This window comes from Bisgaardia hudsonensis, from assembly GCF_004345785.1.
Lineage (GTDB): Bacteria > Pseudomonadota > Gammaproteobacteria > Enterobacterales > Pasteurellaceae > Bisgaardia > Bisgaardia hudsonensis.
On record NZ_SLXI01000008.1, the window covers coordinates 1 to 51,382 of the forward strand.

The following is a 51,382-nucleotide window of genomic DNA, read 5'->3' on the forward strand; positions in this document are numbered from 1 at the left end:
ACTTTTTTATATTATGCTTTAATTGAATATATAAGCCACAGTAAGGAATAGATTATGAATAAGTATTGTTACCGAGTGATTTTTAGTAAAACTCAGCAACGTTTTATTGTGGTATCGGAATTAGCGAAAGTAGGTGGCAAAGCGAAAACAGAGAATACCACGTCTATTAACTCGGTATCAAAAACCTTTGAAAAAATGACCGCACTTTTAGGCCAAGGGAGTTACTTATTTAAACCGATTTCTTTTGCGTTATGTTGTGCTTTAGGTTTTGTCAGCCTTATTCCACAGGTACAAGCCGAAAATGCCTCATTAATTATTAAAGCAGACCCTACTGCCAATGTTAATGAGCGTCCTCATGTTATAGAAACCGCCAATGGCATTCCCCAAGTTAATATTCAAACCCCAAATCCAAAAGGGCTTTCGTATAACCGTTATAGTCAATTTGATGTGAATATTCAAGGTAGCCAAATTGTGGCAGAAAATGATTTAGCTATTCAAGGAAAAAATATTACTATCAAAGAGGCTGAAAATCGTGCTTATTCAGAAGATTTTGAGCAAACTCGCCAGTCAGGGTTATTAACTGGAGGCGGTAAAATAGGTTTTACGATTGGTAGCCGTAAAGAAACCACTGAATCGGATAAAACTAAGTATTATGCAAAAGGTAGCCAAGTTGGCAGTTTGCAAGATAACGTTAATATTATTGCCGAAAATAATTATACACAACAAGCGAGTACCGTAACCTCTGCGAAGAAAGACGTTAATATTAAAGCCAAACAAGTTAATATTGTTGCTGGAGATGATAAATATGAAACCAACAGAAAACATACCTTTGAACAAAAAGGGCTTACAGTTGCTTTGAATATACCGGCAGTACAAGCTATTCAAGGTGCTCAATCAGCATATAAATCAATTAAACAAGTTGGTGATAGTAAAAATAACCGTATTAATGCAATGATGGCAACGAATGCTGCTTTTGATACTTTTAGAACGATAGATAGTGTTGGTGAAGCAGCACAGGCAACCCAAGCTTTAGCAAATGGAGATATGGCAAATGCGAATATCAGTGTGTCTATCGCCTATGGTGAACAGAAAAATACTCAACAAACTTCAACTAAAGGTAGCCTTGCTAATTCAAGCCAAGTAAATGCAGGGGGTAAGGCTAATATTATTGCTACAGGGGATAAAACATCAGATATCAATATTGTTGGTTCAGATGTAAGTGGTAAACAAGGGACCACCTTATTGGCAGATAATGATGTAAATATCAAAGCTAAATCCCAAACTCATCAGGAACGTAGTAGCAATAAATCACAGGGTTGGAATGCAGGAGTTGCAGTAAGCTATGGTCAAAATGGATTTTCTTTCGGCATTACGGCAGGAGGTAATTATGGTAAAGGCTATGGTAATGGTGATGAACAAAGTTGGGTAGCAAGTCGAGTAGGAGATAAAAATAGCCAAACCACTATAGTAAGTAAAAACAATACTTCCGTAATAGGTTCACAAGTGATAGGTAAAGGAGTAGATATTACTGCTCAAAACCTTAATATTGAAAGCCTACAAGATACGATGACTTATAAGGGTAAGCAAAAAAATATGAGTGGTCAGGTGACAGTGGGCTATGGTGTTTCAGGCAGTGCAAGCTATAGTCAATCTAAGGTTAATGCGGATTATGCCAGTGTAAATACGCAAGCGGGTGTATTTGCAGGGGATGATGGCTTTAAGGTTAATGTTAAAAAACATACAGATTTAAAAGGTGGCTTAATTACTTCAACAGAAAAAGCGGAACAAGAGGGTAAAAATAGTTTTACTACAGGAACAATTAGTTCGTCAGATATTCAAAATCATTCATCTTATTCAGCTAAAGGTTTTGGATTAAGTGGTGGAGTTAGTGTGGCAGGGGATTACCGTATTCCATTGGGTGGTACAAAATCCGCCCCTTCTACAAACGAAACAGAGACTACGCAAACCACAATATCTGAAACAGCAAATGATACGAAAATTGTTGATGTAATTAAAGGCATAGGTGGAATGGAAATTACACAACAAGCTCAAAATCAATCGGATGTTGATAAAACAAATGGACAAAAAGTTGAATTAAATGGTGTAGCAGGTATTTTCTCACAAGGGAATTGGGGAATAGCCAAAGGATTAGCCACAGGATTATTGGGACAAGTGAGTGATAAAGACAGCGATAGTAGTGTAACCACAAGTCGTATTAATACCAAAAATATTCAAATTGGTCAGTCTGAAAATGAATCTATCCAAGCTACCATAGCCACCTTAAATAAGGAGAATTTACACCGCACTTTAGCGAAAACAGATGTTGAAACTGTGAAGTCAAAAGTAGAAGGCGATTTACAAATTGCTCAACAATTTATTGATAATCTGCAAGATATTGGCGATAAATTACATTATAAAGTCGAGAAAAATGAAAAGAATATCGTGCTTGAATTTGTGCCAGAGAACTGTCATAAATTGGAAGACAATTGCGTTCGTGCTTTTGAACTGAATATGGAAAATATTCAAGTACCGAAAGATAAGCTAGAAGCAGAAATTCGTTCAAGAATGTATGTACATGGCATACTCAATACGTCCGATAAAGATCGAACAATTGGGGCAATCCAATATTCAGGAAGCAGTGCATTAGATAATGTCACAATGATCGTGCGAAAACCTTACGCAGGGTTAGCCGAAGAATTTGCCTTTACTATTTTTGAACGAGTAAGAGCGGGGTTAAATATGCCTTCTATCTTTGGTGCATCAAATGCCAGCCGAGACCAAGTGAAAAACTTTGAACAACTTAATGAGTATAATAAACGAGTGGGTGTAGAAGAACGAGTAAATCTAGACCATGTGGTACACAGTTTAGGGGCATCAAGTTCCCAAAACAGCTTTAACTGGGCGAAATCTCAAGGGTTAACTTTTGATCACCTCACATTCAACGGATACGGAGCAGGACCTTCCTACCCAATGCAATCAAACAGTTTAGTGAATAAATTAACCTTAGGACGAGTAGAAAAAAGCTATGTAGATAGTGCAACAGAATTATTTGGCAAAGGTCAGGTTTCTTACACGGCAGCTCCTGCGGATGTTGTCGCTACGGGCATAGGTTTACCATGGGTTGCAGGGCGATATGGTATAGGGATTGGTAATTCAGATTCTACCTCTGAGAAGAAATGGTATATCCCTGTATGGGATGCTTTGAGTGATCATACTAGAGCATATATTCGAGATGAACGAGCAGCGAAATTTCTTTTTGGTGATGATAGTGAAGACTTTAAAAAGTTGAAAACTTATCATCAAGAAAAATGGGGTGGGTTTGAGCCGAAGATTAAAACAATTCAATTTAATAATCATAAAGTGGAGGATCAATAATGAAAAATTGGTTACTAGTTTTATTAATATTAGGGCTTACGGGATGTAGCTATAGATTGTTCTCGTTAGGTTCTGCCCCTGTGAATAATCAATGGAAAAAGAATAGAGTTCATATCCAAGGGAAAGATTTTCGAGTATGTCAGGATAAAAAGGATAATGCAAAGACCGAAAGAGAGTTATATTTGCAAAATGCTTATTCTGAGAGGGAACTAACTCCTGAAGAAATGAAAGAGTGGGATTTAGCCATAGATAGATTTAGTAAAATATATTATGGCTGTGCTTTAGGTTATCGCTTTAAGCCTGATTTAGGTTGGTGTTGGGAAGGTAGTTTTAATATGAGAATGTGTGATAAATATAAAAAATACCGAAACTAGCCTTAACAGACAAGCGGTGAGTTGTTGCTGAAATTTTGTAAAAATAAAAGCGGAACTTACCGCTTTGTTGTATTAAGTTGAATGCAATCAAACAGTTTAATGAATAAATTAACCTTAGGGCGAGTAGAAAAAGCTATGTAGATAGCGCAGCATAATTATTTGGAAAAGGTCAGGTTTCTTACACGGCAGCTCCTGCCGATGTTGTCGCCACGGGGATAGGTTTACCATGGGTTGCAGGGCGATATGGCATAGGGATTGGTAATTCAGATTCTACCTCTGAGAAAAAATGGTATATTCCTGTATGGGATGCTTTGAGCGATCATACTAGAGCATATATTCGAGATGAACGAGCGGTAGAGTTTCTTTTTAGTGGTAGTGATCGTGTAGGCACGGTTAAATCATATCATCAAGATAGATGGGGTAGATTTGAGCCGAAGATTAAAACAATTCAATTTAATAATCATAAAGTGGAGGACCAATAATGAAAAACTGGTTACTAATATACTTAATTATTGGGTTAGTAGGTTGTAAAGCAATGTTTGTTGGTTCTGCTTCTGTTACCCAACAATGGAAAAAGGATGGTATTTCTCTTCAAGGGAAAGATTTTAGAAAGTGTTATGATAGGTCAGAAAATGCAAAGACAGATAGATCTAAGTATATAGAAAATAAAAAATATTCAGAGAGGACACCTGAAGAGCAGAATGAGTGGGATTTAGAAATTGATCGATTAATGGGAATATATTTTGATTGTGCTTATGAACTAGGTTATCGTTTTAAACCTGATTTAGGTTGGTGTTGGGAAGAAAGTCTTAATATGAAAAGATGTAGAGAATTAAAAAAATACCGAAACTAGCTTTGACAGACAAGCGGTGAGTTGTTGCTGAAATTTTGCAAAAATAAAATCGGAGCTTACCGCTTTGTTGTAGGTTTATCGCTTTAGTGTATTAATTTGAATGCAATCAAACAGTTTAGTGAATAAATTAACCTTAGGGCGAGTAGAGAAAAGTTATGTAGATAGAGCGGATACCTTAGAGAAAGTTGCATTTTATACCGATCTCGCATTGGGCGGTTTGTACGGTTATGGAAATAGTGATGCTTTAACTTATATGGGGGCAGCAACAACGGTTGATCCTGTTATTCGAGTAGCAAATACACCAGCACAAGTTTGGAAAGTAATCTGTAAGCAAGATAGCTTATATTGTTCAAATATGTCTAATGACGGTGAAACTGAGAGAAAAATATACGGAGATAAAGCAGAAATAGAAATAGGCGATAAAAGACAAATTTTTGATCTTTCAGAATTAACACCATCAACGACAACAGGTGTAATTACTGTATCAAATAATGGTATTTTAAATCCAAGAGATGATGCTTTAAAAAATGCTATTAAACAAAACAGTTGGGAAACCAACAAAGATGGTATAGCAGTTGTATATAACAGACCAACGAGTAATGCTGTTTCTGAATTAATTTATGCTCTTTATGATAAAACGAATGATTTAGTAGGTGGACGATTGCCTCTTACTTCGGCAGAAAAAATGAATATCAAAATTTATGATTATGCGAAGCAAAATAACTACCAGCTTGATCTTAATAATCATAGTCGAGGTGGTTTAACAGCGAGTGTCGCCTTACAGAGAGCGAATAGAGAAGGATTAACAGGGATACCTATTAGAGAGTCCCGTTTCTTCGGTACTGCAACACATGTACAAGATTATGCCGATCAACTAGCGAATAGAAATGGATTGTATAAATATACTGATATAAATGGAAAAGAATGGGAAGGTTTAAGTAAGGCAAAATCAGCAGTTCATCAAGCCGATTTTGTAGGTAATAAATGGAATTTGGGGTTAATGGGATTTAATAAAACAACTGGTGGAGCTTGTTTGTATTGTTATTCACATAGTAGTTATATGGGTGAAGTACCAATAGAAAATCTAATAGATGATGATGGTTATTACATAGATAAAAATGGAACTAGGATAACTGATCCAATTACCAATCCATATTTGAAAGAATTTAATGAAAAATGGGGAAATGATAAAAATAGTGGAAACCCATCATTACCTCTATTAATCACCCCTGAAATTCAAAAAAGTAGGGAGTAAAATTAGTATGAATATTTTTAGATTTATAACAATGATTTCTATAAGTGTTATTGGGTTATCTAGTTGCACACAACATTTTTGGAATTATGGTGGAGTAGTATCAGAGGAATACTCTAAACGTTTTGATGAGTGTTTTGATGAGGTTAAAAAACATTATTCTTTACCTGTTCATTCAACTGAACGTGAACGTCTTGAACTGTTAGTACTTATAAATAAATGTATGGACAAACAGAAGAATAAAAAATAATCATCTAAAATCTTAGATTTTATTTATATGAATATCAATATAAATGCCGACATTATCAATGATAGATAAAACTATATGAAAAAAAGATCTAAATAAAGATTATATTTCATTACTATGATATTTTTAAATAAGTGTTGTTTGATTATCATATTTATATAGTTGAGTAACAAAGTGCGGTTTAATTTTTGAAAGTTTTAAAACTTGAGGAAATAACCGCACTTTTAGTAAGTGGTGCTCTTTATGATAAAACGAATGATTTAGTAGGTGGACGATTGCCTCTTACTTCGGCAGAAAAAATGAATATCAAAATTTATGATTATGCGAAGCAAAATAACTATCAGCTTGATCTTAGCAATCATAGTCGAGGCGGTATAACAGCGAGTGTCGCCTTACAGAGAGCTAATAGAGAAGGATTAATAGGGATACCTATTAGGCAGTCCCGCTTCTTTGGTACTGCAACACACGTACAAGATTATGCCGATCAACTAGCGAAGGTAAATAAATATACCTATACAGTAAATAATGAGGACGGTACAACTTCGCAACAAGATAGCCAAGCCCTATTAGCCGTCCACTACACAGATTTTGTTGGTCGAACCCCACTTCTTGGGCTACGCAGTAAGTACATAGTAGGAGGAAATAAACCAACGGGTGGGGTTGAGGATAAATGGTTCTTATATTCTCATAGTAGCTATTTTGGCAAAGTTCCAGAAGAGTATCTTAAAGATGAAGAGGGTTATAATATTGATCAAAATGGGAATAGAGTGAGTAAGGCAGTTGAAAACCCGTATTTAGAGGATTTTGATGAAAAGTGGGATCCTAAGGGTATAAAAGATAATCCATCACTACCAATTTTAATTAAGCCAAATAAAAATTAAGGAGTTATGAAATGAAGCGTTTTTTTATTTTAGCAATATCTTTTTCCGTATTAAGTGGTTGTATGACTAGTAGAGATCCTCTTGTTTGGTTTTGGAATAATGGGTTTAAAATGTCGGATAAGGAAAGAGAAGTTTATAGAACTTGTCGTAAAGAAGCTAGTAAATTTTATAATGGGGAAACTCAAGGAGAATTATGGGCTGAATTTGCTCGTAACTGTAGAAAAGAAAAAGGTTATTAAGAAAATTAAAAATCCTTATTTTGATGATTATTCTAGTAAATGGAAAAAAGAGAAAACTGATGATCTAAATGAGAAGAGTCTTTCATTACCCGTGTTAGTCAATCCAACAATTAAAGAGGAATAAATGATGAAAATAATGCAAATGATCGCTGTACTAGCTTTAATGATACCTTTATCAGGTTGTATGGATACTTTTACAAAGTTTTGGAATAGTGCGGGTGCGGCTAATAATCTTTCTGACAAAGAAAAGGAGATTTATCGTGAATGTGATGAAATAGTAGAAAAACAAATGAGACCTAATCCAAATAAATGGGTGGGGGATAAGGAGCAACAAAAATGGCTTGCTGAATTCGCTAATCGAACAGGGCAATGTATCTATGAGAAAAAGAGAGCTAAATAAAAGTTATATTTAATTACCTGTATTAGTCAATCCAAAACTAAAGAGGAGTAAATAATGAAAAGGTACAGGTGGCAAGGCGAATACAATTGTGTTAGCCACAGGGAAATCCTCCTTGACTAAGGATATAGGGGTAGGAATTGGTCATGATAAAGAAAGCCAATCTAGCTTAACCAAAAGTGGTATTAACACAAAAAATATTGAAATTCGTAATGAAGATAAACAACTGTCTCAAACAGGAAAAACCGCGAATGAAACTATTAAATCAGTTAAAACAAAGCTAACCTTAGAAAATGCCGAAGCTCATTCAGGAAAATTGGCACAAAACTTTAATAAAGAAAAAGTATTAAAAGAGTTGAATATCCAAGTTAAAGTAACAAAGGACTTTAGAAAAAATGCTTTTTCTTCAATTAATAATTATGTTTTACCAAGACAAGCTGAATTAAGAGCTAAAATTAAGACGGCAAAAACAGAGGAAGAAAAAACAGCCATTTATAAGGAAATTTATAAATTACAATATCAAAAACGTTTATTGGAAACAGTCGTTGGTGTTGTTGCTGGTTCACCAGATGTAGCAATTACTCAGGGTACGTTACAATTAGCGAATACAAAAATGCGAGAAGAAACCCTTGCAAACTCCAGAAAATTTAAAGGAATTGTTGATGCAACAACAGGTAAAGTGTTACGTAATGATTCCTATGATAGTGGCTATTTTGATGGGGTAAAATTAGGTGGGGTGCGTATTGATGTAAATGCTATTTGTGGTGAGAATAGATGTGTTTTAAGCCCTGATGGGGCAGTTATTTATAATGGTGATGATAAATTACCAAGTTTATCTGATGCTATTAATCCTGAAATAAATGAATTTGTTAGAGATTCTTATGGTGCAACAGGTGGTTTTCAGCCTGTCGAAGGCGGGTGGTACTTTGACGGAAAGCCACTGATGCAATATAAAAAAGGTGATTTTTCTGACATATTAGTGGAATCTTTTGCGGGGCCTCATGATTTATTAGGTGGGCAAATATGGGGCTGGTATGATAAGCAAGGTAATACTTCCCAAAAGAATGGATTAGAGAGTAAAGCATCGGAAGTAACAACGGCAGTTGCTATTCCAGTTACAGTCCCTATTGCCTTAAGTGATTTAATCTCATCAGATTTTATGGAAGTATTGTATAAGTTGGGAGGAAATTAAAATGAAAAAGTTAATTTTGCTATTGAGTATATTTTTATTAAATGGCTGTTTATATTCTTTTGAAGATGAATGTTTCAGACCAATTATTCAGGTTGTATCTGCAAACTGTGAAGTTAAAAAAGGACCTACTTGGCCAGCAATAGCTCATTATCAAAAACCTAATATAATTGGTCATACGGATTCTGCACAACGTTTGAAAGATGCCTTAGCTTGTGGTGCAAAAGATAACACCCTTGTAGATGCTCCAAGTAATTACACTATAAATGGTAAGTTTTATAAAGTGCTAGAAAATTGTATGGCTGATAGAGGATATATTTACATCTCTTCTGAAGAATGTGGTTATATGAATCCTAAATGGGATAAAGGAAAATGTAATTTATAGGCTCCACTATGATTATAAGTAAAGTGCGGTAGGATTTTTGAAAGTTTTAAAACTTGAGGAAATAACAGTACTTTTAGTCAGTAGTTATTTTGCTGAAGTACCAGATCCTATATCAGAAAAAGAACAGTTTAAGAACTTTATAAAGGTCTGGGGAAAACCAATATTTTCAGGCAATAATCCATCTCAACCTAAATTAGTTAATCCAGTTAATAAGGAAGGAGTGAGTAATGATGAAAATCCATATTAAATTAATAGGTATCAGTATTTTATTTTTAACGGGGTGCTACCCTTGTCGACCTTTTGATTGGAATTGTAATCAGAGTACTAAAGATACTAGTTGGTATAAAGAGTCTGAAATATGTGATAGAACTCAAATGAAGTTAGCAAAAGAGAGATTGAATGAGTTGTATACAAAAGAAGTAATGGCCGATATCATGGCTGAATGTGTTCTTTCTAACGGGAAATACAAGTTTGATTCTGATCCAAAATATTCAAATATAAAGTAGATTTGTTTTTTAATAGTAAAGTGCGGTAGGATTTTTGAAAGTTTTAAAAACTTAAAAGAAACCCACCGCACTTTTAGTAAGTAGTGATATTTGCTTTGAGTGATTTAGTTTCATCAGATTTTATGGAAGTATTATTCCAATTTGGAGGTAATTAAATGAAAAAAAGAGTTTATTTATTCAGTTTTTTATTAACAAGTTGTTATTATCATGATGGATGTATGTATACACCTCAAATGGTTAATTGCTATGTTGATAAGGGTGAAACTTGGCCAGCAATAGCTCATTATCAAAAACCTAATACGATTGGTCATACGGATTCTGCACAACGCTGGAAAGATGCGGTGGCTTGTGGTGCAAAATATGGTGATATTAAGTTAAGACATAGTAGTCGTGACGATTTAGAAAAATTTCAATTATGTATGAAATCCAAAGGTTATCATAAATATTGGCCAGCAGAATGTGGTTATATGAACCCTAAATGGGATGAAGGGAAATGTAATTTATAGGCTCCACTATGATTATAAGTAAAGTGCGGTAGGATTTTTGAAAGTTTTAAAAACTTAGAAGAAACCCACCGCACTTTTGGTAAGTAGTGATATTTGCTTTGAGTGATTTAATTTCATCAGATTTAATGAAAGTGCTATCTCAATTTGGAGGTAATTAAATGAAAAAAACAGTGTTAATATTGAGTATATTTTTGTTAAATGGCTGTTTATATTCTTCTCAGGAAGAGTGTTTTATCCCAATTATTCAGGTAGTTCCTGCAGATTGTGTTGATAAAGGAGAAGAATGGCCAGCAATAGCTCATTATCAAAAACCTAATACAATTGGTCATACAGATTCAGAACAGCGTCTAAAAGACGCCTTAGCTTGTGGTGCAAAAGATAGCTCTCTTCAAAATAAACCAAGTCATTACACCATAAATGGTAAATTCTATGAATATTTTGAAGATTGTATGCAAGACAAAGGATACCGCCATTTATATCCAGCAGAATGTGGCTATATGAACCCTAAATGGGATAAGGGAAAGTGTAATTTATAGCCAAACTGTGATTACGGGAAAGTGCGGTAGGATTTTTAAAAGTTTTAAAAACTTAGAAGAAACCCACCGCACTTTTGGTAAGTGGTGGTATTTGCCTTAAGTGATTTAGTTTCATCAGATTTTATGGAAGTATTATTCCAATTGGGAGGTAATTAAATGAAAAAAATAGTGTTAATACTGAGTATATTTTTGTTAAATTGCTGTTTATATTCTTTTGAAGATGAATGTTTCAGACCAATTATTCAAGTTGTATCTGCAAACTGTGAAGCTAAAAAAGGACCTATTTGGCCAGCAATAGCTCATTATCAAAAACCAGATACAATTGGGCATACAAATTCGGAGCAACGTTTGAAAGATGCCTTAGCTTGTGGTGCAAAAGATAGTTCTCTTCAAAATCTCCCAAGTGATTATACGATAAATGGTAAATTTTATAAATATTTTGAAGACTGTATGCAAGACAAAGGATATCGCCATTTATACCCAGCAGAATGTGGTTATATGAACCCTAAATGGGATGAAGGAAAATGTAATTTATAGGCTACACTATGATTATAAGTAAAGTGCGGTAGGATTTTTGAAAGTTTTAAAAACTTAAAAGAAACCCACCGCACTTTTGGTAAGTAGTGATATTTGCTTTAAGTGATTTAATTTCATCAGATTTAATGAAAGTGCTATCTCAATTTGGAGGTAATTAAATGAAAAAAAGAGTTTATTTATTCAGTTTTTTATTAACAAGTTGTTATTATCATGATGGATGTATGTATACACCTTAAATGGTTAATTGCTATGTTGATAAAGGCGAAAATTGGCCAGCAATAGCGGCTTATCAAAAACCTAATACAATTGGTCATAGGGATTCAGAACAGCGTCTAAAAGACGCCTTAGCTTGTGGTGCAAAAGATAGCACTCTTGTTGATACACCAAATAATTACACTATAAATGGCAAGTTTTATAAAATGTTTAGAAATTGTATGGCAGATAGGGGGTATATTCGTTTTACTTCAGCAGAATGTGGTTATATGAACCCTAAATGGGATAAAGGGAAATGTAATTTATAGCCAAACCACCATTGTAAGTAAAAATGATACCACTTTAAAAGGGGCTCAAGTTGTAGGTAAAGGTGTTAGTATTGAGGCTCAAAACCTTAATATTGAAAGCTTACAAGACACGGTGACCTACAAAGGTAAGCAAAAAAATATGAGTGGTCAGGTGACAGTGGGCTACGGTGTTTCAGGCAGTGCAAGCTATAGTCAATCTAAGGTTAATGCGGATTATGCCAGTGTAAGTACGCAGGCGGGTGTATTTACAGGGGATGATGGCTTTAAGGTTAATGTTAAAAAACATACTAATCTTAAAGGTGGTTTAATTACTTCAATAGAAAAAGCCGAAGCGGACAATAAAAACCGCTTCTCAACAGGCACATTAAGCCATTCGGATATTCAAAATCATTCATCTTCAGCTAAAGGTTTTGGATTAAGTGGTGGATTTAGTGTGAGTGGCGGTAATGCACCTAAAGAAGTTGAAGGGGTAAAATTAAAACCAGTTGGTGAAAATCATTCAGATGGGAATTCAAAAGTTGAAATACAAGGTATTGCTGGTATAGGTAATCAAGGGAATTGGGGAATTGCAAAAGGTCTTGCTACTGCATTATTGGGGCAAATGAGTGATAAGGGAAGTGAGAATGGTGTAACTACGAGCCGAATCAATACATCTAATATTAAAATTACGGATTCTTCTGCACAGGAAAAGCTAACAGGGCAGGCAACCTCTCAGCTTATAGATACGCTAAATCAACGAAATCAAAACCAAAACCAAAGTGTAAGTAAGGTAGATATTCAGGCAATTAAAGAAGACCTTAGTCGTGATTTAGATATTGCTCAAAGTTTTATTAATAATGTTAGTCAAACAGGAGATGATATTTATTATAAAATGGAGAAGAATGAAGACTCTAGTTTTACTACATCTAAAGAAAGAGCGGACTGTGAACATATTTCATGTTTAAAAGTAAATGATCCATTAGTACTTAAAAAAGTCATTTATAGTGATAAAGTTCTTACAAGAGAGCAAGCTGAACTATTGAGTAAAACAGCAACAGCGGGAATGTTAAATTTAACGAGAGAAGATAAAATATCTAGTGCTATCTTGTATGAAAAGGAATTAAAATCTCTTGATGAATTGGGCGTTGTATTAAATAGAGGTAGTGCAGGAGTAGTAAATGAATTTATCTTCACTGGCTTTGAACGATTGAGGGCTTGGGCAAATAAACCTGCTATTTTTGGTGCTTCTAATGCAACAAGAGATACTGTCCAAATCTGGAAAAAGCTAGATGAATATAATGCTTATGCCAAAACTTATGGAGATCCTGTTTATAATTCTCATAATTTATCCCATAGTCTCGGAGTATCAGGAAATAAAAATGCTCTTAACTGGTCAGAACATTTAGGGCAAAAATATGAAAATACTAAAGTTGATTTTTTACATCTTGGTGGCTCATACCCTTCAAAAGATATTCATAATCAAGCAAAACCATTCTTTAAAGATGTCAAAACGCAATACAGTTGTGTTTCTGGAGATGTTGTTTGTCAGGGAATACCGATACTAAGAGGCGTTGGTTTAGGAATGATAGGTAATAATCCCACAACAGCAGATGGGAAAGGAATTAATTTTTTACAAGCTCATTCAGAGGCGAATTTTAATAGAAATAATCTAAATTATGGTTTTGATAAAAATGATGAAGATCGTTTTTTGCATAATTATAATAATGCCATTGATATATTGAATAAAGTATATGGTGAGGGTGGGAATTGTAATATCAAAAATATAGAAGAGGAAACAGTAAAATGAAAAAAATAATTATGTTAAGTGCAATAGGATTTATGCTATCGGGCTGTATTTGGGATCTATATCCTTCTTATGTAGTGAGTGATATGGGATATTTTGTAGATAAAAATGGCAATAAAGCTCCAATTGAAGATCGGCATGAATGCTCGAAAGGTATTGGTGATTTAGAATTTTATGCTGAATGTTTATATACCAAAGGTTATCGTTTTAGAACAGAGAGCTTTGCATATTGTTATCGTCGTCCAAAAAGCTGTGAAATTTACAATAAATATCGGTAAGTTAAACAGTAAAATGAAAAAAATTATGTTGAGTGCAATAGGTTTTATGCTATCAGGTTGTCTTTGGTATCCTTCATATTGATAATTTAAGGTTTGTTTATGATAAAGATGTAATAAAAGAAAAAATAAGAATTATCAATAATATTAGGAATTATCACTTTAATACAATAGAGGATAAATAAAATAAAAATACGAGTAGTAATTTTTGCTTCTTTATTTCTGTCAAGTTGTTCTGTAATAGATTTTTTAGCACAGAGAGATACATATGAATTTGAACATTATTGGCAACATGTTTCATCGAAAAAGAAGGCTGATATTGGATTAAGAAATCAATGTTGGGAAAAAACCGAACAGAAATATCAATTTGCAAGTGATAGGTATTATAATTCTTTTGGAAAATGTATGTATGAGCAGGGCTACCATTTTTATACAACTAGTTGGGTTTATTGTTATAGATATAATTTAAAATGTCAAATTTATAGTAAATATAGAAAATAATGTTCTTTCCGACTATGGACAATTTTATCTTTAATCAAATTGATTGTATTGCATCGAAAGAGCTTGATATAAATAATCTTGAAGTACCTAAAACCAGAGAAGAAGCAGAAAAGCTATCGAGAATGTATGCTCATGGAATAATGAATATGACAGACAATGATCGTTTGACAGGGGTAATTCAATATGGCGGTTCGGATTATTTAGATAATGATGTACTAGTAGTAAGAAAGCCTTATACATCGATAACATCTGAATTAACTTATACCGTATTTGAACGTTTGCGGGCAGGATTAGATATACCAAGTATTTTTGGTGCATCAAATGCCAGCCGTGAGCAGGCAAAAGTTTGGGGATTATTAGAAGAATATAATCGAAATAATCCTGATGATAAAGTTGATTTAAAGCACTTTTCTCATAGCTTAGGGGCTTCAAGTACAAAGAATGCAATGAACTGGGCAGATTACCAGGGAATACAGTTTGATAATACCAAATTAAAAGCCAATACTGTCGGCACATCTTATCCAATGCGTAATCATACCATAGCAGGTACATTATCAGGAGGCTTCTATGATCAAGGCTATACGGAAAAAGCAAGCAAATTGTTTAAAGAAGGAAGTGTTGAATATGCAGTAGCCCCAAGAGATATTGTTGCAACAGGAATAAACTTACCTTATGTTTCAGGTAAATTTAGTTTAGGTATAGGAAATACGGATACAACAGGAAGTAATTTTACAGGAATACCATTATGGGGAATTTTTTCAGGAGATCACACGATGGCATATTACAAAGATGAGGAAGTGATTAGTTTTCTTAATTCATTTAAAAAAGATAAGGGTAAAGCTTATTCAGGTATTATTAATTATCAAAAGAAAGAATGGGGTCAGATAGGACCAAGAACTAAAATAATTAATTTTAGTAAGGGTAATATTATTGAAAATAATCAAGAGGATAAATAATGAAACCATTATTGTTATTAAGTCTAATTTTAGTTTTATCTGGTTGTTATTTGGCTAATGGCTCACCACCAGAATATTCATTTTGGAAAAAAAATGGTATTGAGCTATCTGATATTGATGCAGAAAATTGTTATCAAAGAGCAAAATATTCCTCTTTAAATGAAGAAGAAAAAGAAAGGTTCGACTTTTTGGAAAAAATAGCAGTTAATTCTCTAGCAAAAATGGCTTTTTATCATGAATCCGAATATAAAGAATATTTAAATTTTTTAAATAAACTTGATGTTTTAAAAAATCAATGTCTTTATGATTTAGGATATCGCTTTCAAGCTCCACTTTATTGGTGTTTAGCTCAAGATGGAGATAATACACAAACCTGTATAGAAAATATGAAATATAGAAAGTAATGTCACAATGATCGTGCGAAAACCTTACGCAGGGTTAGCCGAAGAATTTACCTTTACTATTTTTGAACGAGTAAGAGCGGGGTTAAATATGCCTTCTATCTTTGGTGCATCAAATGCTAGCCGAGACCAAGTGAAAAACTTTGAACAACTGAATGAGTATAATAAACGAGTGGGTGTAGAAGAACGAGTAAACCTAGACCATGTGGTACACAGTTTAGGTGCATCAAGTTCCCAAAACAGCTTTAGCTGGGCGAAATCTCAAGGGTTAACTTTTGATCACCTCACATTCAACGGATACGGAGCAGGACCTTCCTACCCAATGCAATCAAACAGTTTAGTGAATAAATTAACCTTAGGACGAGTAGAAAAAAGCTATGTAGATAGTGCAACAGAATTATTTGGCAAAGGTCAGGTTTCTTACACGGCAGCTCCTGCGGATGTTGTCGCCACGGGGATAGGTTTACCATGGGTTGCAGGGCGATATGGTATAGGGATTGGTAATTCAGATTCCACCTCTGAGAAGAAATGGTATATCCCAATAATTGATATGGTTAAAGGTGATCATACAACGATATATACTAGGGATGAACGAGCAGCAGACTTTCTTCTTCGGTATGGTGAAAATTTAGAAGAAATCAACTCTTACCATCAAGATAGATGGGGTAGTTTTGAGCCAAAGACTAAAACAATTCAATTTAATAATCATAAAGTGGAGAATCAGTAATGAAAAATTGGTTATTAGGATATTTAATATTAGGATTAGTCGGTTGCAAAGCAATGTTTGTCGGTTCTTCTCCTGTTATCAATCAATGGAAAAAAAATGGAATTCATATTCAAGGGAGAGATTTTCGAATATGTGAAGATAGAACTAATAAATCAATGAGTGAAAGAGAAAAGTACTTGAAAAATAAAAATTATTCTGAACTTACACCAGAAGAAATAGATGAGCGAAGCTTATCTTTATCTAGGCTTGATTTAATATATTATGGATGTGCTTATGAACTCGGTTATCGTTTTAAACCTGATTTAGGTTGGTGTTGGGAAGGTAGTTTTAATATGAGAATGTGTGATAAATATAAAAAATACCGAAACTAGCCTTGACAGACAAGCGGTGAGTTGTTGCTGAAATTTTGTAAAAATAAAAGCGGAACTTACCGCTTTGTTGTATTAAGTTGAATGCAATCAAACAGTTTAGTGAATAAATTGACCTTAGGGCGAGTAGAGAAAAGCTATGTAGATAGAGCGGAAGAATTATTTGGCAAAGGTCAGGTTTCTTACACGGCAGCTCCTGCCGATGTTGTCGCTACAGGAATAGGTTTACCATGGGTTGCAGGGCGATATGGTATAGGGATTGGTAATTCAGATTCCACCTCTGAGAAAAAATGGTATATTCCAATAATTGATATGCTCAAAGGTGATCATACAGATGCCTATATTCGAGATGAACGAGTTGCAAGATTTCTAACAGATATGAACGAGGATGAGTTTAAAATAATAGAGTCTTATCATCAAGGTCTATGGAATGGTCATTTTGAACCAAAGGTTAAAACTATTCGATTTAACGATCACGAAGTGGAGAAATAGCGATGAGAAATTGGTTATTAATATTCTTAATTATTGGGTTAGCAGGTTGTAGAGCAACGTTTGTTGGTAGTGAGACAGTAGAAAAACAATGGAAAAAGAATGGTGTTCATCTGCAAGGGAAGGATTTTGGAATATGCTTTGACAGGAAAGAAAGTGTAAAGACAGCTAGAGATAAGTATCTGCAAAATAAAAAATATTCAGAGAGGACACCTGAAGAGCAGAATGAGTGGGATTTAGAAATTGATCGATTAATGGGAATATATTTTGATTGTGCTTATGAACTAGGTTATCGTTTTAAACCTGATTTAGGTTGGTGTTGGGAAGAAAGTCTTAATATGAAAAGATGTAGAGAATTAAAAAAATACCGAAACTAGCTTTGACAGACAAGCGGTGAGTTGTTGCTGAAATTTTGCAAAAATAAAAGCGGAACTGACCGCTTTGTTGTAGGTTTATCGCTTTAGTGTATTAATTTGAATGCAATCAAACAGTTTAGTGAATAAATTGACCTTAGGGCGAGTAGAGAAAAGTTATGTAGATAGTGCAGCAGAATTATTTGGCAAAGGTCAGGTTTCTTACACAGCAGCTCCTGCCGATGTTGTCGCTACGGGCATAGGTTTACCATGGGTTGCAGGGCGATATGGCATAGGGATTGGTAATTCAGATTCCACCTCCGAGAAAAAATGGTATATTCCTGTATGGGATGCTTTGAAAGATCATACAGAGGCCTATATTAGGGATGAAAGAGCGGCGAAATTTCTTATTGGTAATAAGGATGAATTTAAAAAGTTGAAAACTTATCATCAAGAGAAATGGGGTAGTTTTGAGCCGAAGATTAAAACAATTCAATTTAATAATCATAAAGAGGAGAATCAATAATGAAAAATTGGTTACTAGTTTTATTAATATTAGGGCTTACGGGATGTAGCTACAGATTGTTCTCTTTAGGTTCTGCCCCTGTCAATAATCAATGGAAAAAGAATGGAGTTCATATCCAAGGGAAAGATTTTCGAATATGTCAGAATAAAATGGAAAATGTGATGACTGAAAGAGATAAATATTTGGAAAATAAAAAGTATGGAGATCTTACACCTGAAGAAATCAAAGAATGGGATGTCTCTATAGATAGACTTGATAAGATATTTAATGAATGTGCTTATGAATTAGGTTATCGCTTTAAGCCTGATTTAGGTTGGTGTTGGGAAGGTAGTTTTAATATGAGAATGTGTGATAAATATAAAAAATACCGAAACTAGCCTTGATAGACAAGCAGTGAGTTGTTGCTGAAATTTTGTAAAAATAAGAGGGGAGCTTACCGCTTTATTGTAGGTTTATTGCTTTGCTTTATTAAGTTGAATGCAATCAAACAGTTTAGTGAATAAATTGACCTTAGGGCGAGTAGAGAAAAGTTATGTAGATAGTGCAGCAGAATTATTTGGCAAAGGTCAGGTTTCTTACACAGCAGCTCCTGCCGATGTTGTTGCTACGGGCATAGGTTTACCCTATGTTTCAGGTAAGTTTAGTTTAGGTATAGGAAATACGGATACGACAGGAAGTAACGCTACAGGAATACCATTATGGGGAATTTTTTCAGGAGATCATACAACCGCATATTATAAAGATAAGGATGTTATTGATTTCCTCAAGATTGAGGATAAGGATAGAAAAAAAATTAAGAACTATCAAAACAAAGTATGGAGACAAATGGGACCAAAGACAAAAGTTATTAATTTCAGTAATAGTAAAATTATTGAAAGCAATCAAGAGGATAAATAATGAAACCATTATTGTTATTAAGCTTAACTTTAGTTTTATCTGGTTGTTATTTAGCAAATGGATCACCATCTCAAACTAATTTCTGGATAAAAAATGGGAAAGTAGTTCCTTATACTGATATAAATACTTGCAAGATAAATGCCAATAATATTTTGGGTGAACGATATATTTATTTATTAGATAAATTTGACAATGACTATATGGTATTCAGAAATAATACCCAAGAATATCAAGAGTTTTCAAAATATACAGAAAAACAGTCGATTTTAATTAATGAATGTTTATACCAAAAAGGATATAGGTTTAATGCGCCACTTTATTGGTGTTTAGCTCAAGATGGCGATAATACAAGAACCTGTATAGAAAATATGAAATATAGAAAGTAATGTCACAATGATCGTGCGAAAACCTTACGCAGGGTTAGCCGAAGAATTTACCTTTACTGTTTTTGAACGTTTGCGGGCAGGATTAGATATATACCAAGTATTTTTGGTACATCAAATGCCAGCCGTGAGCAGGCAAAAGTTTGGGGATTATTAGAAGAATATAATCGAAATAATCCTGATGATAAAGTTGATTTAAAGCACTTTTCTCATAGCTTAGGGGCTTCAAGTACAAAGAATGCAATGAACTGGGCAGATTACCAGGGAATACAGTATTGATAATACCAAATTAAAAGCCAATACTGTCGGCACATCTTATTCAATGCGTAATCATACCATAGCTGGTACATTATCAGGAGGCTTCCATGATCAAGGCTATACGGAAAAAGCAAGCAAACTATTTAATGAAGGAAGTATAGAGTATGCAGTTGCACCAAGGGATATTGTTGCAACGGGAATAGGTTTACCCTATGTTTCAGGTAAGTTTAGTTTAGGTATAGGAAATACGGATACGACAGGAAGTAACGCTACAGGAATACCATTATGGGGAATTTTTTCAGGAGATCACACGATAGCATATTACAAAGATGAGGAAGTGATTAGTTTTCTTAAGCCTCCGAAAGAAGATGATGGGAAAGCAAGGTTAGATATTATTAATTATCAAAATAAAGTATGGGGACAAATAGGACCCAAAACAAAAATAATTAATTTTGGTAATGGTAGTATTATTGAAAATAATCAGGGGAATGAATGATGAAAAAGATTTTTTTATTTAGTGTGGTTGTTGTTCTGTCTGGGTGTTATTTGGCTAATGGATCCCCAAGTGCCTTTAATTATTGGTTAAAAAATAATAAGAATATTTCATTTAATGATTTAGAAAAATGTTCTCAAATATCGAATAAATATGTATTGAAGACTAAAAAGGATCAAGAAGTATATAATTATTTGAGAGCTAAGTTTAATAAAGATCCTATAAAAATGATTAATTCTTACAAAGAAGAGTATGAACAATATAGATATATTATACGTAAACTTGGAGAATTTCGTGACAAATGCTATTACGATTTAGGATATCGCTTTCAAGCTCCACTTTCTTGGTGTTTAGCTCAAGATAGTGATAATACACAAACCTGTATAGAAAATATGAAATATAGAAAGTAAATGATGTATTTAATCAGAAATTAGAAGAATAATTTACACTAGATTTAGCTTTATTTTTTTATTTGATAGAAACTTGTCTATGCCTTTCTCTATAAAATATTATTTGGGGAATAGTTATAATGTCTTTTTTATTACTCTTTATTATTCATTAGAAACAGGTTTTTAAAAGCTAGCCAGCAGGACTGCTTCTACATATTGGTTATGTAGCGAGTGAGTCAATTTTAGGTATAAAAAAAGTCGCTAACGCGACTATCTTTTATTTTGTACCATTATTCTAAAATGGTGCCCGAGGGCGGACTTGAACCGCCACGACTCGAAAGTCGAGGGATTTTAAATCCCTTGTGTCTACCGATTTCACCACTCGGGCTTGGAGCGGGAAACGAGGCTCGAACTCGCGACCCCGACCTTGGCAAGGTCGTGCTCTACCAACTGAGCTATTCCCGCATTTTAAGAACTTCAATGTTCCCAAACAACGATGTGCATTTTACTTATTTCTGTATTACTGTCAAATATATTTTTGAAAAAATATTTTCGTTTGCTTAAAAATAGATCAATCTTCCAATGTTCATAATATTTTGATTATTTTATGTTATAAATTAGATGATTAAATATCATCACTAATTATACGCTATAATCTTACTTAAGATTTACCTTTATGATATTCCGACAATAAATATTAGAAATACGTTAATCTGTGGTATCGTTTAATAAGGAGTCTTTTGCAATTGCTAAATATTGAAGCATTGACCAAACAGTCAAAATTGCAGCAATATAAAGACATATGATTGCAGCTATTTCCATTAGTACGTTATAACGCCATAATAATCCGCCAAGAGCAAGCATTTGTGAAGTGGTTTTTATTTTTCCTAACCAAGATACTGCAACTTTTCCTCGACTACCAATTTCAGCCATCCATTCTCTTAATGCGGAGATAATAATTTCTCGGGAAATCATTATAATTGCAGGAAGGGTTACCCAAAAAGAATGTTGATATTCGACAACCAATACTAATGCAGCAACAACCATCACTTTATCTGCAACAGGATCTAAAAATGCACCAAAAGGAGTTGTTTGATTCCATTTTCTAGCGAGATAACCATCAAACCAATCGGTGATAGCGGCAATAAAAAATATTAAGGTTGTTAAAAAAGGTGCCCAAGAAAAAGGTAAGTAAAACGCAACCACAAAAAATGGGATTAAAATAGCTCGAAAAATAGTTAAGATCGTGGGTATATTTAATTTCATGGAAATATTGGCAGTTAAATAGTAAATTCCTAGTTATTCTAAAGCATATTTGCTTATTTTTAAATGATTTTTCAACAAATTGATAAAAAATAACCGCACTTTTATTTTTTAGAAAGTAAATTTTTTATGACATAAAGTGCGCTTATTTATTTTATGTATTTTTCGTTTATATATTTGGCTGACTAGTTTATTTTTTCAGTGGTGGCGTGTAACGAATTAGCCCTTCCTGTTGGGTTGTGGCAATTAATCGCCCTTGTTGATCAAATAGTTGTCCACGAGATAATCCTCTGGCTCCAAAAGCATTATTACTTTCTATTGCGTATAACAACCAATTATTTAAATCTAGTGAGCGATGAAACCAAATTGAATGATCAATGGTTGCAACTTTCATTCCCTGTTCTAGCAATCCTTTCTGATGAGGATGAAGTGCGGTTAATAAAATATGAAAATCTGAAAAATAAGCCAGTAAACATTGTTGTATTGCTTGGTCAAGCGGTGCTTTACCATTTGCTTTAAACCAAACATATTGCTCTGGAGGTAATTCACTGCCTTGAAATGGATTGTTGATATATTTACTATGAATATTAAAAGGACGTTCTGCAGTAAATTTATCACGAATTGTTTCAGGTATATAAGAGGCAAGCTTATTGATGATCGTTTTTTCAGAGATAAAATCTTCAGGTTGTCCTACATTTGGCATCATTGATTGATGTTCGAATCCATTTTCTTCTAACTGAAAAGAAATTGTAATATGACATAGGGATTGATTATGTTGTATTGCGTTTACTCTTACTGCCGTAAAGCTACGTCCTTCACGTAATATTTGTACATCATAAATTATTGGTAATTGGCTATCTCCCGCACTAAGAAAATAAGCGTGACAAGAATGTAATTTTCTTTCCTTTGGGACGACTTGTATTGCTGCTGAAAGTGCTTGAGCGATGACTTGTCCACCAAATACTTGACGTAATCCTAAATCTTGACTTTCACCTCTAAAGAGTAAATCATCTAGTTTTTCAAGTTTCAGTAGGTTAATTAAATTATCGAGTACTTTGGACATAATTTTTATCTCTTATATTGTAAAATGAGGACGAATGCTGGTGCTTTAATTTTATGATGAGGCGAAGTATAGCAGAAATTACCAGCAATCAATAAGTAAACATTTGCAAAATGCAAAGTCTTATTGCATAATACTGGCTCTTGATTATTCTAGTTTAGGTGATCAATCCTATGGAAACCTTTTCGGTTCCTCGCAATAGTGTCTGGTTTACTCGGTCAGGTTCGGAAGAAAGCAGCCAAAGTCAGAATTTCTGTGTGCCGAGATCAAGCTGGGAAGGTTTCCACCCAACTCAATCTTTCTTATCTAAATTCTTTCTAGTAACCGTTTGAAGAAACCTTGTGGCTTATTGATTAATTCTGAATAAGATCCTTTTTCAATCAGTTTAGCATTATCAATAATACAAATTTGATCGAATTTTTCAATTGATGTTAAACGGTGTGTTATCATAATCAAGGTTTTCTGTTGGCAATGTTGTAATATTAACGCAAGTATATTGCGTTCTGTTTCACGATCTAGCCCTTCTGTTGGTTCATCAAGTAGTACTATTGGTGCTTCATTTAATAATACTCTTGCTAGCCCTAGACGGCGTTGTTCTCCACCAGAAAGTGGGCGACCACCATCACCTAACCATAAATCCAAACCTTGTTCTTGTTCTAATAATTTACTTAAGCCTACTTTTTGTAAAATATCAATAAATTGTGTATCTTTTATTTTAGTGGTTGAGGCTATTTGTAAGTTATTACGCAATGTATCACTAAAAATATGAACACGTTGTGTTAAAAAGCAAATATGCTGACGTAAACTACTTTCGGTATATGAGCGAATATCTTTGCCAGCTAACTGTAACTGACCTTGTTGTGCATCATAATGACGGACTAATAATTGTAAAAGAGTGGATTTACCACTACCTGTTTTTCCTAAAATAGCAACTTTTTGTTGAGCGAGTATTGATAAATTAAGATGATCAATAGCCAGTTCTTTTTTTTCTGGATAGTGGAATAGCAGATCTTGAATCTCAATGATTGGTTGATTTGGCGTAATTTGAATTGTATTAGTTCCATTAAATTGTACTAACGGCTGCTGTGAAGTTATTTCATTAACACGCTCTGCTGAAGCAACAATTTGTCCGATATGTAAAAATGCGGCTCCGATTGGCATTAATATTTCAAAGCTTGCTAAAGCCGCAAGTGCAAATAAGCCAATTAAGGCTTTAGGATAATCCCAATCACCAAAATCAGCATTGGCAGCAACCCAAAGGGTCGTGGATAAAATCAGACCATTAATAAATAATAAAAGTGCGGTAGAAAATCCTGATAGATTAGCTTCTTGCTGCTGGTAAGCTTGCCATTGTTGTTCTGTTTCATTTAATTGTTGTTTTAGTGGTTGTGCCGCATTGAAAAGTAATAATTCTGCTTGAGCTTGGATAAACTCGAGAAATTGAGTGCGATAATTGGCACGAGATTGTGTGAGAGCCAATCCAAATTTGTTACCTAAATGATAAAAAATAGTTGGAATAACAATTAGTAATATTAATAAGGTAAATCCGATACCTAACGCAATTTTTAGATTAAAGAAGCTTAGGGTTATCGTCATCGCTATAATAACAACGATTGCACTAATAAAAGGTGCAATAAGACGTAAATAAAGATTATCAAGGGTATCCACATCTGCAACTAATCGGTTAAGTAAATCTGTATTACGATAACGATTTAATACTGATGGGCTTAGAGGAATAATTTTACTAAAAACTTGCACACGTAATTTGGCTAGAATACGAAAAGTGGCATCATGAGTCACGATTTTTTCAAAATAGCGTGCAACCGTTCTACCTATAGCAAAGCCTCGAACACTAGCTGAAGGATAGAAAAAATTAAATAGGGTATGTATTCCTACAATAGCGGTAGCGGCAAGAAACCAGCCAGAAAGGGTTAATAAGCTGATACTGGCAGCGAGTCCCGTAATCATTAAAATAATGCCAATAAATAAAGGAAATTTAGCGTATTTAAATAAACGAATAAAAGGTAATAATGAACGCATTAGTTAATATCCTGTTGTCTTTGAGCAAGAAGTTCGGCAAAAAAGCCTTCATTTTTAAGTTGATCAAAATGTCCTTGTTGAATAATTTCACCTTCTCGCATTACTAGAATATTGTCACATTGTTTGAGATCTTCAATTCTATGGGTAATCATTAGTGTCGTTTGCGATTGGCTAATTTGTTGTAAGGCGGCTAGTACCAAATTTTCTGATTGAGCATCAAGGCTTGCAGTTGGTTCATCAAGTAGGAGTAAATTACCTTGTCGTAACAAGGCTCTAGCAACTGCAAGGCGTTGTGCTTGACCTACGGAAAGTCCAATATTACCTTCTTTAATTTTAGTTTCTAAGCCTATTTTATTGATAAATTCACTAGCTTGGGATTGCTCTAAGGCCGTTGTAATTTCTTGTTCTGTTGCTTGAATATCACCAAGTAATAAATTTTCTCTGACGGTGGCTTCTAACAGTAATGGATTTTGCCCTACCCAAGCAATTTGTTTACGCCATTGTGCTAGATTTAATGTGTTTAATTCAATATTATTAATAGTTAAACTGCCTTTGTAAGCTAAGAAACCTAATAATGTATTAATAATTGAAGTTTTCCCCGCACCACTTTGTCCAACTAATGCTGTGTGAGTTTTAGCTGATAAACGGAAATTTAATGGTTTTGTGAGAGCCTTGCCTTGTGGGGATAATATTACAAGATCCTGAGCGATAATTTCTATTGGCGGTACCACTGAATTTTCCATTTCACTTTGTGTAACTTGATCGTTTTGTTGTGATTGACTGGTTAAATAATCGGTTTCTAAGAAATCAACAATAGCATCTGCTGCACCAATACCCGCTGCACGATCGTGGTAATACGTCCCTAGATCTCGCAATGGTTGATAAAACTCAGGGGCAAGAATTAAGCAGAAGAACCCAACAAATAAGGTTAAACTGGTATTATAGGTACCAAAGTTAAGTTCACCGAGATAGCTAAATCCAAAATAAACTGCCATTAATGCAATAGAGATTGATGTAAAAAACTCTAAAACAGCCGAAGATAAAAATGCCATTTTTAGCACGTCCATTGTAGTTTCTCGATAGTCTTCGGTAGTTTCTTCAATATGTATGGTTTGTTCTTCTGTTTTGTTAAAGAGACGTAGTGTTTCTAAGCCTTTTAGGCGATCGAGAAATTGTCCACTTAGGCGTGCCAATATATTCATATTTTTTTGATTGCTATCAGCGGCTGCCATACCCACTAATATCATAAATAAAGGAATAAGGGGGGCGGTTAATAAGAGTATCAGTCCCGCTGCCCAGTTTAGTGGAAAAATGACGATTAAAATAACAATAGGGGTAATCGCTGATAGGCTTTGTTGTGGAATATAACGAGCATAGAAATTATGTAGGTTTTCTACTTGTTCTAACATAATGGTAGCCCAACTTCCTGCTGGTTTATTATTAATGGTTGCAGGACCTACAAGATGAATTTTATCAAAAATTTGTTGGCGAATAATATTTCTTAATTTTTGACCGCACTTAAAACCAATTTTTTCCCTAATGTAGAGAATAATTGCACGCAATGTAAAACAGAGGATAAGACCAATAAAATAGATGATTAATTGTTCTCGTGGCTTACCTTCAATAATTAAATTATGTAGAAGTGTTGCAAGGCAATAAGTTTGAATGACTAAAATTATTGATGAAATACTGGCAAAAATGATATTTAAATTTAATTGTTTTTTGATTGATTTTTGTTGATTATTAAGCCATTTTTGTAAATATTTCTGTCTTATTTTATCCATATGATCATCTTTTGTATTTTTTTGCGTATGATTAAAAAATAAAGCTAAAGACGTTTGAATACGCCCTTAGCTTTTTGAAGTTAAAACATTATTTTTCAGCATCTAAAAAGCGTTCGGCATCTAGTGCTGCCATACAACCAGTACCTGCTGAGGTAATCGCTTGACGATAAATATGATCCATTACATCACCAGCCGCAAAAACACCTTCAACTGATGTGGCTGTAGCATTACCACTGAGTCCAGATTTGACTACAATGTAACCATTATTTAGTTCTAATTGATCCGCAAAAATTTCGGTATTTGGTGAGTGACCGATAGCTACAAAAATACCATCTAATAAAAGTTCTTCTGTGGCATTTGATTTAGTATCTTTTAAACGTAAACCTGTTACACCCATTTCGTTCCCTAATACTTCATCTAAAGTACGATCGGTGTGTAAAATAATTTTGCCTTCTTCTACTTTTTTATATAAACGATCAATTAAGATTTTTTCCGCTCTAAAACTATCACGGCGATGAATTAAATGTACTTCAGCTGCAATATTGGCTAGATAAAGTGCTTCTTCTACGGCAGTGTTACCACCACCAATCACTGCAACAGGTTTATTACGATAAAAGAAACCATCGCAAGTAGCACAAGCTGAAACCCCACGTCCTTTAAAAGCGTCTTCTGATGGTAATCCTAAATAGCGAGCAGAAGCACCAGTTGCAATAATTAACGCATCACAAGTGAAAGTATGGCTATCACCATAGAGAGTAAATGGACGTTTTGATAAATCCACTTTATGAATATGATCAAACACAATCTCAGTTTCAAATTTTTCAGCGTGTTCAAGCATTCGTTGCATTAATTCTGAACCTGTGGTTTCTTTAAAATCACCTGGCCAATTCTCAATTTCTGATGTGGTAGTGAGTTGTCCACCTTGTTGTAGTCCTGTTACTAATACTGGATTTAAATTTGCTCTTGCTGCATAAATTGCAGCAGTATAACCAGCAGGACCTGAGCCTAAAATAAGTAATTTGCAATGCTTGTTATCAGACATAGTAATTCCTTTCTTGCGTGATCTTGTTAATTTACTAATAATTTTCTTTGTCATTATAGAGATTTCAAGAATTAAATCTAGATTTATGGGTAATTTAGTATTTATCTTTAAGAATTTCTTTATCTGTTTTTATAAATCAATTATTCTTAATACTGTACAAAAATTAATATTTAATGAATGTAAACATAGGGTTAAAAGGTAGTAATATGAATTTACATGAGTATCAAAGTAAAGCAATTTTTTCTGAATACGGCGTGCCTGTTAGTTCGGGGATATTATGTCATCATATTGATGAGGGATTAGCGGCGATTAGTAAACTAGGTGGTCAAAAATGGGTAGCGAAATGCCAAGTACACGCAGGGGGAAGAGGTAAAGCAGGTGGTGTTAAGGTTTGTAAATCTGCACAAGAAGTGCGGTCGTTTTTTGATACTTTTTTAGGAAAACCTTTGGTTACAGCACAAACGAATCATTTAGGTAATCCCGTTCACAGTATTTATATTGAGCCTTATATTGCTATAAAAAAAGAACTTTATTTAAGTTTGATTGTTGATCGTAGCTTGCAACGAGTGGTTGTCATTGCCTCAGCAGAAGGTGGTGTTGATATTGAAACTGTTGCTCAAAAAACACCGCACTTATTACATAAAGTGGTGCTTGATCCCCTAGTAGGAGCAATGCCATATCAAGGTCGAGCGTTAGCTTTTAAGCTTGGTTTGCAAGGTGCTCAAGTCTCAGAGTTTAGCGAATTATTTTGTAAACTCGGTAAACTATTTAAGGAAAAAGATTTAGCGTTAGTAGAAATTAATCCACTGATTATTCAAGAAGATAACCATTTACATTGCCTTGATGCTAAGATTGTCGTGGATAATAACGCATTATTTCGTCATTCAGATTTATTAGCAATGCGTGATTCCAGTCAAGAAGATCCTAGAGAGGCGGAAGCTGAAAAATATAATTTGAGTTATGTTGCTTTGGAAGGAAATATTGGCTGTGTTGTCAATGGGGCTGGTTTGGCAATGGGGACAATGGATACCATTAATTTTTATGGCGGAAAACCAGCTAATTTTTTAGATATTGGTGGTGGGGCAACGAAAGAAAGAATGATAAAAGCCTTTAATATTATTTTTACGGATCATTCAGTAAAAGCAGTAATAGTGAATATTTTTGGTGGTATTGTTCGTTGTGATCTTATTGCAGAAGCGATTATTAGTGCGGTAAATGAAATTGGTGTAAAAGTTCCTGTGGTGGTGAGATTAGAAGGAACCAATGCTGAACAAGGACATCAAATTTTATCTCAGAGTAATATAAATATTATTGCAGTGAATAGTCTAGCTGAAGCTGCAAAAAAAGTGGTGCAATTAGCGGAGGGTAAATAATGTCAATTTTAATTAATAAACATACCAAAGTTATTTGTCAGGGATTTACAGGAAGTCAAGGGACATATCATTCAGAACAAGCCTTACAATATGGCACTAAATTAGTAGCGGGCGTATCGCCTAATAAAGGCGGAACCTATCATTTAGGTTTGCCTGTCTTTAATACTGTAAAAGAAGCTGTGGATTATACAAAAGCGACCGCAACAGTAATTTATGTACCTGCACCATTTTGTAAAGATGCAATTTTTGAAGCCATTGATGCGGGGATTAAACTGATTGTTTGTATTACAGAAGGTATTCCCGTTTTAGATATGATAGAAATAAAAGTTAAATTAGATGCCACAGGAACAATAATGGTTGGACCCAATTCACCAGGGATTATCACACCTGATGAGTGTAAGGTCGGTATTATGCCAGCAAATATTCATCGAAAAGGGCGAGTAGGGATTGTTTCTCGTTCAGGCACATTAACCTATGAAGCGGTTAAACAAGTTAGCGATGAAGGGCTAGGACAATCTACGTGCGTAGGGATTGGGGGAGATCCTATTTCTGGTTCAAGTTTTGTGGATATTTTACGCCAATTTGAAGCTGATCCTGAAACGGATGTAATTATTATGATTGGGGAAATAGGTGGTACTTCCGAAGAAGTGGCTGCAGAATTTATTAAAAATCATATGAGTAAACCTGTTATTGCTTACATTGCGGGTATGACTGCACCAATAGGAAAACGAATGGGACACGCAGGAGCGATTGTTAGTAATGGAAAAGGAACAGTTAATGAGAAAATTACCGCACTCGAAAAAGCGGGCGTTAAAATTGTTCGTAGTTTAACGGATATTGGCACAATGTTAAGGTCAATATCTTAATTTTATTATTATAGAGTTAAATAACAAGGTTTATTACCAGTTGTTGTATTAAGGGTAATAAACCTTGAGTTTTTTCTTTTCTAATTTAGTATTTATATTCTAAATTAAGCTTTAAATTCATCTCTATGATTAACTAAATCTGTTTTTGTTAGTGCAAATACGCCTACGCCACCATTTTTCAATTCTTGCCATTTAAATGGTACATCAGGATATTGTTCGGTTAAATGAATCATACTGTTGCCTACTTCACATACTAATACACCATTGTCAGAGAGATAATCAGCTGCAGCATAAAGAATTTGTTTGGTGATGGCTAATCCATCAGTACCTGAACCTAGAGCCATTTCTGGTTCATAATGATATTCTTCGGGCATTTCGGCGAGATCTTCGCTATCCACATAAGGTGGGTTGGCAATAATAAGATCATATTTATCTTCAGGTAGGCTAGAGAATAAATCAGAGCGAATTGGGAAAACACGATGTAATAAATTATGGCGTTCAATATTAATTTCAGCCACATTGAGTGCATCAATAGATAAATCAACGGCATCAATTTCTGCATAAGGAAATTGTTCTGCACAAGCAATCGCAATACAACCACTTCCTGTACACATATCAAGAATTCTGGTCGGTGCTGATTGTAATACTGATGAAAAATTATCTTGAATAAGGGCACTGATTGGTGAACGAGGAATAATTACTCTTTCATCAACATAAAACTCTATGCCACAGAACCATGCACTGTTAGTGAGATAAGCTACGGGGATTCGCTCAGAAATTCGAGTTACAACTAATTTAATAATATGATTTTTTTCAGATTGAGTAAGGCGTGAGTTATATAAATCATTTGGTAGGTCAATTGGTAATTGTAATGCTGATAATACCAGTTGTACCGTTTCGTCCCAAGCATTATCATAACCATGTCCATAATAAATATCAGAGCGATTGAAAGTACTGTAAGTCCAACGTAAAAAATCTTTGATAGTATGCAGATCTTGTTGCACATTATCAGAGATGATATTGTGGATAAGATCTTGATTGAAATTTATGGTAGTCATTATGATTTCCTTTGAGCTGTGTCATCTGTTTACTAGTTATATCATAATTATATGCTATCATTAAGTAAAAGTTATGGGTTATTGGGATAATTATGCGAGAGAATGACGATTTAAGTTTATTCCGAGAGATAGTCAAGGATGTTAAGCCATTGGAACAGAATGTATTTGTTCCAGAAAGGAAAAACTTAAAGAAAAAATTAGCGATTAAAGAGATTAGAGAAAAAGAAGATACATTATTCTTTTTTTCAGATGAATACGAACCTTTGTTAAATGAAGAAAGTGCGGTTAAATATTTAAGAGAAGGGGAAGATTCTTATTTATTAAAGCAGTTAAGACGTGGTGATTTTTCGCCAGAATTATTTTTAGATTTACATGGTTTAAAAAAACAAGAGGCTAAAATTGAATTGGCGAGTTTAATTCAAGCCTGTGAAAAAGAACATATATGCTGTGCTAGTGTGATGACAGGATATGGTACTTTTACCTTAAAACGACAAGTTCCTCGATGGCTAGTTCAGCATCCTAGAGTGAGAGCATTACATCAAGCTCCAAGAGAATGGGGCGGTGATGCAGCCATTCTAATGTTACTTGATGTTTAATTCCGCTAATAATTTTATTTTTTTATGATAGTACTTTATTGTCTATTTACTTATTAGCAATTTAGCAGTTAATTGTTTGTTTTGTGTTCTATTCTATGATAGGAATTATATAGTGCAGGCAGTATCTGACAAATTAAGTTTATTTGTTGTAAAGGGATACTTAATTTTGTATCGTTATTTAAGTTATTATTTTCGTTATTTAATTTTTTTAAAGCATATTCTACCTTTAAAATTTGATCATTAAATATAGTTGGTTCTAATTGATCAATATTTTCTAAAATATTTATTAACTTTTTACTTACAGGGTAAAAACCTGCTAAAAATGTAATATTTTGCTTTATTTCTTGCATATTTTTACGATAAGCACCTAACGCGGAAATGTAACTGAGTAACGAATAGTTAAGTTTTAACAGCTCAAAACTATCTTGTAAGTAATGTTGATATTTTTGGGGCTCGTTATTCATGTTAGATATTGTTGTACTGAGAGCAGTGGCTGTTTCATGAGCCTTCCTTCTCGCTATTCGGTATTTCAATGGATCGCCTTTACCAAATTGTAATTGTCCAATAATGTAAACAAAATATTTTGCATTTGCTTTCATTGTTTGATGAATTACTTTTTTTATCGTGAGATATTTCCAATCTGGCCATAAATAAGATACCGCAAACCAAGCAATACTCGTACCAATTAGAGTATCTAATAATCGAGAGAATGTAGCATTACTGACATCAAATCCCATTATATTAAAGCTAATAATAACTTGTAATGTAATAAAAAATGTTGAGAAGCTATAATTATTGACTCTGAAAAAGAAAAACAAACTACTGGTGGCGACAATTAATCCTAATTGCAATTCTAATGTAGGTTGTATATAAGGTATGAGGGAAGCTACTATCACACCTAATATGGTACCGACAACCCGTTGTTTTAAGCGTACTTTAGTTGATGAATAGTTAGGTTGACAAACAAGAATAGCAGTAAGGAGTATCCAGTAACCTAAACTTAAATCAAGTAGCTCCACAATCATACAACAAGTAAAAACAACGATAGAAAGTCTTACTGCATGGCGAAATAGTTGTGATTCAAAAGTGAAATGACTATAAATAGTCAAAAACATATTTTTTACACCTGTTATTTGATCGGTATGAATAAGTGCCGTTTTATATTCATCTTCTTGATCGGTTTGAGTTTGATCAATATGTTTAAGTTGCCAAGCAACAAATTGTAAATTTTCAACTAATGTTTTAATTGTTAGTTGTTGTTTCTGGTCAATAATATTTGCGTTTAAATAGAGTTCTAGTGATTGGGTTAAACCAGTAATTGCTTGATCTAATCGTTGATTATAGCAATATTTTTGATTGTTTTGTAAGCTATAGGCAATGTTACGACAAGATTGAGCTTCAATTTCTAGCAATCTTAAAATACGAAAAACCAAGTCTGTATTTTTAAGCTGTTCAAGTAATTGTAGGTGATCAAGATGACTAGAATTAATTCTTTCGTGAATTTCTTGAGCAACAAAGTAATATTTTATCATCTTTGCTGTTCTTGCATGTCTATGTTGTCCGCTTATTCGGTTAAATAATATGGTTCTCGTGTTATTGAAAGCGTCAATCAGGTTACCATTTTTGATGGCGAGTGATATATGTTTATTCTCTAAATCTGCAATATCATCAGGATCAAAAAAATGGGATTTTTTTTCTAAATATTCAGCTAATGCAAGAAAAGATACCGCAACGCTTTCTTGTACTGGTCGATTCGGAAAAATGATGTGTATCGTGAGAGAGCATAAGCTATAAATAATTGTTCCACATAAAATCAGAATTGGATTTACATACCAAGCAGTGCTTGGGATATAAGCTAGTGTTGTGTAAAGGGCAACAATTAATGTACCAAATGCAATTGTACTATAACGTTGCCCTAAGGCTCCAATCATTGTGAAAATAAAGGTGATTAACATCATTAGTAAACTGAAACTAATCCCTTTACCAATCATAAGTTGAGTAGCAACAGAAGATATTGAGAAGGCAATTAATGTATAAAAGACATTTTTTAAGCGACCAGTTAAACGATTATCAAGATCGGTTAATCCTCCTGCAATAATTCCCAAAATAAGAGGCATTGTTTGTTGAGATATATCTAGTTGCCAAACAATAATTGCCACTATATTAACGGCAATAAAGATCGGCAGAGTGGCAACTATTTTTGCATTTAACCAATTATTCATCATTTTAATTAATATTATTATTTTAGTCTTTCATTTAAGTAATTTTGATAATCGGGAATTTGGATATCAATTTTTTCTTGGAATGCAGGCGAACTAATTAGAAAATCGGCAGTGGATATATTCATTGCTACAGGGATATTCCATACTGTCGCAATACGCATCAACGCTTTTACATCTGGATCATGTGGTACTGCATTCATTGGATCCCAAAAGAAAATGAGTAAATCAATTTTATTTTCAGCAATTAATGCACCTAATTGCTGATCACCACCCATTGGACCGCTAAGCAGGCTTTGAACAGTAAGCCCCGTTTCTTTATTAATTAAATGGCCTGTTGTTCCCGTGGCGTACAAAATGTGTTTTGAAAGGGATAAGGTGTGTGATTTACACCAATTAACTAAATCGAATTTACAGTGATCATGGGCAACAAGTGCGACAGATTTTTTATTTGAAAGGGTACGAGTCGTAAATTTCATCATATCTTCCTTAGCGATAAAAAGTGAGCTATTTATCGCTCACTTTTAGGTGTTATCTTTATTACTGTCATAATCTTTAATTTATTATTAAAGATTACTACAATATTATTTTTGTTTCTTTGCCCAATTTATAAAACGAGTTTGGGTTTCTTTATCTGCTTGTTGGAACCAGTATTGTAATTGTTGTTCTGCGATATTTTCACCTTGAACAACAATTTTATCCTTTTGTGTTTTTGCAAAACCAGGCATTGCAGTAGGAAGTGAACTGGTCGCAAAACCAGAAACAGAGGCAATAGAATTAGAAGCATTATATTCAGAAAGATTACCAATTAAATTAACCCCAGGCAAAAAGCCTTCTTGCTTTAAAATCTCTTGCTTTGTATCAATAGGATTACCTGATTTTGTTGTTAATGTAATTTTAGGATTGGCCTTAAAATTATTGACATCATTTTCATTTTCAATTTTAGGCGCTACAATCATAAGATCTTCATTGGTATTTTTAAAGGTAACAATAATTGGATCTGATTCATAAAGAGAACGATCAGAACCGTATCTAACAATTTCTGAAACTCGAACAACAAGTTGATGAAGTTGGTTGTCAGTAATTTCAAAACTGCTTTTTGATTTAAATAATGATTTATTTGCTTTTTGACCATCAACAGCTAAAACATCAATATTTGATGAACTATTAATCATACTTGCAAAACTTGTGGTACTACTAATTAATGCTACAATCGCTAATGCATTAACACGAAATTTCATAATTGCTCCTAATTATTTTTTAAATAATAGATTTAAATTTTAGCTAACTTTAACTAGTTAAAGTATAGAGCTATGCTAGTCTAATTTCAAACAAATGAAAATAGAAAAATTGATTTTAATAAAATATTTATTAAATAAGTTATTATAGAATAATATGAGTTTATTATTTATACTAATTAAATAATATTGATTTTTGATATATAGTGAATTTCACCTATATTTTATGAGAAAAACAATAATGGAGATATCTAAGATATTTATTATTTATGGAAGAGTACAGGGGGTAGGCTTTCGTTATTTCACTTGGAAGGAAGCGATTAGATTAGGGATTAAGGGGAGCGTAAAGAACCTATCTGATGGGAGTGTACAAGTGATTGTTCAAGGTAATAAGGATAATATTGATTTATTTAGAGAATGGCTAAAACAAGGTCCAAGAACTGCCAGTGTAAAGCAAGTCCTTGAACAAGATTATGATAAAACGACACAGTATATTGAATTTTCTATATTGCGCTAAGATTGCTGGTGCATTTTTAATTTAGTATAAATCAGTACTAATAAGAATAGTGCTGCTTGTAATAAAATAATACAAGGTCCTGTTGCACCATCTATGTGAAAACTGATGATGGTACCAAATATACTTGTTGATATAGAAATAATAGTAGCAATAATTAACATTCTGTCAAATCGTTTGGTTAGCATATAAGCTGTTATTCCTGGAGAAATAAGCATTGCAACAACAAGAATTACGCCAACAACTTGCATAGCCGTAACAATCGTGAGAGCTAGTAATATTAATAAGGTGTAATGAAGTAGTCTGGGAGAAGCACCTATAACTCTGGTATGGCTAGGATCGAAACAATAGAGTAAAAAATCTTTTCTTTTTAGTAAAATAACAAATAATATAATTGCTGATACAATCAAAGTTTGAATGAGTTCAGATGTTGATACGCCGAGTAAATTACCAAAAAGAATATGAGTTAAATGTTGTTCTGTTTCAACTTTGGTAAACATCACAAGACCAATAGCAAACATACCAGAGAATACGATTCCCATTACCGTATCTTCTTTTATGCGGCTATTCTCTTTTAAATAACCGACACTTAAAGAACAAAATAGACCAGATCCGAATGCACCAACGGATAGTGGTAATCCAGCTAAATAGGCAAGGACAATCCCCGGTAATACGGCATGAGAAATTGCATCTCCCATTAATGCCCAGCCTTTTAAAATAAGGTAGCAAGATAATACTGCACAAATAATTGCAACAACTAATGCAGTAAGTAACGCATTTTGCATAAAAGGATAAATAAAAGGCTCTGTTATCCAGCTAATAATACTATTCATTGGTTATCTCCAGCTTTTTATTTTTTCTTTGCGCTAGTAATCCATATTTAGGTGAAAACAAGAAGGCTAGCAAGAAGAATGCAGTTTGTAAGCAGACGATAATCCCACCGGTAGCACCGTCCAAGTAATAGCTAATATAAACTCCTACGGCACTAGTAATTGTCCCTAAAAATGTAGCAATAATTGCTAATGTTTTAAAACGATCCGTGAGGAGATAGGCTGTTGCTCCTGGTGTAATTACCATTGCAATGACAAGAATAGCGCCAACTGTTTGTAAAGCAGCAACGACACAAGCACTTAATAATGTAAAGAAAAGTACTTTATAATAATAGACTTTTAAACCCACCGCGGTTGCTTGAATTTCATCAAAAAAAACCAGTAGCAAATCTTTCCAAAAAATTAATAGCAGAATAAGACAAATACCTGCAATAACTCCCACCTGAATCATATCATCATCTGAAATACCTAAGATATTTCCTAAAATAATTTCTTGAACATTAATTGATGTTGGATTAAGTGAAATAATTAATAGTCCTGAAGCAAAAAAAGTGGTAAAAATAAAGCCAATAATCGCATCTTCTCTTAATTTTGATACCGACTTAATCCATAGAATAGAAAGTGCGGCAAGAATTCCAGAGAAAAAGGCTCCTAAGGCATAGGGAAGACCTAGGATATAAGCAATAGCAACCCCAGGAACAACGGAATGAGAGAGTGCGTCACCAATTAGCGACCAGCCCTTAAGCATTAAGTAGGCGGATAAAAAAGCACATATCCCACCGACAAAGGTACTAATGACAATGGCTTTCACCATATATTCATAAGTAAAAGGTTCAAGTAAAAGATCAAGCATTTTATTTCGTTACATCCTTGTCGTCATCAGTACATTTATCATTTTCAAGGCATTTTTTTACCACTTTTGCTGGTGGATCATTTTTAGTTCGACCATAGAAAACAGCTGGGCGTTCATCATCAGTAAGTACCGTAACTGAACGGCTATCTTCATCATCATGTAACTCAGAACCTTCTAGTTTAATATGACGGAGAACGCCACCGAAAACAATTTCAAGGTTTTCTTGGGTAAAGGTTGATTTAGTATCACCTGTGGCTAGAACAGTACGATTAATCATTACTACTTGATCGCAAAAATCAGGTACAGACCCAAGGTTATGTGTAGAAACAAGAATTAGATGTCCTTCTTGACGTAATTGTCCTAATAGGTCAACAATGGCATTTTCTGTTTTTACGTCAACACCAGTAAAAGGCTCATCAAGTAAAATAATACGGCTTTGTTGTGCTAATGCTCGTGCGAGGAAAACCCGTTTCTTTTGACCTCCAGAAAGCTCACCAATTTGACGATCAGCAAGATGTTGAATATTTACACGTTCCATTGCTTCTTCGACCATTTTTTTGTCTTCTGCTTTTGGAATACGTAAAAAATTCATATAGCCATAGCGTCCCATCATGACAACATCATAAACAGACACGGGAAATTGCCAGTCTACATCTTCACTTTGGGGGACATAAGAAACGAGATTTCGTTTTAAGGCTTCAGATATAGGCAAGCCACACAATTGAATTTCTCCTTGTTGTGGCTTGACTAGACCCATTAGGCTTTTGAATAATGTTGATTTACCACTACCATTAACTCCTACTAAAGCACAGGTTGTCCCACCTTCTAGTTTAAAGCTAACATCATAAATTGCCGTATGTCCATTATTATAACGAACGGTAATATCTTTAATATTAATAGAGCTAATAGTAGCGGTAGTCATTATTTTTCAAATCCTTTTACAATAGTTGTTACAGTTGTTTTTAATAGGTCAATATAAGTTGGGACTGGACCATCAGCAGTAGATAGTGAATCTACATAAAGTACACCACCGTATTTAGCTCCACTTTCTTTAGCCACTTGTTTTGCTGGTTTATCAGAAATGGTACTTTCACTGAATACAACAGGGATATTATTATCACGAATAAGATCGATTAATTTACGAACTTGTTGTGGAGTACCTTGTTGCTCAACATTAATTGCCCATAAATATGCTTCTTTTAGATTATAGTCTTTAGCAAGATAACCAAAAGCCCCTTCACTTGTTGCTAACCAACGTTGTTTTTCAGGGATTTGAGATAATTTATTACGTAAAGGCGTATCTAAATCTTTAATTTTTTGTGCGTAAGTTGCTGCATTCTTGCGGTAAGTTTCAGCATTTTGGGGATCATATTTTACAAACGCATTTTTAATATTTTCAATATAAGTAAGAGCATTGGTTGGCGACATCCAAGCATGCGGATTTGGTTTACCTTCATAAGGACCTTCATAGATCGAAACAGGAGTGATACCTTCTGTTACCACAACAGATGGCCTATCTTTAATATTTTGGAAGAAGCGTTCAAACCATGTTTCTAGGTTCATACCATTCCATAAAATTAAATCAGCAGATTGTGCTTTTACAATATCTTGTGGAGTTGGTTCATATTCATGAATTTCTGCACCTGGTTTAGTGATTGACTCAACAATCGCTGCATCACCAGCAACATTTTGTGCAATATCTTGAATAATTGTAAAGGTTGTAACAACCTTAAATTTTGCAAAGCTAGATGTACTAAATAAAGCAAGTACAGCGCAGCTTATAGCCATAAATATACGTAACATAATAAATCCTCTTTTATTTAGTTAATAACTATTTTGCAATTTATCTATTAATAATAAATTGTCCGACGATTATATAGCCTATATTAATTTATGTAAATACTAATGATTATCAATAATTATAGCGCTATAGGCATTTTGCTGGCTTTGGTAATCCCGCTAATTTCGTGGCTTGTTTTGCTGGACCATCAGGGAACAAGCGTTGTAAATAACGGCTATTTCCCTTATCTTCACCTAGCTTTTGTGCTATCGCTTTTACTAGCATTCTAATTGCTGGTGAGGTTTTATATTCTTCATAAAAACTACGAACAAAATAAATCACTTCCCAATGTGCTTCAGTTAAAATTAGTTGTTCTTGTTGTGCTATTGCTAAGGCAACGTCCTTATTCCACTGATTTAGATTGAGTAAATAACCCTCAGAGTCGGTTTCAATTTCTATATTATTTATATTCAACATACTTTAGCCTACTTATATGTATACCATTATACAAAAAAGCCCCTATAAAAGGGGCGTGTATTTACCTATCAATTCAATTACTAATCGTTACTATTAAATATACCGAGTAAATTTAATAAACTGAGAAATAAGTTATATAAAGAAACATATAAACTCACAGTTGCACGAATATAATTAGTTTCACCACCATGAATAATATTACTGGTTTCATACAAAATCCCCATTGTAGAGAATACGATAAACAATGAACTTAATGCAACATGGAAACCAGGCATATTAAAGAAGAAACTTGCAATCATACCTACTACTAGTACGATGAATAATGCAAACATCATACCTGATAGAAACGACATATCTTTTTTAGTCGTTAATACATAGGTTGAGCAAGTGAAAAATACTGCAGCAGTACCAGCTAATGCAAAGAAAACAAGATCGCCAAGCCCTGCACCAATATAAGCATTAAGCAATGGTCCAATTGAATAGCCTAAGAATCCTGTTAGTGCAAAGGTAGAAAGAATACCCCAAGCACTATTGGCAAGTGCATTATTTAAAAATAATAAACCATAGAAACCCACCAAAAGAATACCAAAATGTAAAGGTGGAAGATTTAAGCTCATTGCCACATAAGCAACGACAGCTGAAAATGTTAAGGTTAATGCTAATAAAAAGTAGGTGTTACGTAGCACTTTATGAGTACTTAGTAACGATTCTTGTTTAGCATCAATAATAATACGAGATTGCATAAAAACTCCCTTTATAGTGAGATTATAGTAAAATGAATGTATATTGATAAAGTAATGGTTACGCAATAAAAAGTCAATGAAAAGAGTGATAACAAAATACATAAATTTTTTATTTTTAGTTATAAAATGTACTCGAATGATTAAATCTTCAGCTTTTAAATTTAATTAAGCAATTTTTAATTTACAGCTAACATAATCTATATTATATTACGCATCATCAAAACGGAGGAATGGTCGAGTGGTTGAAGGCACCGGTCTTGAAAACCGGCGAGGGTTTACGCCCTCCGTGAGTTCGAATCTCACTTCCTCCGCCAATTTTCTTATGAATTATTTACTTTTCAATAATTTGCATTTATTTCTAACAAATTACCTCTTTAAATATCCCTTATTTCTAGTGCTATAAAGATATTATTTATGATAAATAAATATTTTAGTCTTGAGCTATTGTAAACTTTACAAAAGTATAAATAAGAGCAATTAAATAGTAAGTATTAAAATGGTATTATTTGGAGTTGACCCAAAACCTAAGATGTACTTTTCTTTATTATTTAAACAGCTAAATCTCAATAAATTACCATATGTAATTATGTGAAAGTAACCTATTACATATTATATATTTGATTTGTTTAACAGGTGTAAATATTGGGTAATATTTGATTTTTGACCTAAATTATTCTTTTTCAAATAGATAAAATTTAATAATTAATTGCGAGCTAGGTTATTTTATCTTCAAAAACTTCTCTTAATAAATGCCTTTTCAATACAGAATTTCTATAATAGTTCTTTTATTTTTTTATTTAAAATAATATCAAATGTATATGATTATTGAATATAAATATTGATAAATAAATGTATTTAAAATAGACTGCAAAAATATTGGATTTTATGTCTTAATAAATACAAGGACTATGTTATGAGATATTTTATTATATTTCTTTTCTTATTTACGTTTACTATTACCACTTCAGCCAATAGATTAAGTTCTTATATTGAGCAAGAAACCATTCAAAAAATAGACAGCCAAAATCAACAACGTCAGCAACAGCGGGACAAAATTCGGGAAGCACAGTTGAATACCGAGAAAGAGGTTAAATTTCAGATTAGATCTTCTCGATTATATTTACCCCAGGAAGAAACGCCCTGCTATCCAATCCAGAAAATCACCTTGAAAGACTACAATTCATCTAATCAAAAGTCCCAATTCAAACCTCTATTACAAGAAACCTTTAAAGAATTAAATTTAACCTTTCCACATTGTTTAGGTGGTGAAGGATTGAATATTGTAATGAAGCAACTTCAAAATAATATTATTAAACAAGGTTTTGTTACTTCAAGAGTTGTGGCAAGTCCTCAAGATCTCCATTCAGGTATATTAGAGCTAACTGTTATAAAAGGCAGAGTTCGTCATTTTATTGTTGCAGATAGTTCTAATATTCCTCGTTTTTCATCATTGTCAGCGTGGACAGCAATGGCATTAAAGTCAGGTGATGTTTTAAATGTTCGAGATATTGAGCAATCCCTTGAAAATTTAAAACGAGTACCGACAGCAGAAGCGAATATTGAAATTTTACCTGCACAAGGTAATGGTATTCAAGTGGGTGAAAGTGATTTAAAAATCAGCTATACACAAGCCTTTCCTATTCGTTTAACTCTTGGTTTAGATGATAGTGGATCACGCTCAACAGGCAAATTTCAAGGTTCAGCAACACTTTCTTTTGATAATTTACTTACTGGAAACGATCTTTTTTATGCCAGCTATACTCATAGTTTAAAGACTAAAGAAGATGATAAGGGAAAGCGTGGTACTCATAATTTAAGTTTGCACTATTCTTTTCCTGTAGGGTATTGGCTATTTAGTTTAGATCATTCACAAAATCAATATTATCAAGAAGTCTTCGGGGCTTTCCAAAATTACATTTATTCAGGTAAAAGCAAAACTGAAAAGGTCAATGCTTCTTATACTTTGTATAGAGATAATAAACGCAAAACATCTTTATGGGGCGGTGTTTGGGTAAGAAATTCAAATTCCTTTATTGATCATGAAAAAATTGATGTACAACATCGTCATACTGGCGGTTGGCAAGTAGGAATTAAATATCAGCACGTCTTTGAAAATACTACATTAAATTTAGGATTAAGTTATAAACGAGGGACAGGTGCATTTGGTGCAATATCTGCACCTGAAGAGTTATTTAATGAAGGTACTTCTCGCTTTAAATTAATTTTTGCCAATTTATCTTTAACAACACCTTTTAAGGTAGCAGAGAGTCATTGGCAACACAGTTTAAGATTTAATGGACAATATAATCGTACGCCTTTAACCTCACAAGACCGTTTCAGCATTGGTGGGCGTTATAGTGTTCGAGGTTTTAATGGAGAATTGACTTTATCAGGAAACAAAGGTTGGACAGTTCAAAATGATATTACATGGATAATTAATCCAACCAGACAATTTTACTTAGGCATTGATTATGGCAAGGTTTATCAGCAACAGTCAGATTCTCTAGGTAATGAATTAATGGGAATGGCATTGGGCTTAAAAGGTATGCAATGGGGAATAAATTATGATGTATTCTTCGGTGTGCCATTGTATAAACCAAAGGGATTTAGAACTTCTGATGTAGTAACAGCATTTAATATCAGCTATCAATTTTAACTTGTATTAGATCAGCAAATATAAGTAAGCGGCAAGATCATTTAATCTTTTTGCATAATATCAAATTAAAGAAAGGAACGCATTATGAATAAGCATTGTTATCGAGTAATTTTTAGTAAAACGTTAAACCGTTTAATTGTGGTATCTGAGCTTAGCAAGGCGGAAGGTAAGCATTCTGGAAGTAGCTCAAAATTTGCAAATTTTGTTGGTAATGTGATCGCTTGTATTAAGCCACTTTGTTTTAGTATATTCTGTGCATTAGGTTTTGTGTCTTCTTCTTTTGCTGATACGTTAATTATAAAAGCAGATGCTACCGCACCTAAATCTACCCAGCCAATTGTGTTACAAACAGCTAACGGTATTCCGCAAGTAAATATCCAAACCCCTAATAGTAAAGGACTTTCTCATAATAAATATTCAAAATTTGATGTGGATACCAAAGGGGCGATTTTAAATAACAGCAGTAAAACGGCGAAAACGCAATTAGGTGGTTATGTGCAAGGTAATCCTTATTTGGCTCGTGGTGAGGCAAAAGTTATTTTAAATGAAGTTAATTCGACTGACCCAAGCTTAATGAAAGGCTATGTGGAAGTAGCAGGTAAAAAGGCGGAAGTGATTATTGCTAATCCGTCTGGGATTTCGTGTCAAGGTTGTGGGGTTATTAATTCTAACCGTGTTACTATTACTACAGGGCAACCTAAAATAGCTGATGGAAAGATTGAAAGTATTACTGTTGAAAAAGGAACTATCTCGGTTTCAGGTAAAGGCTTAGATAATAGCCAAGTGGATTATACAGAAATTCTTTCACAAAAAGCAAAAATTAATGCAGGGATTTGGAGTGATAAAAAGCTATCTATTGTTACAGGTCAAAACACTATTAAACGGTCAGATGCGGATAAAAATTTGCAAATTACTCATACTAAGAAACAGCTTAGTTCGTCAAGTCCTTCTCAATACGCGGTTGATGTGAGTGAGTTAGGGGGAATGTATTCAGGGAAAATCCACTTAGTGGGAACTGAGCAAGGGCTCGGTGTACATAATGCGGGTCATATTGGTGCAGGTGTTGGTGAAGCGATTATTGATGTTAATGGAAAAATTATCAATTCAGGTGTTATCAATGCCAGCCAACAGATTAAGGTTAGTACAAATTTTGATATTGAAAATACAGGAAAAATTGAAGCCAAACAAAGCGATATTCAGATTAAAACCAAAGGTAATCTTAAACAAGATGGCTCAGTGATTGCGCAAAAAGGCAATATTAAAATTAAAGCAGATAAAAACATTACTCAACAAGGTGAAACCGTCGCTAAGAAACAAATTGATTACACTGCTCAAAATGTGAATGCAAGCACTTCGTCTATTATTGCCTCAGGGGTCGAAATTACTCAAACAGAGAAAGGTGAAAATCGTCATTTAGAAACACAAAGTGAAGTAGGTAAAAATATTACCGTTCACACGACAGAATCAACCACTTTACAGGGTAAAAATATTGCTTCTGGAAAATTAGAGGTTAATGCAACGACGGTTAATTTAGATAATAGCCAAAGTAGTGGTTATGATGTAAAAGTGACCGCACTAGAAGGAGATATTACAACAAACTCTGCCAAAATTACCGCAAAAAATAGGTTGGATTTAACTACACCCAAAACACTTTTTACTCAAAACAGTAATTTAAAAGCTGAAAAAATAACTACGAAGCAACAAAATCTGAACACCAGAAATACCACTTGGGAGCAAACAGGAAAAGCGGATTTTAATTTAACTGCGGACAGTATTAAAAACAGTGGTGGACAGATTAGTACGCAGGGTAATTTCGATATTAAAACTAAAGTGTTAGAAAATACCAAAGGGGTATTATTAAGTGGTCAAATTCTTGATATTAAGGTTTCTGATAAACTGACATCTACAGAAGGTATTATCTCTTCAAAAGACAATTTAACTATTAATTCAGGTGAATTAAATAATGATAAAGGGTTAATTCAAACAGGAAAAAATTTAGAGATTGATACTAATGGAAAACTCTTTAGCAATAACGAAACCTTAGAAAACGGAATAGTGGCACAAGGTTTAATTAACCTAAAAACAGCGAAAATAGATAATCAACAAGGGCGTATTGCGAGTAAAGACAAACAAGAAATTACGGCTACGGATATTAATAATACTCAGGGTAAAATTCAAACTGAAACGAGCCTTGAGGTTAAAGCAACGAATATTACTAATAATCAAGGTGAAATTAATGCAAACCAAGAGGCAAAATTAACTCTTTCAAATGATTTATTGCAACAAAAAGGGGTAATAAAAGCTAGTGAATTAACTGTTAGAGCGAATCAAATACAGTCTGAAAATAGCAGTCAAATTTTAGCGAATACACTTGATATTTTAACTGAACAAAATTTATCAAATAAATCAAGTACGATTTTAGCCAATAAAGGTATTACACTCTCTTCACTGCGATTAGATAATACGAAAGGTGTGATTAGCAGTGAAACGCAAAGCATCAATATAAATACGCATAAAGAAGCATTAAATAATACGCAGGGGCAAATTGGAGCAAAAACTGATTTAACCGTAGATAGTGGTGTTATTAATAACTATCAAGGTACAGTTTATGGGAAAACTGTTGTTATTGATACTCATCACCAAGATTTAATTAATACGCAAACTAAACAAACCAAAGCAGAAAAAGAGAAAGGGATTACAGCATTAGAAACATTAACCTTAAAAACAAAAGATATTGAGAATACAACAGGACGAATTGCTAGTGGGCAGGATTTATCTATTACGGCTCAAAATATCACCAATACACAAGGGGAAATTCAAACTAATAGCAACTTTGATTTAAATGCACAAAATATTGGAAATAATCAAGGGAAAGTGACCGCTATAAAACAGCTTAATATTGATTTAATAGGTAATTTAACTCAATCTCAAGGCGTAGTCAGTGCAACAAAATTGGCGTTGTCTTTGAGTGCGTTAACTAGTACCAATAACAGTGTGATTACAGGTAATACCACAGCAATCACAGCAACAAAAAACATCAATAATAGTGAAAGTGAGATTTCAGCAACTAATAATTTAACCATAGATAGCCAATCGTTAAATAATACTAAAGGCATATTGCTTTCTGAAACGGCAAATATCAAACTAGATACTCATCAACGACAATTAACTAACACGGAAGGAAAAGTCATTGCAGGTAATCAGTTAGATTTAAAGACAGGAAACATTGAAAGCATCAAAGGTTTAATTCAATCTAAAAACAACTTAAGTTTAGATACAAATGAAACAGCAATTGATAATACACAAGGTAAAATTATTACCGATGGTGAATTAGCTCTTTCTACTGGTGAAATAAATAACGCTCAAGGCGTGATCCAAACTAGTAAAACCGCGAAAGTAGATACTCATCAACAAAATATTAATAACACAAAAGGCAAAGTAGTTTCAGGGGCAAATCTGAGTATTAATGCAGGTGAAATCACTAATAATAGTGGTGCGATTGCGGGAGAAAATACCACCATTAATACAACTGATTTAGTTCAAGATAAAGGTATTATTCAAGCAACGAAAAATCTTATTGTTACTTCTCATAAAACGATTACCAGTAATAACCAAAGTAATATCAATGGACAAAAAGTTGTTTTAACCGCTCAAGAAACGTTAAGTAATGAAGAAAGCCAAATTGCAGCACAAAATAGTATCGATATTACCGCAACAGGTATGGATAATGAAAAAGGGCTAATAGTTTCAGAGGGCAGTGCGGTTATAAATACCCATGAGCAAAAATTGAATAATTTGCAAGGAAAAATTGGGGCAAAAACAGATTTAACGGTTACCAGTGGTGAATTAGATAATACACAAGGTTTATTACAAAGCCAAGATGGTTTAGCGGTAAATACCCATCAAGGAAATTTAATTAATAAAAATACTCAAGTTACCGACCCAACTAAATCGAAAGGAATTATTGCACAGGGTGAACTAATTGTTACTACACAAGGTTTGGCGAACCAACGAGGTGTCATTGCCAGTGGTAAAACACAGCAAATTACCGCAGAAAATATTGATAATTCCAAAGGGATTATTACAGGACAGCAAAATCAAACCCTTAAAATTAAAGATAATATTAATAACCAAGCAGGTCGAATTAGTGCGAATGGGGTACAGGTGTCTGCAAATACCTTTGATAATTCTCAACAAGGTAAAGTATTATCCACTTCTCATCTTGCATTAACCATTATTGAAAATATTAATAATTTAATAGGTGCAATTAAAGGAAATAACGATGTTACTTTAACTTCAAAATTGATTAATAACCAACAGGGGTATATTGGCTCTGTCAATCAAAATGTAAATATCAATACACAAGGTGAATTTAATAATACCAAAGGTGGTATTGAAGCAAAAAATAATATTAACCTATCAGCAAAAGGCATAAATAACCAGTTAGGTATAATTTATACTCAACAGGGCAATATTGACTTAAACGCTCAATCTCAAGTCTTAAATAACCAGCAAGGTGAGGTAGTTGCAGGAAAAAATCTTAACCTCAATAGTGGCAATATTACCAATACTCAAGGTAAATTATTTGCAAATAATGATAATAATATTACCGCTATTAATGCAGTTATTGATAATCAAAAAGATGGGAAAATACAGGCAGTAGGTCGTCTTTCAGTTAAAGCGAAACAACTGGATAACCAAGCTGGATTTGTGCAATCAGGGAAAGATAGCACTCTAACCATTCAAGACAGTATCGCTAATCAAAAAGTGGCTGATACAGATTCTTTAATTGAGGCTGGTAAAACCTTAACTATTACCACTAAGAATTTAAACAACCAAAATACCGTTTCAACGGTAGCTGAATTAGCACAAGGAATTGTAGCTGAAAATCTGAATTTACACACATCAATATTAAACAACAATAAAGGTGGCATTTATGTTCAAAAACAAGGGACATTAACTATCGCTAAACGCCTTAATAACCAATCAGGGGAAATATTGGATTGGGGTAATTTGGCAATTAATGGTTTTAAAACGGATTTAACCATCAATAATGAAAAAGGCAAAATACAGGCACAACAAGACCTTGATATTAATGCAAAATCCCTTTCAATGAATGGGCATTTGGAAGCGGATAATCTTAAGTTAAAGCTCAAAGATGATGTTGTTACAGAGCAAGATATCAATGCTAAAACCAGTCTAAGCATTGATACAAAAGGTAATATTAAAAATAGTAAAAATTTATCCGCAAATGAACGCTTAACTTTAAAGGCAACAAATATTGAAAACACCAAAGAGGGGAAACTCAGCAGTGCAGAAACCAGAGTAACGGCAAAAGAAACTATTACTAACAGAGGGCTAATCAATAGCTTTGCGGAAAATAATCAATCTAAAACGGTTATAGAAGCAAAAGCAATCAATAATTTAGGTACAGGTCGAATTTATGGCGATTATGTGGCGTTGGAGGTGGAAAATATTTTAAACCAAGATGAACATGTTAATGGTGAAGATAAATCAGCGACTATTGCTGCCAGAAAGCGTTTAGATTTGGCTGGTAAAGAGATTATTAATGATACCACTATTTACAATCCTGATAAAAAAGGTGGCTCAACGCTCTATAGTGAAGGTGATATTATTTTTGGTAGAACTTTAAATAGTAATGATCAAGCCGAAGGTAAAGCAGAGCATCTTTACAATAAGAGTAGTATTATTGAGGCAAATGGCTCGATTGGGTTGAATGTTAAGGAAGTGGTGAATAGTAATGAGCACTTTGAAGCAATGGATAAAGAGTTTCCTGAAGAGGGGGATCATAATCAAACGGAATACCTAATTATTAATACAACGAATAATGATCTTAACTCAGGTAAAAGAGTAAAAATGGATAGATTTTATCGTGATTATATTGAAGATGGTGCTTATGATCATGCATGGAGACATTATTTAGATCGAAGATTGGCGTTAGATGAATTAGAAATCGGATATATCCCAGAAGTAGCTGCTAAAAAATGTGAAAAAGGAGCGAATATTTGTTATCACCCATATTCAAATATTTATGATAAAGATTATATTATTTGGGACTATTTTGGTATTAAAAAGCCAGATGAACTACCGATAGTCGAAACATTACCCCTAATAAGAAAAATGCCTAAACATCCATTTTTATTTTTGACTCTTTTCAATGACAGTGACAGTCGTAGGGAAGCATATGAAAAGTATTATACAGAAATACAAAATTATAGAAATGATGTTAAGTTATATAATTTAGCCTTTAAACCGTATCAAGAATGGATTGATAGAAATAAAGATAAAATTGATGCTTTAAATGCCAAAATTAAAGCACATAATTCAAACTATCCAAGTTATTATTCTAAACGTTGGGGATTGAGAGTAAAAGAGCATAAAGTATTTAGAACTGTTGTTAAAAATTCGTTAGCAGGGCAAATATTAGCGGGTCAAAATATTGAGATGAATGGCAATTCATTAATAAATGATAAAAGTGTGATTATTGCAGGTAAATCACTTAACTCATCTAGTGGATTACAGCTCAAAAATATTGATGAAAAAGGTTTTAAAACAGATAAACATATTGGTATTAAGCATTGGTATGCTAGTTATTGGGATGGAAAATGGTATGGTGGTGAGCGAAAATGGGAAAATTCACAAGAAGGAGAATTTGCATATATTGACAAAGAATCGTTTGATATGAATCTTTTCCTAACAAAAGAGCATACAAATCCAACCACTTATAAAGATTACATTAATGTTAAGCAACAAAATAATATTAAAAAACAACAAACAAATGTTGAGTTAAATCATTTATCTGCATTTGATATCACAAAAGTCAAAGAAGCATTAGGGCGTAATATTGAAAGTGTTTATTTTGATACTAAAAAGCATCAAAAATTAACCCCAGAAGTGTCAAAAATTGATACCGATAACTTAACTTCAGCAAAACAACAGCAAATAGAGGCAAATAACGGCTTAAGTGAACTAGCTATTCATAAAGTGGCATTAGATAACACACAAGTTGCACAAAATACGGATTTAGAAATTCGTAGTATTGCAGTGGATATACGTTTGCCTAATCAAGGCTTGTATATTATCAATCCAAAATCAGACAGTCATTATGTAATTGAAACAGATCCTGAATTTACCAATCACCAAAAATGGTTAAGTAGTGATTATATGTTTAATCAGTTACGCTACGATCATAATAAAGTGCTTAAACGTTTGGGTGATGGTTTCTATGAACAAAAATTAGTGAGAGAACAAATTAACCGCCTAACTGGTCGCCAGTTCTTAGGTGAGTATTCTAATTTTGAAAACCAATATAAAGCTTTAATGAATCATGGTGTTACCTTTGCGAAAAAATTCAATTTAACACCGGGTATTTCATTAAGTGAAGGGCAGATTGCCCAGCTTACCTCTGATATTGTATGGTTTGAAAGTCAAACTATCACCTTGCCAAATGGTAAAGTAGAAAAAGTATTAGTGCCGAAAGTGTATGTTATGGTACGTAAAGGGGATATAACAGGTAATGGCACTTTGATCTCAGGTAAGCAACTCAATATTAATGCTGATGAAATACTCAATCAAGGCACGATTGCAGGACGTGATTTTATGCAGCTAAATGCTAACAGGCTAAAAAACAGTGGCAAACTCACTGCGGATAGATTGGGTGCAAATATCAAGGGAGATATTGAAAATATCGGCGGCATAATGGAAGCAGACAGTGCCTTACTGCTGAATGTAGCAGGAGATTTAACCCACCGCTCTACAACACAAACCACAAATGTTGATTTATACGATTTTAAACGTAAACAAACCACTCTTGACCGTAAAGCCCTACTTTACGTGAAAGGCAAAAACGGCAAGTTACAAATCAATGCTAATAATGTCAATATCACTGGAGCCGATATTATCAATGATGGTCAAGGGCAAAGTTACATTTCTGCAAAAAATAACATAAATCTAACCGCTGTAGAGGTTGGATTTGATGAGAAGATGGGTAGCGGTAACCATTATCGTAACGAAAAAGTCCAAGATGTCGAAGTCAGTCATATCAAAACTAAAGGCGATGTAGTATTAAAAGCGAAAAATATTACTTCAGAGGGGGCAGAGCTTGAATCTCAAGCAAAATTAATGGCACTAGCCGAAAATGATTTAGTGCTAAACAGTGCTACTCGTACAGGGGATTATGATGAGTACCATTATTCATCACATAGCTCAACATTTAGTAAAAAAACTAAAACCACTTATGATGCGAAACACAACATCAGCAAACAAGGTACGCAAATTAATGCAGAAAATATCGCATTATTATCAGGCAATAATATAGAAGCCAAAGGGGTGGAAATTGTAGCAGATAAAAATATTGATATAGTGGCAAAAAA

General features: G+C 33.7%; 52 protein-coding genes, 3 tRNA genes, 1 other RNA gene and 1 pseudogene. 40 read left to right on the forward strand and 17 right to left on the reverse strand.

Features of this window, described 5'->3' with window-relative positions; all coding sequences use genetic code 11:
* Positions 1 to 54: 54 nt before the first annotated feature.
* The 32 genes and pseudogenes from EV697_RS09015 (at position 55) to EV697_RS09160 (ending at position 20,618) form a co-directional block, all read left to right on the forward strand.
* A complete protein-coding gene (locus EV697_RS09015; protein WP_132024836.1) occupies positions 55 to 3,375 on the forward strand; it encodes a hemagglutinin repeat-containing protein in 3,321 nt (1,106 codons plus the stop codon).
* Entirely contained in the window at positions 3,375 to 3,749 is a 375-nt protein-coding gene (locus EV697_RS09020; RefSeq protein ID WP_132024838.1) for a hypothetical protein, read from the forward strand. Before EV697_RS09015 ends, EV697_RS09020 begins: the two co-directional genes overlap by 1 nt.
* 311 nt (positions 3,750 to 4,060) lie before the next feature.
* Positions 4,061 to 4,231, forward strand: a complete 171-nt coding sequence (locus EV697_RS09845; protein ID WP_165906483.1) for a hypothetical protein — start codon at positions 4,061 to 4,063, stop codon at positions 4,229 to 4,231.
* On the forward strand, positions 4,231 to 4,602 hold the full coding sequence (locus EV697_RS09025) for a hypothetical protein (RefSeq protein WP_132024840.1): 372 nt from the start codon (positions 4,231 to 4,233) through the stop codon (positions 4,600 to 4,602). The genes EV697_RS09845 and EV697_RS09025 overlap by 1 nt, the downstream gene beginning before the upstream one ends.
* A 100-nt stretch (positions 4,603 to 4,702) precedes the next feature.
* Positions 4,703 to 5,857, forward strand: coding sequence for a hypothetical protein (locus EV697_RS09980; protein WP_132024842.1), 1,155 nt, complete (start codon positions 4,703 to 4,705; stop codon positions 5,855 to 5,857).
* A 31-nt stretch (positions 5,858 to 5,888) separates the two neighbouring features.
* Positions 5,889 to 6,104, forward strand: a complete 216-nt coding sequence (locus tag EV697_RS09035; protein WP_132024844.1) for a hypothetical protein — start codon at positions 5,889 to 5,891, stop codon at positions 6,102 to 6,104.
* A gap of 185 nt (positions 6,105 to 6,289) precedes the next feature.
* The gene (locus tag EV697_RS09040; protein ID WP_132024846.1) at positions 6,290 to 6,982 is read left to right on the forward strand and encodes a hypothetical protein; all 693 of its coding nucleotides are present in this window, start codon (positions 6,290 to 6,292) and stop codon (positions 6,980 to 6,982) included.
* 11 nt (positions 6,983 to 6,993) lie between these two features.
* Positions 6,994 to 7,221: a hypothetical protein gene (locus EV697_RS09045; RefSeq protein WP_132024848.1), complete on the forward strand. Its 228-nt coding sequence runs from the start codon at positions 6,994 to 6,996 to the stop codon at positions 7,219 to 7,221.
* Between the two features lie 127 nt (positions 7,222 to 7,348).
* The gene (locus EV697_RS09050) at positions 7,349 to 7,621 is read left to right on the forward strand and encodes a hypothetical protein (protein WP_132024850.1); all 273 of its coding nucleotides are present in this window, start codon (positions 7,349 to 7,351) and stop codon (positions 7,619 to 7,621) included.
* A gap of 112 nt (positions 7,622 to 7,733) precedes the next feature.
* Complete coding sequence (locus EV697_RS09055) at positions 7,734 to 8,810, forward strand: hypothetical protein (RefSeq protein ID WP_207904101.1); 1,077 nt, start codon at positions 7,734 to 7,736, stop codon at positions 8,808 to 8,810.
* 1 nt (position 8,811) lies between these two features.
* The gene (locus tag EV697_RS09060; protein WP_132024852.1) at positions 8,812 to 9,192 is read left to right on the forward strand and encodes a hypothetical protein; all 381 of its coding nucleotides are present in this window, start codon (positions 8,812 to 8,814) and stop codon (positions 9,190 to 9,192) included.
* Positions 9,193 to 9,229: 37 nt separating this feature from the next.
* Complete coding sequence (locus EV697_RS09065; RefSeq protein ID WP_132024854.1) at positions 9,230 to 9,439, forward strand: hypothetical protein; 210 nt, start codon at positions 9,230 to 9,232, stop codon at positions 9,437 to 9,439.
* A complete protein-coding gene (locus EV697_RS09070) occupies positions 9,420 to 9,698 on the forward strand; it encodes a hypothetical protein (protein WP_132024856.1) in 279 nt (92 codons plus the stop codon). Before EV697_RS09065 ends, EV697_RS09070 begins: the two co-directional genes overlap by 20 nt.
* A gap of 155 nt (positions 9,699 to 9,853) precedes the next feature.
* Positions 9,854 to 10,204 carry a hypothetical protein gene (locus EV697_RS09075; protein WP_132024858.1) on the forward strand — a complete coding sequence of 117 codons (351 nt, stop codon included), beginning with the start codon at positions 9,854 to 9,856 and terminating at the stop codon, positions 10,202 to 10,204.
* Positions 10,205 to 10,362: 158 nt separating this feature from the next.
* Entirely contained in the window at positions 10,363 to 10,740 is a 378-nt protein-coding gene (locus EV697_RS09080; RefSeq protein ID WP_132024860.1) for a hypothetical protein, read from the forward strand.
* Between the two features lie 156 nt (positions 10,741 to 10,896).
* Positions 10,897 to 11,277: a hypothetical protein gene (locus tag EV697_RS09085; RefSeq protein ID WP_132024862.1), complete on the forward strand. Its 381-nt coding sequence runs from the start codon at positions 10,897 to 10,899 to the stop codon at positions 11,275 to 11,277.
* A 236-nt stretch (positions 11,278 to 11,513) separates the two neighbouring features.
* On the forward strand, positions 11,514 to 11,798 hold the full coding sequence (locus EV697_RS09090) for a hypothetical protein (RefSeq protein ID WP_165906485.1): 285 nt from the start codon (positions 11,514 to 11,516) through the stop codon (positions 11,796 to 11,798).
* Between the two features lie 10 nt (positions 11,799 to 11,808).
* Positions 11,809 to 11,925: pseudogene (locus tag EV697_RS10135) on the forward strand (hemagglutinin repeat-containing protein); the annotation flags it as partial.
* A 12-nt stretch (positions 11,926 to 11,937) separates the two neighbouring features.
* On the forward strand, positions 11,938 to 13,584 hold the full coding sequence (locus EV697_RS09095) for a hypothetical protein (protein WP_236824079.1): 1,647 nt from the start codon (positions 11,938 to 11,940) through the stop codon (positions 13,582 to 13,584).
* Entirely contained in the window at positions 13,581 to 13,859 is a 279-nt protein-coding gene (locus EV697_RS09100; protein ID WP_132024864.1) for a hypothetical protein, read from the forward strand. The genes EV697_RS09095 and EV697_RS09100 overlap by 4 nt, the downstream gene beginning before the upstream one ends.
* Positions 13,860 to 14,356: 497 nt before the next feature.
* Entirely contained in the window at positions 14,357 to 15,313 is a 957-nt protein-coding gene (locus EV697_RS09105; RefSeq protein ID WP_132024866.1) for a hypothetical protein, read from the forward strand.
* Positions 15,313 to 15,717 carry a hypothetical protein gene (locus EV697_RS09110; protein ID WP_132024868.1) on the forward strand — a complete coding sequence of 135 codons (405 nt, stop codon included), beginning with the start codon at positions 15,313 to 15,315 and terminating at the stop codon, positions 15,715 to 15,717. Before EV697_RS09105 ends, EV697_RS09110 begins: the two co-directional genes overlap by 1 nt.
* A gap of 7 nt (positions 15,718 to 15,724) precedes the next feature.
* Entirely contained in the window at positions 15,725 to 16,441 is a 717-nt protein-coding gene (locus tag EV697_RS09115; protein ID WP_132024870.1) for a hypothetical protein, read from the forward strand.
* Positions 16,441 to 16,812, forward strand: coding sequence for a hypothetical protein (locus tag EV697_RS09120; protein WP_132024872.1), 372 nt, complete (start codon positions 16,441 to 16,443; stop codon positions 16,810 to 16,812). Before EV697_RS09115 ends, EV697_RS09120 begins: the two co-directional genes overlap by 1 nt.
* An 81-nt stretch (positions 16,813 to 16,893) precedes the next feature.
* On the forward strand, positions 16,894 to 17,301 hold the full coding sequence (locus EV697_RS09125; protein WP_132024874.1) for a hypothetical protein: 408 nt from the start codon (positions 16,894 to 16,896) through the stop codon (positions 17,299 to 17,301).
* A 2-nt stretch (positions 17,302 to 17,303) separates the two neighbouring features.
* Complete coding sequence (locus tag EV697_RS09130; protein WP_132024876.1) at positions 17,304 to 17,675, forward strand: hypothetical protein; 372 nt, start codon at positions 17,304 to 17,306, stop codon at positions 17,673 to 17,675.
* Positions 17,676 to 17,775: 100 nt separating this feature from the next.
* Positions 17,776 to 18,177 (forward strand): hypothetical protein, encoded by a 402-nt coding sequence (locus EV697_RS09135; protein WP_132024878.1) that lies wholly within the window; start codon positions 17,776 to 17,778, stop codon positions 18,175 to 18,177.
* Positions 18,177 to 18,554 (forward strand): hypothetical protein, encoded by a 378-nt coding sequence (locus tag EV697_RS09140; RefSeq protein ID WP_132024880.1) that lies wholly within the window; start codon positions 18,177 to 18,179, stop codon positions 18,552 to 18,554. The genes EV697_RS09135 and EV697_RS09140 overlap by 1 nt, the downstream gene beginning before the upstream one ends.
* 100 nt (positions 18,555 to 18,654) lie before the next feature.
* Entirely contained in the window at positions 18,655 to 19,074 is a 420-nt protein-coding gene (locus EV697_RS09145) for a hypothetical protein (RefSeq protein ID WP_132024882.1), read from the forward strand.
* A complete protein-coding gene (locus EV697_RS09150) occupies positions 19,074 to 19,460 on the forward strand; it encodes a hypothetical protein (RefSeq protein WP_132024884.1) in 387 nt (128 codons plus the stop codon). Before EV697_RS09145 ends, EV697_RS09150 begins: the two co-directional genes overlap by 1 nt.
* Positions 19,461 to 19,779: 319 nt before the next feature.
* Positions 19,780 to 20,211 carry a hypothetical protein gene (locus tag EV697_RS09155; RefSeq protein WP_132024886.1) on the forward strand — a complete coding sequence of 144 codons (432 nt, stop codon included), beginning with the start codon at positions 19,780 to 19,782 and terminating at the stop codon, positions 20,209 to 20,211.
* Positions 20,208 to 20,618: a hypothetical protein gene (locus EV697_RS09160; protein ID WP_176672786.1), complete on the forward strand. Its 411-nt coding sequence runs from the start codon at positions 20,208 to 20,210 to the stop codon at positions 20,616 to 20,618. Before EV697_RS09155 ends, EV697_RS09160 begins: the two co-directional genes overlap by 4 nt.
* A 280-nt stretch (positions 20,619 to 20,898) precedes the next feature.
* Here the strand turns inward: EV697_RS09160 and EV697_RS09165 are convergent.
* The 4 genes from EV697_RS09165 to tesB form a co-directional block, all read right to left on the reverse strand.
* A tRNA-Leu gene (locus EV697_RS09165) sits at positions 20,899 to 20,985 on the reverse strand.
* A gap of 1 nt (position 20,986) precedes the next feature.
* A tRNA-Gly gene (locus EV697_RS09170) sits at positions 20,987 to 21,062 on the reverse strand.
* Between the two features lie 243 nt (positions 21,063 to 21,305).
* Positions 21,306 to 21,863 carry a CDP-diacylglycerol--glycerol-3-phosphate 3-phosphatidyltransferase gene (pgsA, locus tag EV697_RS09175; protein ID WP_132024890.1) on the reverse strand — a complete coding sequence of 186 codons (558 nt, stop codon included), beginning with the start codon at positions 21,861 to 21,863 and terminating at the stop codon, positions 21,306 to 21,308.
* A 187-nt stretch (positions 21,864 to 22,050) separates the two neighbouring features.
* Positions 22,051 to 22,923, reverse strand: a complete 873-nt coding sequence (tesB, locus tag EV697_RS09180) for an acyl-CoA thioesterase II (RefSeq protein WP_132024892.1) — start codon at positions 22,921 to 22,923, stop codon at positions 22,051 to 22,053.
* A gap of 179 nt (positions 22,924 to 23,102) precedes the next feature.
* Between tesB and ffs the strand changes: the two genes are divergently transcribed.
* Positions 23,103 to 23,201, forward strand: an RNA gene (ffs, locus tag EV697_RS09185) — signal recognition particle sRNA small type.
* Between the two features lie 25 nt (positions 23,202 to 23,226).
* Here the strand turns inward: ffs and cydC are convergent.
* The 3 genes from cydC to trxB form a co-directional block, all read right to left on the reverse strand.
* Positions 23,227 to 24,960, reverse strand: coding sequence for a heme ABC transporter ATP-binding protein/permease CydC (cydC, locus tag EV697_RS09190; protein ID WP_132024894.1), 1,734 nt, complete (start codon positions 24,958 to 24,960; stop codon positions 23,227 to 23,229).
* Positions 24,960 to 26,744, reverse strand: coding sequence for a heme ABC transporter permease/ATP-binding protein CydD (gene cydD, locus EV697_RS09195; RefSeq protein WP_132024896.1), 1,785 nt, complete (start codon positions 26,742 to 26,744; stop codon positions 24,960 to 24,962). The genes cydC and cydD overlap by 1 nt, the downstream gene beginning before the upstream one ends.
* Before the next feature lie 88 nt (positions 26,745 to 26,832).
* Positions 26,833 to 27,786, reverse strand: a complete 954-nt coding sequence (trxB, locus tag EV697_RS09200) for a thioredoxin-disulfide reductase (protein ID WP_132024898.1) — start codon at positions 27,784 to 27,786, stop codon at positions 26,833 to 26,835.
* Between the two features lie 206 nt (positions 27,787 to 27,992).
* Between trxB and sucC the strand changes: the two genes are divergently transcribed.
* Positions 27,993 to 29,159 (forward strand): ADP-forming succinate--CoA ligase subunit beta, encoded by a 1,167-nt coding sequence (gene sucC, locus EV697_RS09205; protein WP_132024901.1) that lies wholly within the window; start codon positions 27,993 to 27,995, stop codon positions 29,157 to 29,159.
* Positions 29,159 to 30,025: a succinate--CoA ligase subunit alpha gene (sucD, locus tag EV697_RS09210; RefSeq protein ID WP_132024903.1), complete on the forward strand. Its 867-nt coding sequence runs from the start codon at positions 29,159 to 29,161 to the stop codon at positions 30,023 to 30,025. Before sucC ends, sucD begins: the two co-directional genes overlap by 1 nt.
* A gap of 104 nt (positions 30,026 to 30,129) precedes the next feature.
* Here the strand turns inward: sucD and prmB are convergent, their stop codons facing one another.
* Positions 30,130 to 31,083: a 50S ribosomal protein L3 N(5)-glutamine methyltransferase gene (gene prmB, locus EV697_RS09215; protein WP_132024905.1), complete on the reverse strand. Its 954-nt coding sequence runs from the start codon at positions 31,081 to 31,083 to the stop codon at positions 30,130 to 30,132.
* A 92-nt stretch (positions 31,084 to 31,175) separates the two neighbouring features.
* On the opposite strand from prmB, the gene smrB reads away from it, so the two are divergent.
* On the forward strand, positions 31,176 to 31,679 hold the full coding sequence (gene smrB, locus EV697_RS09220; protein ID WP_132024907.1) for an endonuclease SmrB: 504 nt from the start codon (positions 31,176 to 31,178) through the stop codon (positions 31,677 to 31,679).
* Positions 31,680 to 31,747: 68 nt separating this feature from the next.
* Here smrB and yccS read toward each other — a convergent pair whose 3' ends face one another.
* From yccS to EV697_RS09235, 3 genes are all read right to left on the reverse strand, one after another.
* Positions 31,748 to 33,901, reverse strand: coding sequence for a YccS family putative transporter (gene yccS, locus EV697_RS09225; RefSeq protein WP_132024909.1), 2,154 nt, complete (start codon positions 33,899 to 33,901; stop codon positions 31,748 to 31,750).
* A gap of 17 nt (positions 33,902 to 33,918) precedes the next feature.
* Positions 33,919 to 34,377: a methylglyoxal synthase gene (gene mgsA / locus EV697_RS09230; protein ID WP_132024911.1), complete on the reverse strand. Its 459-nt coding sequence runs from the start codon at positions 34,375 to 34,377 to the stop codon at positions 33,919 to 33,921.
* Positions 34,378 to 34,482: 105 nt separating this feature from the next.
* Positions 34,483 to 35,139: a curli polymerization inhibitor CsgI-related protein gene (locus EV697_RS09235; protein WP_132024913.1), complete on the reverse strand. Its 657-nt coding sequence runs from the start codon at positions 35,137 to 35,139 to the stop codon at positions 34,483 to 34,485.
* Between the two features lie 238 nt (positions 35,140 to 35,377).
* Between EV697_RS09235 and EV697_RS09240 the strand changes: the two genes are divergently transcribed.
* The gene (locus EV697_RS09240) at positions 35,378 to 35,653 is read left to right on the forward strand and encodes an acylphosphatase (protein ID WP_132024915.1); all 276 of its coding nucleotides are present in this window, start codon (positions 35,378 to 35,380) and stop codon (positions 35,651 to 35,653) included.
* Here EV697_RS09240 and EV697_RS09245 read toward each other — a convergent pair.
* From EV697_RS09245 to EV697_RS09270, 6 genes are all read right to left on the reverse strand, one after another.
* The gene (locus tag EV697_RS09245; protein ID WP_132024917.1) at positions 35,650 to 36,483 is read right to left on the reverse strand and encodes a metal ABC transporter permease; all 834 of its coding nucleotides are present in this window, start codon (positions 36,481 to 36,483) and stop codon (positions 35,650 to 35,652) included. The two genes, EV697_RS09240 and EV697_RS09245, sit on opposite strands and share 4 nt — an antisense overlap.
* Entirely contained in the window at positions 36,476 to 37,333 is an 858-nt protein-coding gene (locus EV697_RS09250) for a metal ABC transporter permease (RefSeq protein WP_132024919.1), read from the reverse strand. Before EV697_RS09250 ends, EV697_RS09245 begins: the two co-directional genes overlap by 8 nt.
* A 1-nt stretch (position 37,334) precedes the next feature.
* Positions 37,335 to 38,255: a manganese/iron ABC transporter ATP-binding protein gene (locus tag EV697_RS09255; RefSeq protein WP_132024921.1), complete on the reverse strand. Its 921-nt coding sequence runs from the start codon at positions 38,253 to 38,255 to the stop codon at positions 37,335 to 37,337.
* Positions 38,255 to 39,136 (reverse strand): metal ABC transporter substrate-binding protein, encoded by an 882-nt coding sequence (locus EV697_RS09260; RefSeq protein ID WP_132024923.1) that lies wholly within the window; start codon positions 39,134 to 39,136, stop codon positions 38,255 to 38,257. Before EV697_RS09260 ends, EV697_RS09255 begins: the two co-directional genes overlap by 1 nt.
* 124 nt (positions 39,137 to 39,260) lie before the next feature.
* Positions 39,261 to 39,590, reverse strand: a complete 330-nt coding sequence (locus EV697_RS09265; protein ID WP_132024925.1) for a TusE/DsrC/DsvC family sulfur relay protein — start codon at positions 39,588 to 39,590, stop codon at positions 39,261 to 39,263.
* 80 nt (positions 39,591 to 39,670) lie between these two features.
* Positions 39,671 to 40,333, reverse strand: a complete 663-nt coding sequence (locus EV697_RS09270) for a Bax inhibitor-1 family protein (protein ID WP_132024927.1) — start codon at positions 40,331 to 40,333, stop codon at positions 39,671 to 39,673.
* A 224-nt stretch (positions 40,334 to 40,557) separates the two neighbouring features.
* Between EV697_RS09270 and EV697_RS09275 the strand changes: the two genes are divergently transcribed.
* From EV697_RS09275 to EV697_RS09285, 3 genes are all read left to right on the forward strand, one after another.
* A tRNA-Ser gene (locus tag EV697_RS09275) sits at positions 40,558 to 40,647 on the forward strand.
* A 599-nt stretch (positions 40,648 to 41,246) separates the two neighbouring features.
* Positions 41,247 to 42,989, forward strand: coding sequence for a ShlB/FhaC/HecB family hemolysin secretion/activation protein (locus EV697_RS09280; RefSeq protein WP_132024929.1), 1,743 nt, complete (start codon positions 41,247 to 41,249; stop codon positions 42,987 to 42,989).
* Between the two features lie 84 nt (positions 42,990 to 43,073).
* Positions 43,074 to 51,382: two-partner secretion domain-containing protein (locus tag EV697_RS09285; RefSeq protein ID WP_132024931.1), on the forward strand; the 8,309-nt coding region annotated here is incomplete at its 3' end.

What these genes read in the sequence shown, in the direction of transcription:
- EV697_RS09015 (WP_132024836.1), top strand. Translation starts at nt 55, where the DNA reads ATGAATAAGTATTGTTACCGAGTGATTTTTAGTAAAACTCAGCAACGT.
- EV697_RS09020 (WP_132024838.1), top strand. Translation starts at nt 3,375, where the DNA reads ATGAAAAATTGGTTACTAGTTTTATTAATATTAGGGCTTACGGGATGT.
- EV697_RS09025 (WP_132024840.1), top strand. Translation starts at nt 4,231, where the DNA reads ATGAAAAACTGGTTACTAATATACTTAATTATTGGGTTAGTAGGTTGT.
- EV697_RS09980 (WP_132024842.1), top strand. Translation starts at nt 4,703, where the DNA reads ATGCAATCAAACAGTTTAGTGAATAAATTAACCTTAGGGCGAGTAGAG.
- EV697_RS09035 (WP_132024844.1), top strand. Translation starts at nt 5,889, where the DNA reads ATGATTTCTATAAGTGTTATTGGGTTATCTAGTTGCACACAACATTTT.
- EV697_RS09045 (WP_132024848.1), top strand. Translation starts at nt 6,994, where the DNA reads ATGAAGCGTTTTTTTATTTTAGCAATATCTTTTTCCGTATTAAGTGGT.
- EV697_RS09050 (WP_132024850.1), top strand. Translation starts at nt 7,349, where the DNA reads ATGAAAATAATGCAAATGATCGCTGTACTAGCTTTAATGATACCTTTA.
- EV697_RS09060 (WP_132024852.1), top strand. Translation starts at nt 8,812, where the DNA reads ATGAAAAAGTTAATTTTGCTATTGAGTATATTTTTATTAAATGGCTGT.
- EV697_RS09070 (WP_132024856.1), top strand. Translation starts at nt 9,420, where the DNA reads ATGATGAAAATCCATATTAAATTAATAGGTATCAGTATTTTATTTTTA.
- EV697_RS09075 (WP_132024858.1), top strand. Translation starts at nt 9,854, where the DNA reads ATGAAAAAAAGAGTTTATTTATTCAGTTTTTTATTAACAAGTTGTTAT.
- EV697_RS09080 (WP_132024860.1), top strand. Translation starts at nt 10,363, where the DNA reads ATGAAAAAAACAGTGTTAATATTGAGTATATTTTTGTTAAATGGCTGT.
- EV697_RS09085 (WP_132024862.1), top strand. Translation starts at nt 10,897, where the DNA reads ATGAAAAAAATAGTGTTAATACTGAGTATATTTTTGTTAAATTGCTGT.
- EV697_RS09090 (WP_165906485.1), top strand. Translation starts at nt 11,514, where the DNA reads ATGGTTAATTGCTATGTTGATAAAGGCGAAAATTGGCCAGCAATAGCG.
- EV697_RS09095 (WP_236824079.1), top strand. Translation starts at nt 11,938, where the DNA reads ATGAGTGGTCAGGTGACAGTGGGCTACGGTGTTTCAGGCAGTGCAAGC.
- EV697_RS09100 (WP_132024864.1), top strand. Translation starts at nt 13,581, where the DNA reads ATGAAAAAAATAATTATGTTAAGTGCAATAGGATTTATGCTATCGGGC.
- EV697_RS09105 (WP_132024866.1), top strand. Translation starts at nt 14,357, where the DNA reads ATGTTCTTTCCGACTATGGACAATTTTATCTTTAATCAAATTGATTGT.
- EV697_RS09110 (WP_132024868.1), top strand. Translation starts at nt 15,313, where the DNA reads ATGAAACCATTATTGTTATTAAGTCTAATTTTAGTTTTATCTGGTTGT.
- EV697_RS09115 (WP_132024870.1), top strand. Translation starts at nt 15,725, where the DNA reads ATGATCGTGCGAAAACCTTACGCAGGGTTAGCCGAAGAATTTACCTTT.
- EV697_RS09120 (WP_132024872.1), top strand. Translation starts at nt 16,441, where the DNA reads ATGAAAAATTGGTTATTAGGATATTTAATATTAGGATTAGTCGGTTGC.
- EV697_RS09125 (WP_132024874.1), top strand. Translation starts at nt 16,894, where the DNA reads ATGCAATCAAACAGTTTAGTGAATAAATTGACCTTAGGGCGAGTAGAG.
- EV697_RS09130 (WP_132024876.1), top strand. Translation starts at nt 17,304, where the DNA reads ATGAGAAATTGGTTATTAATATTCTTAATTATTGGGTTAGCAGGTTGT.
- EV697_RS09135 (WP_132024878.1), top strand. Translation starts at nt 17,776, where the DNA reads ATGCAATCAAACAGTTTAGTGAATAAATTGACCTTAGGGCGAGTAGAG.
- EV697_RS09140 (WP_132024880.1), top strand. Translation starts at nt 18,177, where the DNA reads ATGAAAAATTGGTTACTAGTTTTATTAATATTAGGGCTTACGGGATGT.
- EV697_RS09145 (WP_132024882.1), top strand. Translation starts at nt 18,655, where the DNA reads ATGCAATCAAACAGTTTAGTGAATAAATTGACCTTAGGGCGAGTAGAG.
- EV697_RS09150 (WP_132024884.1), top strand. Translation starts at nt 19,074, where the DNA reads ATGAAACCATTATTGTTATTAAGCTTAACTTTAGTTTTATCTGGTTGT.
- EV697_RS09155 (WP_132024886.1), top strand. Translation starts at nt 19,780, where the DNA reads ATGCGTAATCATACCATAGCTGGTACATTATCAGGAGGCTTCCATGAT.
- EV697_RS09160 (WP_176672786.1), top strand. Translation starts at nt 20,208, where the DNA reads ATGATGAAAAAGATTTTTTTATTTAGTGTGGTTGTTGTTCTGTCTGGG.
- pgsA (WP_132024890.1), bottom strand. Translation starts at nt 21,863, where the DNA reads ATGAAATTAAATATACCCACGATCTTAACTATTTTTCGAGCTATTTTA.
- tesB (WP_132024892.1), bottom strand. Translation starts at nt 22,923, where the DNA reads ATGTCCAAAGTACTCGATAATTTAATTAACCTACTGAAACTTGAAAAA.
- cydC (WP_132024894.1), bottom strand. Translation starts at nt 24,960, where the DNA reads ATGCGTTCATTATTACCTTTTATTCGTTTATTTAAATACGCTAAATTT.
- cydD (WP_132024896.1), bottom strand. Translation starts at nt 26,744, where the DNA reads ATGGATAAAATAAGACAGAAATATTTACAAAAATGGCTTAATAATCAA.
- trxB (WP_132024898.1), bottom strand. Translation starts at nt 27,786, where the DNA reads ATGTCTGATAACAAGCATTGCAAATTACTTATTTTAGGCTCAGGTCCT.
- sucC (WP_132024901.1), top strand. Translation starts at nt 27,993, where the DNA reads ATGAATTTACATGAGTATCAAAGTAAAGCAATTTTTTCTGAATACGGC.
- sucD (WP_132024903.1), top strand. Translation starts at nt 29,159, where the DNA reads ATGTCAATTTTAATTAATAAACATACCAAAGTTATTTGTCAGGGATTT.
- prmB (WP_132024905.1), bottom strand. Translation starts at nt 31,083, where the DNA reads ATGACTACCATAAATTTCAATCAAGATCTTATCCACAATATCATCTCT.
- smrB (WP_132024907.1), top strand. Translation starts at nt 31,176, where the DNA reads ATGCGAGAGAATGACGATTTAAGTTTATTCCGAGAGATAGTCAAGGAT.
- yccS (WP_132024909.1), bottom strand. Translation starts at nt 33,901, where the DNA reads ATGAATAATTGGTTAAATGCAAAAATAGTTGCCACTCTGCCGATCTTT.
- mgsA (WP_132024911.1), bottom strand. Translation starts at nt 34,377, where the DNA reads ATGAAATTTACGACTCGTACCCTTTCAAATAAAAAATCTGTCGCACTT.
- EV697_RS09235 (WP_132024913.1), bottom strand. Translation starts at nt 35,139, where the DNA reads ATGAAATTTCGTGTTAATGCATTAGCGATTGTAGCATTAATTAGTAGT.
- EV697_RS09240 (WP_132024915.1), top strand. Translation starts at nt 35,378, where the DNA reads ATGGAGATATCTAAGATATTTATTATTTATGGAAGAGTACAGGGGGTA.
- EV697_RS09245 (WP_132024917.1), bottom strand. Translation starts at nt 36,483, where the DNA reads ATGAATAGTATTATTAGCTGGATAACAGAGCCTTTTATTTATCCTTTT.
- EV697_RS09250 (WP_132024919.1), bottom strand. Translation starts at nt 37,333, where the DNA reads ATGCTTGATCTTTTACTTGAACCTTTTACTTATGAATATATGGTGAAA.
- EV697_RS09255 (WP_132024921.1), bottom strand. Translation starts at nt 38,255, where the DNA reads ATGACTACCGCTACTATTAGCTCTATTAATATTAAAGATATTACCGTT.
- EV697_RS09260 (WP_132024923.1), bottom strand. Translation starts at nt 39,136, where the DNA reads ATGTTACGTATATTTATGGCTATAAGCTGCGCTGTACTTGCTTTATTT.
- EV697_RS09265 (WP_132024925.1), bottom strand. Translation starts at nt 39,590, where the DNA reads ATGTTGAATATAAATAATATAGAAATTGAAACCGACTCTGAGGGTTAT.
- EV697_RS09270 (WP_132024927.1), bottom strand. Translation starts at nt 40,333, where the DNA reads ATGCAATCTCGTATTATTATTGATGCTAAACAAGAATCGTTACTAAGT.
- EV697_RS09280 (WP_132024929.1), top strand. Translation starts at nt 41,247, where the DNA reads ATGAGATATTTTATTATATTTCTTTTCTTATTTACGTTTACTATTACC.